The organism is Thermonema rossianum DSM 10300 (assembly GCF_000426825.1).
GTDB lineage: Bacteria > Bacteroidota > Bacteroidia > Cytophagales > Thermonemataceae > Thermonema > Thermonema rossianum.
Genome location: NZ_KE384579.1, coordinates 132,220 through 189,890, shown reverse-complemented (window position 1 = coordinate 189,890; position 57,671 = coordinate 132,220). Strand labels below are relative to the sequence as shown.

The 57,671-nt window shown below is 49.5% G+C and carries 49 protein-coding genes and 1 tRNA gene (2 of these 50 only partly in view); 36 read left to right on the top strand and 14 right to left on the bottom strand.

Translation table 11 applies throughout. The annotated features are described in order from the left end of the window. Together K384_RS12465 and K384_RS12460 are read right to left on the bottom strand one after the other, a co-directional pair. On the bottom strand, positions 1-310 hold the start of the coding sequence (locus K384_RS12465) for a tetratricopeptide repeat protein (RefSeq protein ID WP_038032828.1). 692 nt of this gene lie to the left of the window's left edge; 310 of the gene's 1,002 nt are visible here — the first part of the coding sequence; it begins with the start codon at positions 308-310; its stop codon lies beyond the left edge, outside the window. A gap of 115 nt (positions 311-425) precedes the next feature. Beyond that, positions 426-1,757, bottom strand: a complete 1,332-nt coding sequence (locus K384_RS12460; RefSeq protein WP_038032826.1) for a CHASE2 domain-containing protein — start codon at positions 1,755-1,757, stop codon at positions 426-428. Positions 1,758-1,858: 101 nt separating this feature from the next. On the opposite strand from K384_RS12460, the gene meaB reads away from it, so the two are divergent. The 9 genes from meaB to carB all read left to right on the top strand — a co-directional run bounded on the left by meaB (position 1,859) and on the right by carB (position 11,200). Beyond that, entirely contained in the window at positions 1,859-2,857 is a 999-nt protein-coding gene (gene meaB / locus K384_RS12455; RefSeq protein ID WP_038032824.1) for a methylmalonyl Co-A mutase-associated GTPase MeaB, read from the top strand. A 57-nt stretch (positions 2,858-2,914) separates the two neighbouring features. After that, positions 2,915-4,177: a dihydroorotase gene (locus K384_RS12450; RefSeq protein ID WP_038032823.1), complete on the top strand. Its 1,263-nt coding sequence runs from the start codon at positions 2,915-2,917 to the stop codon at positions 4,175-4,177. Next, the gene (locus K384_RS12445) at positions 4,174-4,686 is read left to right on the top strand and encodes a DUF4199 domain-containing protein (protein WP_038032822.1); all 513 of its coding nucleotides are present in this window, start codon (positions 4,174-4,176) and stop codon (positions 4,684-4,686) included. The genes K384_RS12450 and K384_RS12445 overlap by 4 nt, the downstream gene beginning before the upstream one ends. A 285-nt stretch (positions 4,687-4,971) precedes the next feature. Further along, complete coding sequence (locus tag K384_RS12440; protein WP_169737656.1) at positions 4,972-5,562, top strand: RNA polymerase sigma factor; 591 nt, start codon at positions 4,972-4,974, stop codon at positions 5,560-5,562. Continuing rightward, entirely contained in the window at positions 5,534-5,788 is a 255-nt protein-coding gene (locus tag K384_RS12435; RefSeq protein WP_038032818.1) for a hypothetical protein, read from the top strand. Before K384_RS12440 ends, K384_RS12435 begins: the two co-directional genes overlap by 29 nt. A gap of 60 nt (positions 5,789-5,848) precedes the next feature. Then, on the top strand, positions 5,849-6,697 hold the full coding sequence (locus K384_RS12430; protein WP_051633391.1) for a mechanosensitive ion channel family protein: 849 nt from the start codon (positions 5,849-5,851) through the stop codon (positions 6,695-6,697). 177 nt (positions 6,698-6,874) lie between these two features. Next, positions 6,875-7,738, top strand: coding sequence for a carboxylating nicotinate-nucleotide diphosphorylase (gene nadC / locus K384_RS12425; RefSeq protein ID WP_038032817.1), 864 nt, complete (start codon positions 6,875-6,877; stop codon positions 7,736-7,738). A 9-nt stretch (positions 7,739-7,747) separates the two neighbouring features. Further along, complete coding sequence (locus K384_RS12420) at positions 7,748-8,269, top strand: YcxB family protein (RefSeq protein ID WP_038032815.1); 522 nt, start codon at positions 7,748-7,750, stop codon at positions 8,267-8,269. A gap of 84 nt (positions 8,270-8,353) precedes the next feature. Then, positions 8,354-11,200 carry a carbamoyl-phosphate synthase large subunit gene (carB, locus tag K384_RS12415; protein WP_038032814.1) on the top strand — a complete coding sequence of 949 codons (2,847 nt, stop codon included), beginning with the start codon at positions 8,354-8,356 and terminating at the stop codon, positions 11,198-11,200. 222 nt (positions 11,201-11,422) lie between these two features. Here carB and dnaK read toward each other — a convergent pair whose 3' ends face one another. Next, positions 11,423-13,321, bottom strand: a complete 1,899-nt coding sequence (gene dnaK, locus K384_RS12410) for a molecular chaperone DnaK (protein WP_038033014.1) — start codon at positions 13,319-13,321, stop codon at positions 11,423-11,425. 169 nt (positions 13,322-13,490) lie between these two features. Here dnaK and K384_RS12405 point away from each other — a divergent pair, with 169 nt between their 5' ends. The 3 genes from K384_RS12405 to K384_RS12395 are packed head-to-tail and all read left to right on the top strand — an operon-like array spanning position 13,491 to position 15,600. Continuing rightward, positions 13,491-13,973, top strand: coding sequence for a hypothetical protein (locus K384_RS12405; protein ID WP_038032813.1), 483 nt, complete (start codon positions 13,491-13,493; stop codon positions 13,971-13,973). 31 nt (positions 13,974-14,004) lie between these two features. Continuing rightward, entirely contained in the window at positions 14,005-14,604 is a 600-nt protein-coding gene (locus K384_RS12400; RefSeq protein ID WP_038032812.1) for a DUF6048 family protein, read from the top strand. 57 nt (positions 14,605-14,661) lie between these two features. Next, the gene (locus tag K384_RS12395; RefSeq protein ID WP_038032811.1) at positions 14,662-15,600 is read left to right on the top strand and encodes a hypothetical protein; all 939 of its coding nucleotides are present in this window, start codon (positions 14,662-14,664) and stop codon (positions 15,598-15,600) included. A gap of 79 nt (positions 15,601-15,679) precedes the next feature. On the opposite strand, the gene lysS is transcribed toward K384_RS12395, so the two are convergent. Next, positions 15,680-17,455: a lysine--tRNA ligase gene (gene lysS, locus K384_RS12390; protein WP_051633390.1), complete on the bottom strand. Its 1,776-nt coding sequence runs from the start codon at positions 17,453-17,455 to the stop codon at positions 15,680-15,682. A gap of 121 nt (positions 17,456-17,576) precedes the next feature. On the opposite strand from lysS, the gene K384_RS12385 reads away from it, so the two are divergent. Beyond that, entirely contained in the window at positions 17,577-18,005 is a 429-nt protein-coding gene (locus K384_RS12385) for a hypothetical protein (RefSeq protein WP_038032810.1), read from the top strand. After that, entirely contained in the window at positions 18,002-18,460 is a 459-nt protein-coding gene (locus K384_RS12380) for a DUF2141 domain-containing protein (RefSeq protein WP_051633389.1), read from the top strand. Before K384_RS12385 ends, K384_RS12380 begins: the two co-directional genes overlap by 4 nt. 684 nt (positions 18,461-19,144) lie before the next feature. On the opposite strand, the gene rpsA is transcribed toward K384_RS12380, so the two are convergent. Both rpsA and gldG read right to left on the bottom strand, forming a co-directional pair. After that, the gene (gene rpsA, locus K384_RS12370) at positions 19,145-20,908 is read right to left on the bottom strand and encodes a 30S ribosomal protein S1 (protein ID WP_038032808.1); all 1,764 of its coding nucleotides are present in this window, start codon (positions 20,906-20,908) and stop codon (positions 19,145-19,147) included. A gap of 209 nt (positions 20,909-21,117) precedes the next feature. Then, positions 21,118-22,821 (bottom strand): gliding motility-associated ABC transporter substrate-binding protein GldG, encoded by a 1,704-nt coding sequence (gene gldG, locus K384_RS12365; RefSeq protein WP_071837501.1) that lies wholly within the window; start codon positions 22,819-22,821, stop codon positions 21,118-21,120. Between the two features lie 87 nt (positions 22,822-22,908). Between gldG and mtaB the strand changes: the two genes are divergently transcribed. Then, positions 22,909-24,228, top strand: coding sequence for a tRNA (N(6)-L-threonylcarbamoyladenosine(37)-C(2))-methylthiotransferase MtaB (gene mtaB, locus K384_RS12360; RefSeq protein ID WP_038032806.1), 1,320 nt, complete (start codon positions 22,909-22,911; stop codon positions 24,226-24,228). A gap of 38 nt (positions 24,229-24,266) precedes the next feature. Then, positions 24,267-25,040, top strand: a complete 774-nt coding sequence (locus tag K384_RS12355) for a sulfite exporter TauE/SafE family protein (protein ID WP_051633388.1) — start codon at positions 24,267-24,269, stop codon at positions 25,038-25,040. Here K384_RS12355 and bioA read toward each other — a convergent pair. The 3 genes from bioA to K384_RS12340 are packed head-to-tail and all read right to left on the bottom strand — an operon-like array spanning position 24,982 to position 28,122. Beyond that, positions 24,982-26,349, bottom strand: coding sequence for an adenosylmethionine--8-amino-7-oxononanoate transaminase (bioA, locus tag K384_RS12350; protein ID WP_051633387.1), 1,368 nt, complete (start codon positions 26,347-26,349; stop codon positions 24,982-24,984). The genes K384_RS12355 and bioA overlap by 59 nt on opposite strands. Then, positions 26,327-26,971, bottom strand: coding sequence for a dethiobiotin synthase (bioD, locus tag K384_RS12345; RefSeq protein ID WP_038032805.1), 645 nt, complete (start codon positions 26,969-26,971; stop codon positions 26,327-26,329). The genes bioA and bioD overlap by 23 nt, the downstream gene beginning before the upstream one ends. Then, a complete protein-coding gene (locus K384_RS12340; RefSeq protein WP_051633386.1) occupies positions 26,959-28,122 on the bottom strand; it encodes an aminotransferase class I/II-fold pyridoxal phosphate-dependent enzyme in 1,164 nt (387 codons plus the stop codon). The genes bioD and K384_RS12340 overlap by 13 nt, the downstream gene beginning before the upstream one ends. Positions 28,123-28,226: 104 nt before the next feature. On the opposite strand from K384_RS12340, the gene K384_RS12335 reads away from it, so the two are divergent. Together K384_RS12335 and K384_RS12325 are read left to right on the top strand one after the other, a co-directional pair. Further along, positions 28,227-28,664, top strand: coding sequence for a hypothetical protein (locus K384_RS12335; RefSeq protein ID WP_038032804.1), 438 nt, complete (start codon positions 28,227-28,229; stop codon positions 28,662-28,664). Between the two features lie 436 nt (positions 28,665-29,100). Continuing rightward, a complete protein-coding gene (locus K384_RS12325) occupies positions 29,101-29,589 on the top strand; it encodes a hypothetical protein (RefSeq protein ID WP_157630166.1) in 489 nt (162 codons plus the stop codon). Positions 29,590-29,703: 114 nt separating this feature from the next. Here the strand turns inward: K384_RS12325 and K384_RS12320 are convergent. Next, positions 29,704-29,781, bottom strand: a tRNA-Val gene (locus K384_RS12320). Between the two features lie 188 nt (positions 29,782-29,969). Here K384_RS12320 and K384_RS12315 point away from each other — a divergent pair. After that, positions 29,970-31,139: an MFS transporter gene (locus K384_RS12315; RefSeq protein WP_038032795.1), complete on the top strand. Its 1,170-nt coding sequence runs from the start codon at positions 29,970-29,972 to the stop codon at positions 31,137-31,139. A gap of 57 nt (positions 31,140-31,196) precedes the next feature. Here the strand turns inward: K384_RS12315 and K384_RS12310 are convergent, their stop codons facing one another. Together K384_RS12310 and mltG are read right to left on the bottom strand one after the other, a co-directional pair. Continuing rightward, a complete protein-coding gene (locus K384_RS12310; RefSeq protein WP_051633385.1) occupies positions 31,197-32,999 on the bottom strand; it encodes an OstA-like protein in 1,803 nt (600 codons plus the stop codon). Next, positions 32,992-34,053 (bottom strand): endolytic transglycosylase MltG, encoded by a 1,062-nt coding sequence (mltG, locus tag K384_RS12305; RefSeq protein WP_084147231.1) that lies wholly within the window; start codon positions 34,051-34,053, stop codon positions 32,992-32,994. Before mltG ends, K384_RS12310 begins: the two co-directional genes overlap by 8 nt. Before the next feature lie 146 nt (positions 34,054-34,199). On the opposite strand from mltG, the gene gldA reads away from it, so the two are divergent. Genes gldA through K384_RS12290 form a run of 3 tightly spaced genes read left to right on the top strand, consistent with a single transcriptional unit; the run spans position 34,200 to position 36,630 of the window. Beyond that, a complete protein-coding gene (gene gldA / locus K384_RS12300; RefSeq protein ID WP_038032790.1) occupies positions 34,200-35,126 on the top strand; it encodes a gliding motility-associated ABC transporter ATP-binding subunit GldA in 927 nt (308 codons plus the stop codon). Positions 35,127-35,140: 14 nt separating this feature from the next. Next, positions 35,141-35,902 carry a gliding motility-associated ABC transporter permease subunit GldF gene (gene gldF, locus K384_RS12295; RefSeq protein ID WP_038032789.1) on the top strand — a complete coding sequence of 254 codons (762 nt, stop codon included), beginning with the start codon at positions 35,141-35,143 and terminating at the stop codon, positions 35,900-35,902. Then, on the top strand, positions 35,896-36,630 hold the full coding sequence (locus tag K384_RS12290) for a VIT1/CCC1 transporter family protein (protein ID WP_038032788.1): 735 nt from the start codon (positions 35,896-35,898) through the stop codon (positions 36,628-36,630). The genes gldF and K384_RS12290 overlap by 7 nt, the downstream gene beginning before the upstream one ends. Positions 36,631-36,908: 278 nt before the next feature. Here K384_RS12290 and K384_RS12285 read toward each other — a convergent pair whose 3' ends face one another. After that, the gene (locus tag K384_RS12285) at positions 36,909-39,032 is read right to left on the bottom strand and encodes a peptidylprolyl isomerase (RefSeq protein ID WP_038033005.1); all 2,124 of its coding nucleotides are present in this window, start codon (positions 39,030-39,032) and stop codon (positions 36,909-36,911) included. A gap of 144 nt (positions 39,033-39,176) precedes the next feature. On the opposite strand from K384_RS12285, the gene K384_RS13875 reads away from it, so the two are divergent. The 12 genes from K384_RS13875 to K384_RS12220 all read left to right on the top strand — a co-directional run bounded on the left by K384_RS13875 (position 39,177) and on the right by K384_RS12220 (position 54,748). Beyond that, a complete protein-coding gene (locus tag K384_RS13875; RefSeq protein ID WP_038032787.1) occupies positions 39,177-39,713 on the top strand; it encodes a hypothetical protein in 537 nt (178 codons plus the stop codon). Then, positions 39,713-40,528 carry an NAD(P)-binding domain-containing protein gene (locus K384_RS12275; protein WP_038032786.1) on the top strand — a complete coding sequence of 272 codons (816 nt, stop codon included), beginning with the start codon at positions 39,713-39,715 and terminating at the stop codon, positions 40,526-40,528. Before K384_RS13875 ends, K384_RS12275 begins: the two co-directional genes overlap by 1 nt. 602 nt (positions 40,529-41,130) lie before the next feature. After that, complete coding sequence (locus K384_RS13790) at positions 41,131-41,322, top strand: hypothetical protein (RefSeq protein ID WP_157630164.1); 192 nt, start codon at positions 41,131-41,133, stop codon at positions 41,320-41,322. A gap of 95 nt (positions 41,323-41,417) precedes the next feature. Next, complete coding sequence (locus tag K384_RS12270; RefSeq protein ID WP_157630163.1) at positions 41,418-42,551, top strand: NHL repeat-containing protein; 1,134 nt, start codon at positions 41,418-41,420, stop codon at positions 42,549-42,551. A 748-nt stretch (positions 42,552-43,299) separates the two neighbouring features. Further along, the gene (locus K384_RS12255) at positions 43,300-44,418 is read left to right on the top strand and encodes a hypothetical protein (protein ID WP_038032782.1); all 1,119 of its coding nucleotides are present in this window, start codon (positions 43,300-43,302) and stop codon (positions 44,416-44,418) included. Between the two features lie 24 nt (positions 44,419-44,442). Then, positions 44,443-44,979 (top strand): hypothetical protein, encoded by a 537-nt coding sequence (locus tag K384_RS12250; RefSeq protein WP_157630162.1) that lies wholly within the window; start codon positions 44,443-44,445, stop codon positions 44,977-44,979. Between the two features lie 38 nt (positions 44,980-45,017). After that, complete coding sequence (locus tag K384_RS12245) at positions 45,018-46,118, top strand: efflux RND transporter periplasmic adaptor subunit (protein ID WP_038032780.1); 1,101 nt, start codon at positions 45,018-45,020, stop codon at positions 46,116-46,118. Between the two features lie 21 nt (positions 46,119-46,139). Further along, positions 46,140-49,205 carry an efflux RND transporter permease subunit gene (locus K384_RS12240; RefSeq protein ID WP_038032779.1) on the top strand — a complete coding sequence of 1,022 codons (3,066 nt, stop codon included), beginning with the start codon at positions 46,140-46,142 and terminating at the stop codon, positions 49,203-49,205. Next, the gene (locus K384_RS12235; RefSeq protein WP_038032778.1) at positions 49,202-52,312 is read left to right on the top strand and encodes an efflux RND transporter permease subunit; all 3,111 of its coding nucleotides are present in this window, start codon (positions 49,202-49,204) and stop codon (positions 52,310-52,312) included. The genes K384_RS12240 and K384_RS12235 overlap by 4 nt, the downstream gene beginning before the upstream one ends. Positions 52,313-52,857: 545 nt before the next feature. Further along, on the top strand, positions 52,858-53,199 hold the full coding sequence (locus K384_RS12230; RefSeq protein ID WP_071837504.1) for a rhodanese-like domain-containing protein: 342 nt from the start codon (positions 52,858-52,860) through the stop codon (positions 53,197-53,199). After that, positions 53,196-53,849, top strand: coding sequence for a ribosome biogenesis GTP-binding protein YihA/YsxC (gene yihA, locus K384_RS12225; protein WP_051633383.1), 654 nt, complete (start codon positions 53,196-53,198; stop codon positions 53,847-53,849). The genes K384_RS12230 and yihA overlap by 4 nt, the downstream gene beginning before the upstream one ends. Positions 53,850-53,851: 2 nt before the next feature. Next, positions 53,852-54,748 (top strand): glycosyltransferase family 2 protein, encoded by an 897-nt coding sequence (locus tag K384_RS12220; RefSeq protein ID WP_051633382.1) that lies wholly within the window; start codon positions 53,852-53,854, stop codon positions 54,746-54,748. Positions 54,749-54,837: 89 nt separating this feature from the next. Here K384_RS12220 and lepA read toward each other — a convergent pair whose 3' ends face one another. Then, entirely contained in the window at positions 54,838-56,628 is a 1,791-nt protein-coding gene (gene lepA, locus K384_RS12215) for a translation elongation factor 4 (protein WP_038032777.1), read from the bottom strand. Between the two features lie 297 nt (positions 56,629-56,925). Between lepA and K384_RS12210 the strand changes: the two genes are divergently transcribed. Both K384_RS12210 and rimM read left to right on the top strand, forming a co-directional pair. Further along, positions 56,926-57,459 (top strand): 30S ribosomal protein S16, encoded by a 534-nt coding sequence (locus tag K384_RS12210; protein WP_038032774.1) that lies wholly within the window; start codon positions 56,926-56,928, stop codon positions 57,457-57,459. Between the two features lie 105 nt (positions 57,460-57,564). Further along, positions 57,565-57,671, top strand: partial view of a ribosome maturation factor RimM gene (gene rimM, locus K384_RS12205; RefSeq protein WP_038032771.1) — the 5' end (the start) only. It continues 481 nt past the right edge of the window; 107 of the gene's 588 nt are visible here — the first part of the coding sequence; it begins with the start codon at positions 57,565-57,567; its stop codon lies beyond the right edge, outside the window.

Below are 57,671 nucleotides of genomic sequence, written 5' to 3'. Positions count from 1 at the left end.
CATATTTGCTGGTGATACTGCTCCTGCCACGGCTCACCTTAGCGCTAAGCTCGGCAATAGAGTAAGTGCCGGGCGACTTGATTTCAATGGTTTTACCGGATTTATGCACCAAGCCCAAATAGCTGGCACTCCCTACTACCACCTTGTCTCTGCTTGACAGCTGCGAGCCTGCCCACAGGCGGCTGTTCGAATTTTCCTTGTGCACTTGCCCGTGTGATGCTACTACTTTAAACTCATAACCTTGGGCTTGCACCACACACACCCCCAAAAAGAAGAGGACACTTGCAATAAGATACTTGATTGGTTTCATGGCTTTTTAATTTTTACACACTGATTTTCAATAATTTATACTATTAAACATGGAAAAGTTAGCATTTTCCGTATTTAACTTATCTTTCAAAATTCGTGCCTAAAATAGGCTAAGCTCAATCACTGCCGGAAGAATCAACATCCACGACCTGCCCCTTCATCTGTTTGCGCTTATTGAAGCGCTCTGCTACTTTCGCCACAACCCCATAATATATTTCTACCAGGTTTGCCGATAAAATCACGCCCAAGAAAGCCAAGCCCCAATCTACCTTCATCGAAAACTTATCGAATACGATAATGATCATATACAAAAGAAAAAGCACCAAAATAGCTTGTATAAGCAAGCTCAATCCGTCATACCAGAAGTCAGCTTTATGGTAGAGCACTGAAAACACCATAATAGAAAACAGCAGCACCAAGCTGCCGATTGTCAGGTTCAGCCATGTGGGCATTTCATCTACATATTCTTCGTGCAGAATCATGGAAAGTATGTTGGCATGCACCACCACACCGTACATATCCCGCTCTGCCCGGCCTACATAATTGGGATTCATAGGCGTATAAAACTTATCCAAGGGCGACACTTCATTTAAGGTATTGCCCATAAAGCCCAGCAGTACTGCCTTGTTGCGGAAAATGTTTTGTAATGCGGTTTGCGCGCCCTCATCGCCCTGCATGGCGGCATCGTACATTTCGAAGAGTTGGGGCCAATCTACTACCGTGAATTTTTGAAAGTTGCCCCTGAAATGAATGTATTCTACTTCTTTGTTTCTTTCAAGGAAGCGTTTGGCTTTTTCGGGCGCCAAGATTTCAGCCATCTTCACGGCAAAGGCAATATGTTTTTTTCCGTCTTTGGTAATCTCTTGCGGTGCGAAAGAACGGCAGGTTTCCAAGCCGCCGGCCAGGTCCGATATCAACGCATTTTCACGCGTAGCAGGCGTAATCAAATTGGCAAAGCCACCCAAGGCATGCTGTGCAAAAAACGGATGAGAAGTAATCAAAGTATCGAAGGGCACGAGCTCGCCGGGCTTCCATTCTTTTAGCATGGTTTCGGACGTGTAATCTACTTTGGTTACCAATACCGCATGGGGCGTTTGTGCCAATGCTTCGGCAAGCAGTGTGTCACCGGGTTCGCCCCTCAGATGCGAGAAGAAAGCATCGATGCCCACTACGGCCGGCGAAAATTGCCGTATGATATGCAGCTGCTCGGCAATGCCTTCTCTTGGTAAGTTACCAATATTGACCAATACAATGTTGGTGTCTGCTTCAATATCAACGCCCCGGATGCGGGAGTAGTAAATATCGGTAATATCGAAGTCGTTGAGTGTTTGCTCAATAGGGTTAAAAGCATCGAAATCAAAGGGGATATGCATGATGCCAATAATCACCAAAACGGTAAAAATAGCTATCAAGAAGGTATCTCGCAGCAAAAATTTGAATTTACGCATGGCTCTGTTAAGTTTATGGCTACATCTGGGAAAGATATTAAATTTAGCAGAATCTTTCGGAAAAAGCGGATTGGGTATTGTAGTTTAAGCCTATAAATTTCATGAAACGCAGACTAAGCATAGAAGAATATACCGAAGGCGTTCTTAGCGGCAACCGCATCATACTCAGCAAAGCCATTACTTTGGTAGAAAGCCGGCGCCCGGCAGATCGTCTGTTGGCCATGCAGTTACTGGAACGCCTGCTGCCTCACACGGGCAAGAGTTACCGCATCGGCATCACGGGCGTGCCCGGTGTGGGCAAAAGCACTTTTATAGAAGCCTTCGGACTTTACTTGATTGAGCAAGGGCATCGCCCCGCCGTATTGGCCATAGACCCCAGCAGCCCGAAAACCAAAGGCAGCATACTGGGCGACAAAACCCGTATGGAACGGCTTTCCATGCAAGCAGAAGCCTTTATACGCCCTTCGGCATCGGGGCGCTCGCTGGGCGGCGTGGCACATGCCACGCGCGAAGCCATGTTGTTGTGCGAAGCGGCAGGCTTCGATGTGGTTATCATAGAAACGGTGGGCGTGGGGCAGTCCGAAGTGTTGGTCAAAAGCATGGTCGATTTCTTTTTGCTACTCATGCTTGCCGGTGCCGGCGATGAGCTGCAAGGCATCAAAAAGGGCATTATGGAAATGGCCGACGCCCTGGTGATTAACAAAGCCGATGGCGACAACCAAAGAGCTGCCGAACAAGCCAAGCGTGCATATGAGAATGCCTTGCACCTGTTTCGCGCGCCTGAAAACGGATGGTTTCCGCCAGTACTCACCTGCTCGGCACTCTACAACCAAGGCATGGCAGAGATTTGGCACACACTGCTGCGCTTTCGTGAGCAAACCCGGCAAAATGGTTACTGGGAAAAGAACCGTCAAAACCAACGCCTTGAGTGGCTCCGTTTTGCCTTACAAGAGCACCTGCTGGAGGCTTTCTACCGGCACGAAGCCGTAAAAAACAAGTTGCCCGCACTCGAAGAAGCCGTCCTGCATAACCGGCTCTTGCCGCAGCATGCAGCCCACATGTTGGTAGATCTGTTTCTAAAACAACAAACCGAAGCGTAAAGACGGTTTTAGGATGCTGCATTTAATCATTAGATTTGCAGCCAAACGAAACAACCCATGGAAGACGTCATATTAGTCAATGCGCAGCTTTTGCTGCCGGGCCACCCTCTGCATCTGCAAAAAAAGCACCTGCATTTGCGTTCCGGCATACTGGTCAATATTTCAGATACGCCCTTGCAAGTATCCGGCGCCCTGTATGTTGAATCGCCGGCGCTCAAAGTGTCATGGGGATGGTTCGATTTGCGCGCCTGCTTTCCTGACCCCGGCTTTGAACAAAAAGAAACGCTGCAAAGCGGGCGGCGTGCGGCGGCAGCAGGTGGCTTTACCGAAGTGGCACTCCTGCCCAATACGCAGCCTGTTGTGGACGACAAAGACACCTTGCGTTATCTGCAAAGCGACAATGCCCGCGAATTGGTACAGCTACACCCCATTGCCGCCGTCACCAAGAAAGCAGAAGGCAAAGAGTTCAGCGAGATGATAGACCTCCACCGGCATGGTGCTCTTGCCTTTTCCGACGGCTTGCATCCCATACAAGACAGCGACCTGGTGCTCAAGACACTTCTTTATTTGCAACCTTTCAACGGGCTACTCATACAACGCCCCGAAGACACCCATATTACGCGCTTCGGCGTCATGAACGAAGGCGTTACGGCCGTTCAATTGGGCTTAAAAGGGATGCCTGCACTGGCAGAACACCTGATGATTCAGCGCGATTTGGCATTGCTCGAATACGCCGGCGGACGCATCCATTTCTCCTGCATTTCCTCTGCCCGCTCGGTAGAGCTGATACGGCAAGCCAAAGCCCGCGGCTTGGCAGTAACCGCCGATGTGGCAGCTCCCTACCTGCTTTTTGATGAAACGGCACTCAAGGGCTTTGATAGTGTTTTCAAGCTGAATCCGCCTTTGCGCACTGCCGAGGACCGTGCCGCCCTGTGGCAAGGGCTTCGCGACGGCACCCTCGATGCCATCGTGTCGGACCACCAACCACATGAAATAGAAGCCAAACAGCTGGAGCTTGACTTGGCTGCTTTTGGCATGAGTAGTATAGAGACCGTCTTTGCCATGAGCACCATGGAAAGCAAGCTACCCACAGAATTGGTTATTGAAAAACTGAGCGTGGCTCCCCGCAAGATAGCAGGTGTGCCTTTGCCGCCTTTTGAGGTGGATCAAGCAGCCAATCTTACTATATTTGACGATAGCATAGAATGGATCTTTGAAAAAAGCCGTTCCCTCTCCCCCGCTCACCCCTTACTGGGTCAGCGCCTGAAAGGCAAAGTACTGGGCGTAGTCAACAACCAAAAAACAGAATGGTTCCTATGAAACATCCTTTCTTCCGGACACTGAAGTACGGCATACTCTTGGGCTGTGGTGTATATACCCTGTTCTGGATTTTACTTGTGCTTGTTTACGACAACCCCATAGACAGCACCCCCAAAGCCATGGATATTCTCTTGTTTATTGGTATCAGTGTCGGCACCACCGTTTATTACAAATTACGGGTTGCCGGTGGGCAGCTGTCTTTCTCAGAAGGTTTGGTAATGCTCACGCTCACCTACTGTAGTCTGGTAATTATGCAAGGGCTCTTGCTATATGTGACGCTGGAGCTTTCACCCGGCTTACTGGATACTGTCAAACAAATGCGGCTGGCAACGCTGGAAGCCGAAAAAGAAGAATGGATCAGCCGCTTGGAAAAGCCAAGCGACTTTGCAAAGCTCAAGAAACAAGTACAGCTGCTGACCACAGGCATTATTTTGTGGCAAGAAACGGGCTTCCGTCTGCTTGTAGGCTTCGTTGTTTCACTGGTAGGGGCTACCGGCTTGCGTTCATAAATGTGCTTCTTGTGCTCAACCGTTTTCTTGGATCCCCCTGTCCAAATGGCAAAGCTTGGGCAGGGGGCTTTTTTGAAATACAAACATAGAAAATAGCACACGCCCGGCGGCATGTTATCTGCTTCCACGCCTCTAAGTTTGCGATAGACAGCTTTGCAGCTTTCCACAAAGCAAGCCCCCCTCGATTCCGTTTCCAAAAACATTTTTGCAATCCCGTTTTTTACTGCTCTTTTGCATTTGCCTTTCATGCAAGTTTATTATCTTTTGCCAACACGTAACTTCTATATGGCAACACCTTTAAACGAACTAAGCGACGAGGCACTGATAGACCGCTTTCGCCGGACCGGTGAGCAACACATTTTGTCAGAGCTGTACCGGCGGCACAGCAAGGCGGTTTACCGTAAGTGCTTGGCTATTATTTGGGATAAAGACGCCGCCCAAGACCTCACCCACGATGCTTTTGTAAAAGCCTTTCTTCACTTAAAAAAACTGCGCGAAAGCAGTCATTTTAAAGCATGGCTTAGCCGCATTGCCTATCATGCTTGCATAGACTACCTCAAGGCACGAAAACGCCTGCAGCTGGAAGAAGACTGGCAAAAGCTGGAGAATCAATTGCCCAATGTCACAGGCATGGAAGAAAGCGAAGAGTATCAAAACACAGAGTTCAATCTGGCTCAAATTGAAGCAGCCTTGCAGCATTTAGGTGACGCCGATCGCCTCATTTTAGTCATGCGTTATTACGAAGGGCTTAGTATCAAAGCCATACAGGAACTGCTGGGGCTAAATGAAAGCGCAGCCAAAATGCGCTTGATGCGTGCACGCAACCGCTTAACAAAAATTATTCAAGATGGACAGGCAAGCAGAAAAAAAACTTAAAGCGCTGTTTCAAAATATCCTTTCCGAAGAGCAGCCACCGGAAAAACTGGAACAAGAAGTGCTCAACACCTACCACCTCATGCTCCTCATGGAAGACATAGGCTCACTATTCACCGAAAAGATGGTAAAAACCCACCTGAGCATACTCACGGAAGACGAAGACTGGATTATGCCCGGTGACTGGTATGACCAAGAGCTGACAGATGATCCGGCGCCGGAAGAGTGACCGGGAAGTATGATGTCTGTCTTTGTATCAATGCATTGATTATTAAAATCCGTCTCAGTCATGAAAGAATATATTATTTCCTGGAATCAAGTCATCATGGAAAGCCTCTCGGGCTTACTCCATCAAATTGCCGCCTCCATTCCTTTTGTCATAGGCGCGCTGCTCACCTTGCTGATTGGCTGGCTGATTGCCAAGCTGCTGGCTTTTGTTACTTATAAGTTTCTGAATGCCGTAAAGTTCGATGCCCTTTTTGCCAAAGATGGTGCACAACGCTTCTTGAAAGCTGCCGGCTGGCAGGGCTCCCCCGCCAAACTCACCTCCCGCATTGTATATTGGATTGTTATCTTGCTGACTGCCATCGCCGCTACCGACATCATAGGGTGGAAGGCCGTCAGTCAAGAGTTGGCGCGCCTCATCGGTTATTTGCCCAAGTTTTTGTCTGCGGTAATCATCTTCATTTTGGGCAGCTACATTATACGTGCAGTCCGTGATTTCCTGCGGGGTACCACTGCCGGCTTGGGTATCGGGGCGGGGCGCTTGGTCAGCGGCTTCGTATATTATTTCCTTTATGCGCTCTTGGTCTTGACCGTACTGCAACAGGCAGGTGTGGACACCCAACTCATCAACACCAATTTGACTTTAATCATTGGTGCCATTTTGCTGGCTTTTACCATCTCCTACGGCTTTGCCTCCCGCGACCTGTTGGCAAACATACTGGCAAGCTTCTATGGGCGCCGTCTTTACAAAGAGGGTGACCACATACGCATTGGCACGCAAGAGGGCGAGATAGAAGAAATTAAAAATGTGGCGGTCGTCATCCGCACACAAGAAGGCAAGCGCATCGTCATCCCTACCCACCGCCTCCTGCAAGAAGAAGTGGAAATATTGCCGTCCGACACCTCCCGTTAATTGCACCTTGTTCCCGCATAGCCGTGCGTGCGGTAGCTGCTTCATCGCTGCCGTTAGACGCACGGCTGTTTATTATATGCCTGCCTTTTGCTGCCTCTTTATAAATGAAAGGGCACGAATATCAAATTCTGTTTGTATATTTGCAGCCAATATCATTTCTGACGATATCAAAAAGCGGTGAACAGACCCGGTTACATCCAAAAAGAAACAATTCTTCGCCTCATAGACCTGGCAATACAGGAAGATATCGGCGAAGGCGACCATTCTACCTTAGCTTCCGTGCCGGCAAATGCCCAAAAGGAAGCTATTTTAGTAATGAAAGCCGACGGTGTCATTGCCGGTGTGGAACTTGCCGGCTGGATTTTTCGCCGTATCGACCCTCAACTGCAAGTGGAAGCCCACGCACAAGACGGCGACCAAGTAAAAAGCGGCGATATAGTCATGAAGGTGAGTGGTGCGGCGCGCTCCATCTTGCAAGCCGAGCGGCTGGTGCTCAACTGCATGCAACGCATGAGCGGCATTGCCACCAAAACCCGCCATCTGGTATCCTTGATAGAAGGCACGAGTGCCCAACTGCTGGACACACGCAAAACAACGCCCAACTTCCGCCTCTTCGAAAAATGGGCAGTGTATATCGGCGGCGGGCAAAACCACCGCATGGGGCTTTACGACATGATGATGCTCAAAGACAATCATATCGACTATGCCGGGGGCATACGGCAGGCTCTTCTTGCCGCCGATGCTTACCGCCAACAGCTGGGCAAGCCCATTCAAATAGAAATAGAGACCCGCAACCTCGAAGAAGTGAAAGAGGTACTGGCGACCGGCATTGCCGACATCATCATGCTCGACAACATGACCCCGGCAGACATGCGTGAAGCAGTCAAGCTTATCAACGGGCGCATGAAAGTAGAAGCATCCGGCAATATCAATGAACAGACCATCCGCAGCGTTGCCGAATGTGGTGTGGACTACATATCGGTGGGCGCCCTCACGCACTCTTATCAAAGTTTAGACATCAGTTTAAAAGCAGTAAAGTAATAGCGCTTTATGATAGTAAAAACGAAGAAATACCAATTAGACCCCAAAGAATTCCGGCGCCTGGGCATGCGGCGCATCATCCGCAGCCAATGGTGGCTACCGGCAAGCATCTTTGCAGGCATCATCGTGCTGAATCTGCTGCTCAACCTGATTTATCCCAACGTGTGGATCTATTTCTTGGCACCCTTGGGCGTTTTGTTGTGGTGGCTGTTCTGGTATGCGCAGTTCACAGGCATTCCCTATATGGAACAAAACAAGCCTATGTTTGAGCGCCTGAGCTATGAAATAACCCCCCAACATATTCTTATCAAGAAGAACCAAAAAGAAGGCATGATGCTGAAATGGGACATGATAAAAGGCGCAGAGAAGCTCAAAGACGGCTATCTGCTGCTGATGGGCAAAGTGCAATTCCTGTGGTTCCCTTTTTCAGTGTTTCAGTCAGAAAAAGACATCAAGTTCATGGAAGTGCTGCTGAAGCGCAAAGGGCTGTTGCAGGAAAAAGGGCATCCGGAAGCTGTCAGTGCAAAATAATTTATTCCTTTCCTTCGGGAAAGGATTTTTTTTATACATACAACAGAAACAGACTCTCACAAACCCCAAAATAACAACAAAGCAATGCCGAAACGCAACGACATCAAATCCGTCCTCATCATTGGCTCCGGTCCCATTGTCATAGGGCAAGCCTGCGAATTTGACTACTCGGGCTCACAAGCAGCCCGCTCGCTGCGCGAAGAGGGTATCGAGGTGATTCTCATCAACTCCAACCCCGCCACCATCATGACCGACCCCGTGACGGCAGACCATGTGTATCTTCTTCCCCTCGAAAAAGATTCTATCATTCATATACTCGAACGGCATAAGATAGATGCCGTATTGCCCACCATGGGTGGACAAACAGCCCTCAACCTGGCAATGAAGTGCCATAAACTGGGCATCTGGGAAAAGTACGGCGTAGAGATGATAGGGGTAAACACCGACGCCATAGAAACCACCGAAAACCGCGAAGCCTTCCGCCAACGCATGATTGAGTTGGGCGTGCATGTGTGTCAAGGCGAAACAGCCGACTCTTTCCTCAAAGGCAAAGAGATAGCTCAAAAGATAGGCTTTCCTCTGGTAATACGCCCCTCCTACACCTTAGGCGGCAGCGGTGGCGGTTTTGTCAACACCCCCGAAGAATTCAACGAAGCCCTAACCCGCGGCTTGAAAGCTTCGCCCGTACACGAAGTACTCATAGAGCAAAGCATCTTGGGATGGAAAGAGTATGAGTTGGAGTTGCTGCGCGACAACAACGGCAATGTCATCATCATTTGCTCCATCGAGAACTTCGACCCCATGGGCGTGCATACGGGCGACTCCATCACCGTAGCTCCCGCCATGACACTCTCCGATAAGGTGTATCAGGAAATGCGCGACCAAGCCATCAAAGTAATGAATGGCATCGGTCACTTTGCCGGCGGCTGTAACATACAGTTTGCCGTGAACCCTGCCACCGATGAGCTTATATGTATAGAAGTGAACCCGCGTGTGTCGCGCTCTTCGGCACTGGCAAGTAAAGCCACGGGCTATCCCATCGCCAAAATAGCTGCCAAACTTGCCATAGGTTACAACCTGGACGAGCTGAAAAACCAAATCACCAAGACCACTTCGGCATATTTTGAGCCTACCATCGATTATGTGATTGTGAAAATACCCCGCTGGAACTTCGAGAAGTTCCATGGCTCAAAAGACAGCTTGGGCTTGCAGATGAAATCGGTGGGCGAAGCCATGGGCATTGGACGCAACTTTCAGGAAGCCCTGCAAAAAGCCTGTCAATCGCTCGAAATCAAACGCAACGGCTTGGGCGCCGACGGCAAAGAGCTCACCGACCAACAAGCCATCCTCCATAGCCTGGCCAACCCCAACTCCAAACGTCTTTTCCATATCTACGATGCCTTTAAAATGGGCATCCCCTTCAAGACCATACAGAAACTGACCAAAATAGACCCCTGGTTCTTGCATCAGATAGAAGAGCTGGTGCAGCTGGAGAAAGAAATACAAAAATACGATCTGCAAACGCTGCCCCGTGAGCTGCTGCTCGAAGCCAAAAAACGCGGCTACGCCGACCGCCAAATAGCACACCTGCTGCGATGCCTCGAGAGCGAGGTGTATAAACGGCGCAAAGAGTTGGGCATCGAGCGCATATTCAAACTGGTGGACACCTGCGCCGCCGAATTCGAAGCCCAAACCCCCTACTACTACTCTACTTTTGCCACACAGCCCGAAGGCAGCGAAGAGCTGCGCCAAGAGGTGAATGAATCGAAGGTAAGCAATCGAAAGAAGGTGGTCATCTTGGGCTCCGGTCCCAACCGCATTGGTCAAGGCATTGAATTTGACTATTGCTGCGTGCATGGCGTGCTTGCTGCCAAAGAGTGTGGTTACGAAACCATCATGATTAACTGTAACCCCGAAACGGTTTCTACCGACTTCGACGTAGCCGATAAGCTCTACTTTGAACCTGTCTTCTGGGAACACATCTACGACATCATTCAGCACGAAAAGCCGGAAGGCGTCATTGTACAGTTGGGCGGACAGACCGCACTCAAATTAGCCGAAAAGCTCAACCGATACGGCATCCCCATCTTGGGCACCTCTTATGAAGCGCTTGACCTGGCAGAAGACCGTGGCAAATTTTCCGAGCTGCTGCGTTCGCTCAACATACCCTATCCTAAGTTTGGTGTGGTGGAAGATGCCAACCAAGCAAGCGAACTGGCCAAACAGCTGGATTTTCCACTGCTGGTGCGTCCTTCTTATGTGTTGGGCGGGCAAAGCATGAAAATCGTCATCAACGAAGAAGAGCTTGAGCAGCATGTGGTCGATATTCTCAATCAAATCCCCGACAACCGCATCTTGCTCGACCATTTCCTGGAAGGTGCCATCGAAGCCGAAGCCGATGCCATTTGCGACGGTGAAGATGTTTACATTATCGGCATCATGGAACATATAGAACCCGCCGGCATCCACTCGGGCGACTCCAATGCCGTGCTGCCGGCTTTCTCCTTGGGACCACTGGTGATTGAACAAATAGAGCTCTATACCAAAAAGATAGCTTTGGCGCTCAATACCGTGGGACTCATCAACATACAATTTGCCATTAAGGACAACAAAGTGTATGTCATAGAAGCCAACCCACGGGCATCGCGCACGGTGCCTTTCATTTGCAAAGCCTACCAAGAGCCTTATGTAAACTATGCCACAAAAATCATGTTGGGCGTCAATAAGCTCAAAGACTTCACTTTCAACCCCAAACGCAAGGGCTACGCCATTAAAATGCCGGTGTTCTCATTCGATAAGTTCCCCAATGTAAACAAAGAGCTGGGACCGGAAATGAAATCGACCGGTGAAGCCATCTACTTCATCGAAAACCTGCAAGATGAAGTGTTTCAGCGCCTTTATGAAGAGCGTAATCTGTACTTGAGCCGGTAAAGCATTTCGCTCTTTGCAAGCCCGCCTCTCCGCAGGAAGCGGGCTTTTTTTATTGAGTAAGTGTCCTTGCAATATTTTCTACCCAAGCGAAACGGCTATGGGAAGTCTGGTTGTGGCCGATAGAAAGGCGAATAAAAAAGTATACAAACAAACCCACAAAAACAAAAAAAGAGGCTGCCTTTCGGTCAGCCTCTTTAGAGTAAGCTACTCTCTCTTTTCGCCTTATTTTACTTCTTCGAAATCCACATCGGTTACGTCGTCAGCACCGCTTTGTTGATTGCCTTGTTGGCTACCGGCGCCGTCTTGGGCTTGTTGCTGTCCACCTTGATACATCTCGGTAGAAGCAGCCTGCCATGCTTGGTTCAGTTTAGCCAAAGCAGCATCGATAGCAGCCACGTCTTTTTGTTCATAAGCCGTGCGCAGCTCTTGCAGCGCTGCATTGATATTGTTTTTGTTTGCTTCCGACAGTTTGTCACCAAACTCTTTCAACTGCTTTTCGGTTTGGTAAATCATGGCGTCGGCAGCATTCAGCTTCTCGATACGCTCTTTTTCGCGACGGTCGGCTTCGGCATTCATTTCGGCTTCGCGCTTCATACGTTCGATTTCTTCCTGTGTCAAACCACTCGAAGCCTCGATGCGTATTTTTTGCTCTTTGCCGGTGGCTTTGTCTTTTGCCGACACGTGCAAGATGCCGTCAGCGTCCACGTCGAAGGTAACTTCAATTTGAGGCACGCCACGCGGTGCCGGCGGGATGCCGTCCAAGTGGAAGCGACCGATGGTCTTGTTGTCTTTTGCCAATGGGCGTTCCCCTTGCAACACGTGGATTTCCACGGAAGTCTGGTTGTCGGAAGCCGTAGAGAACACCTCCGTTTTCTTGGTAGGAATGGTAGTACCGGCTTCAATCAGCTTGGTGAACACGCCCCCTACGGTTTCTATACCCAATGACAAGGGGATTACGTCCAGCAGCAGCACGTCTTTCACCTCACCGGTGAGCACACCACCTTGAATGGCTGCCCCTACGGCTACCACTTCGTCGGGGTTCACGCCCTTGCTGGGCTTCTTACCAAAGAACTTCTCTACTGCCTCTTGGATTTTGGGGATACGGGTAGAACCACCTACCAAGATTACCTCATCGATGTCGGAAGGCTTCAAGCCGGCTTGTTGCAATGCCAAGCGGCAAGGCTCCATAGTTTTTTCGACGAGGTCGTCAATCAGCTGTTCAAACTTGGCACGGGTAAGCGTGCGAATCAGGTTTTGCGGCTGATTGTCGATGATGGTAATATAAGGCAGGTTGATTTCTGCCTGAGTAGAAGACGAAAGTTCAATTTTTGCGTTTTCGGCAGCTTCTTTCAGGCGCTGCAAAGCCATGGCGTCTTTACGCAGGTCCACACCCGGATGCTCTTTCATGAACTCTTCTGCCAACCAGTCAATAATGCGTTGGTCGAAGTCTTCACCACCCAGGTGGGTATCGCCATGTGTTGCTTTTACCTCAAATACGCCGTCGCCCATTTCCAGGATGGAAATATCGAAAGTACCGCCACCCAGGTCATATACGGCCACGGTCATATCTTTGCCTTTCTTGTCGAGACCGTAGGCCAGCGCAGCGGCAGTAGGTTCGTTGATAATACGGCGCACCTTCAAACCGGCAATTTCACCGGCTTCTTTGGTAGCTTGACGCTCGGCGTCGTTGAAGTAAGCAGGCACTGTAATTACGGCTTCGGTTACTTCTTGCCCCAAGTAGTCTTCAGCAATTTGCTTCATTTTTTGCAGAATCATAGCCGATATTTCTTGGGGCGTATAGGTGCGGTCATCTATTTTCACGCGGGGAGTATCGTTCGGCCCCTGCACTACTTCATAAGGCACACGCTTCACTTCGTCCAACACTTCCGAATAGCGCTTACCCATGAAACGCTTGATACCGGTAATGGTGCGTTTCGGGTTGGTAATTGCCTGACGCTTGGCAGGTGCCCCTACTTTACGTTCGCCATTGTCAAGAAAAGCTACTACCGAAGGGGTAGTACGTTTTCCTTCGTCATTTATAATTACCACGGGCTCGTTGCCCTCCATTACGGCTACGCAAGAGTTGGTAGTACCTAAGTCAATGCCAATAATTTTTCCCATAGTTGTTTCCTCCTTTTTGTGTGTTTTTATTGTTTTGTCTATGCATGAAGCAATGAATATGCCAAGGAAAAAAAGCTGCCAAATTGACACACAACCTTCCATATATGACAGAAGGAGGTTTGAGTTTATGCCAAAAAATAACGTATCTTTGAGCACAGAATGACAGCCTATGCCGTTTCGTTATTATCTATACACCTTCGGACTGCTGCTACTAAGCGCCTGCGTCGAACTGCCGGTGGTATGCAGTGGTGCCATCGAACAAAATGTGCAGCTAAAGTTTCAGCGGCTGCTTGTACTGCAAGACCTTCAAGGGCGTGATTCATTGGTTACTCAAGACACCGCCCTCATCGTGCGCCAAATAGCTATTGAGCAAAGCGATAGTTTGTTTTACGTACAAGATACCACAAGCACTGCCACCCTTCCTTTACACCCTCAGCGCGACACGCTGCTTTATAGCATAGACATAGAAGGCATGGGGCTGCGCAGGCTGCAAGTACACTATCGCCGCAGCGCCGAATTGGTATCGCCCGAGTGTGGGGTAAAGATGAATTACCGTGAGTTGTCTATCCTTCAAACCGATTTTGACTCTGCCTATGTCAGCCAAGATGCCAACAAAAACTTCGTTATCCGCCTTTTTATTCCGGCAAACTAAATATGCTTTTGTCTTTTTGCTGCTTGGCTTTATGATGCAGTCCGGCAGCAGCCACGCCCAAAGTCAGGGTGTTTCGGTGGGGGTCGATCTCTTCGGCATCCTCCGCGGGCAGCTGCCCGGCAGCCAAGTGCAACGTTACGAGGGGGTAGCGGAGTACCACCGTCAGGCGTGGGTGGTATATGCCGAGGGGGGCGTGGAACAGTTTCGTTCCAAAAAAGACGAGCAGTCCATTGGACAGTACCAAGCCCAAGGAAGTTACGGCAGGCTGGGAGTGGCCTACAATCTATTGGAAGGCACGCTTTCTTCAGGCGAAATGCTCCGTTTGGGGATAGGCTATGCACGCGCCACCACGGAAGAGCAGTTGCAAAGCACGCTGAATAACTCTGTGTTTGGCAATGCTCCACTCGACTTGACACAACAAAGCGTTGCCCGGTGGTGGGAATTGTCCATGGCATTGCGCGTGCGCGCCTGGCGTTTTCTGATGCTGGGCTTTACGGCACGCTACCAAATGGCACTCAAAGTGTCCGGTGCCGACAGCTTTTCGAACTATTATGTAGCAGGTTACGGACGCGGCGACAAAAACCGCTTCGGCTTCGCCTATCAGCTGCTATTTCACCTCCCCTTCAAGTAAATAGGGTTTGGTATTATTTTGGTACATACTTTAAAACAGAGCAAATACATCAAAGCTATGAAAAAGCAGATACTATTTTTATTGTGCCTGTTCAGTGCCTTTGTGGCAAGTGCCCAAAGCAATTACGAATTTAAAGTCATTGCTTCTTATGGCAACAACCAAAAAGAGCCTACAGGCGAGCGGCTTTGGGCCGGCACCGAATTGCGCCCCCAAGACCGTTTTGTGGTGGCAGTAGGTGGCTATGTAGGCCTGATGCATAAAAACGGTCATACCCTCGAAATCAAAAAGCCGGGCACTTACCAAGTAGCAGAGTTGCGCAAACAGATACCCGGCAGTAGCCAAGGAACCACTAAAAAATACTTCGGGCAGGTAGTATCGGAAGTAAAGAAAGTAGAACAAGAAGACCTGCACGCCACGCATAGGAAATATATGGCCATTACAGGGTCGGTACAACGTCGTGGGGCGGCTGTCAAACTCAAGGTGCTGGTTCCCAACGCCCCCCTGAGTGTAGTAGAAGCCAACGAAGTGCTGCTTGCCTGGATGCGCCCCGATAAGGTGGTGCGCTATACTTACCAAATCACGGTGCGCAACATGAACCCCGAACAAGAGCAGATAGTAGGCACCTACAGCACCCAAGACACTACCTTTGTGTTGGACCTTAGCAAGCTCGAACCCTACAAAGACGAGCAGGGCTTTATAGTGAAGATAAGCACCAAAGAAAATCCACAAATCGTGGCAGACGAGTTTTATGTAGGCGTTGAAGAAAATACTGAGCGTTTAAAAGAAGTGCAAAACGATCTTGCCGGGCTAAATGATGACGGTAGTGCCCTGAGTGCCTTCATTCGAGCCAACATTTACAAAAATCATGGTTTTGTAGCCGACGCTATTAAGTATTACATGAAAGCTATTGAGCGGGCACCGGAAGTAGAACTGTTCCGTTTGGCGCTCATAGACTACCTGGCAGAAAACAAAATAGTTTTCCGCAAAGTGGAATAAGAAATACTTGCCTTTTACACAAAAACTAAACGGTGGCTTTTAAAAGCCACCGTTTTTTTATTCTCCCTTTCGTATTCGCTTATGAAGCAGCCTCTTCTTTCGAGCCCGCTACTTTTTCCTTTGCCTGCCGGATCCAAGCTTCTACTTCTTCCTTCGATGGGTTGGCGGCCTCTATTTTCATTTTCTTGCGCAACCCACACACATCGTTGTGTAGTTTGTTTACCGAAGCTTCGGCCAGCTGTTCCAAAGTCATGATGCCGGCTTTCTGCAAAACGGGAATCAAGGCTTCGGGCACCCCTACCGACAAATAATCCTCTTTGGTAGCATACTGTATGCGCTTTTCGGGGCGCATATGCGGGAAGAGAATCACTTCTTGTATAGAGTGCGAGTTGGTCATAATCATGGTGAGACGGTCAATGCCGATACCTAAGCCGGCAGTGGGCGGCATACCAAACTCCAAGGCGCGCAAGAAGTCCTCATCCAAAACCATGGCTTCATCGTCGCCGCGTTTGCCCAACTCCAGCTGTTCTTCAAAGCGCTTGCGTTGGTCGATGGGGTCATTCAATTCGGTAAATGAGTTGCAGACTTCTTTGCCGTTGCAAATCAGCTCGAAGCGTTCTACCAAGCCGGGCTTGCTGCGGTGCTTCTTTGCCAAAGGCGACATCTCGATGGGGTAGTCCATGATAAAGGTGGGCTGAATCAAGAAAGGCTCGCACTTCTCACCGAATATTTCATCAATGATTTTGCCTTTGCCCATGGTGTCGTCCACTTCCACGCCCAGCTTTTCTGCGGTTTGACGCAGCTGCTGCTCGTCCATCTCCGAAATATCGATACCGGTAAAGTGCTCTATGGCTTCGTACATGGTGAAGCGCTTCCAAGGACGGGCAAAATCGATGATGTGCTCCCCTACCTGCACCTTGGTGTCGCCGTGCAGCTCAATAGCTATTTTTTCGATGAGCTCTTCCACCAAGTCCATCATCCAGTAGTAGTCTTTGTAGGCTACGTACAACTCCACTTGGGTGAATTCCGGGTTGTGGAAGCGGCTCATCCCTTCATTGCGGAAGTCTTTTGAGAACTCATACACACCGTCGAAGCCCCCCACTATCAAGCGTTTCAGATAAAGTTCGTTGGCAATGCGCAAGTAGAGAGTCATATCCAGCGCATTGTGATGCGTTTTGAAGGGGCGCGCACTGGCTCCGCCATAAATAGGTTGCAAGATGGGGGTTTCTACTTCAAGGTAGCCCTTGCTGTTGAAATATTCCCGCATGACGTTCACCAGTTTGGTGCGCTTGCGGAAGATGTCGCGCACATGCGGGTTTACAATCAAATCTACATAACGCATGCGGTAGCGCTGCTCGGGGTCTGTAAAGGCATCATAAGTCTTAATATTGCCTTGTTCATCGCGCACCTCCTTCACCACAGGCAAGGGACGCAACGACTTTGCCAATAGCTTAAAGCTTTTGACATGAATCGATATTTCACCGGTCTGTGTTGTAAACACATAGCCTTGCACCCCGATGATGTCACCAATATCAAGCAGTTTTTTAAAAACGGTATTGTACAATGTCTTGTCTTCGCCCGGACATATTTCGTCCCGGTTCACATATAGCTGAATACGCCCGGTCGAGTCCTGTAATTCGGCAAACGAAGCTTTTCCCATAATGCGGAAGCTCATGATACGCCCCGCTATGCTTACGTTCTTATAGTCTGTCTTTCGCTTCTCGTAGTTTTTCTTTATATCTTCTGCCGTTACATTCACCGGGAAGGGTTCTGCGGGGTACGGGTCAATCCCCAGCTTCTTGAGCTCTTCAAGTTTTTGACGGCGTAAAATTTCCTGTTCGCTTAGTACTTGCATATCATCGAAAAGTTTATGATTTCAAAGGGTTACAAAGATACAAATTAAGTGTATTCAGTGCCATCAGGTATTTCTTTTATACCTTTGTATTGTGCAATTTCGTCTCATAAAACAGATGCTTATGAAAAAACATTTACTCTTTGTAGTGTCTTTTCTTTTGGCTTGTATAAGCTGCGAACAAGCCGCCCCCCCCAATAAGATATTCATTACGGGCGATTACAGTGGTTCATTGGATTACTTATGGAAGGAAGAGAGCAGCGCCAATAACTTGCAGATACGGGCAGCCTCCTATCCCGACTCAAGCAGCATTAGCTATCCGGCCTTTTATTTTATCATCAGCCCTGATCGTGCCATCCTGTATGTGCGCACCGACGAAAACAGCGCCTTGGATTATTATTATGCCATTCGTCCGGTGTTTCAATATTCCGGACAAGAACTGCAGCTCAAGGAGTTGAAAATGATTTTTGGCACGGGGCTTGTCAATGATACAATACAGAACCCCGATGACACGCGTAGCGTGTTGCTCGATGGCAAACTAAAACGCCCATGAACCGTTATATCCTAAGCAAGCTTGCATTTTTATTTTTTCTGATGATGGGAAACGTACAAGAAAGCCCGGCCCAAAACCGCGGCAACCTGCATATAGAAATCACCAATCTGCGCAACCACCGGGGGCATGTGTTGGTGAGTCTTTTTGCCGAAGAAGGTAAAAAAGGATTTCCCGACGAGCCGGCACAAGCCTATCGCAAAGCCAAAGTACCCATAGAGAACTTAAAGGCGGTGGTGCATTTTGAAAACTTGCCTCATGGAGCCTATGCCGTTGCGGTCTTGCATGATGAAAACGACAACGGCAAGATGGATAAAAACTTTTTGGGAATTCCCACCGAAGGCTTTGCTTTTTCGAACAATGTGCGCCCGGTGTTTGGTCCTCCTTCTTTTCACAAAGCTGCCTTTGAGCTCAACCGCCGCAGCAAAACCCTCTTGATTAAGATGCTTTATTTTTAGAACACAAGCATAAGCAGGCTCTTTCCACGAAGCAAGCTTGTCATTTCGAACCAAACGCAAACTGTCATTTCGAACGGCGCGTTAGCACAGTGAGAAATCTCATGCACATTGAAACAAGTAACAAGACGCAAAAAAGAGATTTCTCGCTTGCGCTCGAAATGACAAAGGGGGATTCGGAATGCTAAACAGGGAGAACCGAAAGAAAAAAAGAAGGCGGAAAAACAAGAAACAAAACGACAAAACAGCCATCCGGAAGCAGCCACCTTTACATATAGAAAAGCATAGCTTGTCATTTCGAACGGAGCGTTAGCGAAGTGAGAAATCTCATCGAGCTAAGTGCGTTTGTATTGTCATGTCGAGCGGAACGAAGTGTAGCGAGACCTCCCGGCAAGCCAAGCCTTTACCTCCCCAAAAGAGATTTCTCGCTTGCGCTCGAAGTGACAAGAGGGAAGCTCGAAAGGGCAAGATGGAAACTTAAAATGGCAAAGGGAAAATACTCAAAAAGAATAATGCAGCTAAAAAAGCAAAAACAGGCTTACAGAGTCGATTCATTTCAAACAGCAAAACAAATAAACACGCCCCCAAGCAAGCCGCACTATAAAAAAGTAAAGGAGGCACAATAAGTGCCCCCTCTACCAACAAACATTAGCCATGAACTTTATACCAAGTTCGTATTTGAAAAGATTACTCTTTTCCTTCTTCTTTGTCTTTCTCCATTTGCTCCTTCAGGTTAGAGAGCTCTTCCAGGTCACCCAAGGTCACCTTGCTGTCTTCTTTCTTGTTGAGCTTCTCTTCCACTACCTTGTCATCCGGAGCATAGGTTTTTACATGGGAAAGAATGATGCGACGCTCGCCTTTCGAGAACTCGATAACTACGAAGTTGAGTTTATCACCTTCTTTGGGCAATGAGCCGTCTTCTTTGGTCATTTCGCGTTTCGGGCAGAAGCCTTCCACGTTTTCTTCGAGCTCTACTACGGCGCCTTTTTCATTTACGCTCAGCACTTTGCCTTCATGGGTAGTGCCCACGGCATAACGCTCTTCGATGGCATCCCAAGGATCGGGCTGCAGCTGCTTATGCCCCAAAGCAATACGACGGTTCTCGAGGTCAAATTCCAGCACTTTCACTTCGAGCTCTTCACCTACTTGAATGAACTCGGAAGGATGCTTGATTTTTTGAGTCCAAGAGAGGTCTGATACGTGCACCAAACCGTCGATGCCCTCTTCCAATTCCAAGAAGAGACCGTAGTTGGTCATGTTGCGCACAATACCTTTGTGCACGGTGCCTACGGCATATTTGGTGGCGATGTCGGGGCGAGTCCAAGGATCTTCGGTCAATTGCTTGATGCCCAAAGACATTTTGCGCTCCTCGCGGTCGAGCGTAAGCACAACGGCTTCCACTTCGTCGCCTACTTTCAGGAAGTCTTGAGGATTGCGCAGGTGCTGCGACCACGACATTTCCGATACGTGAATCAAGCCTTCCACACCCGGCATGATTTCAAGGAAAGCGCCGTAGTCTGCTACGTTTACGATTTTACCTTTTACGCGCGAACCTACTTGAATATCTTCAGGCAGCGAATCCCACGGATGCGGGGTCAGCTGCTTCATACCCAAAGAGATACGCTTTTTCTCTTCGTCGAAGTCCAAAACAACGACTTTGACTTTTTGGTCGAGTTCGAGCAGCTCCGACGGATGGCTGATGCGTCCCCAAGAGATGTCGGTGATGTGCAACAAGCCATCTACACCGCCCAAGTCGATAAACACCCCGAAGTTGGTCATGTTCTTGATAACGCCTTCGAGTACCTGACCACGCTCCAGGTTGTTGAGGATTTGCTGGCGCTGCTCCTCGAGGTCTTTTTCAATCAGTACTTTATGCGATACTACTACGTTGTCGTTCGAGTAGTTTACTTTTACTACTTTCAATTCCATTTTCTTGCCCACAAAGGCGTCGAAGTCGCGAATAGGCTTCACGTCGATTTGCGAACCGGGCAAGAAACACTCAATGCCGTAGAGGTCAACCACCAAACCACCTTTGGTACGGCGCTTCACAACACCCTCTACTACCAGGTCATTCTCGTAAGCCTCGGAGATTTTCTCCCAAGCGCGTACCAGTTTGGCTTTTTTGCGCGACAATTGCACTTGCCCGTTGGCGTCTTCTACTTTCTCCACATATACTTCCACTTGGTCGCCGGGCTTCAGGTCGGGCATGTCGCGGAATTCGGTCAAAGGCACCAAGCCGTCAGACTTGAAACCTACGTTGATAACCACATCACGGTCGGTAATGCTTACCACCGTACCGGTTACCACTTCTCTTTCGTTGATTTCGCCGAGCGACTGCTCGTAAAGCTTTGCCAACTCCTCATCTTTGGCACCTGAGAAGGTAGCGTCGGCGAATTTTTTTTCGTTTTCGAGTTCTTCCCAGTTAAAATTTTCGATTGGTTGGTTACTCATACAGGTTCTTTTTGCCTCCTTTCTTTAAGTTTTTGAAGAAAAGGGTTTTAAAGGTGAAACATAAATTTGGAACGCAAAGATAAACTTCTCATTTTAAATAAACAAACAAACAAGCGTATAAATTAGTTGTCTGTAAACCAAACCAATAGCAGCGGGCAGCCAAGAGCGGCCTCTGTCTCCAAACAGCTCTTTTACCGGGCACGGCTTGGCTACTTCGTGAGTCTTCCAAAGCGCCAATAACGCACCAAATGATAAACGCCCCCCAGCATCAGGGTAATGAGCAGGGGCATGTAAAGGTTGAAAGCTTGCCAAAAGGTGCGCTCTTGCTGCACGCGGTCTTTGTCTAAGTAACGCAACCTTACTTCCTTGTTACGTGCCAGTATCAATTGGTTGTCATCGAGCATATAGTGCAGCAGGTTCACCACAAAGCGTTTATTGTCGAAGGTAATGCCCGTATTGCGGTCATAGCCCAAGGGCAACACTTGTTTTTTCTGCCAGTTCACCTCATTGCGTATAAAGTCACCGTCGGCACATATGAAAATGCGCGTGGGCTTCACGCTTTCGGCAAGGAAGGTTTTGGCACGGGGGTCTGAAGGCAAAATCCGGTTTTGATACAAGGAACGGAAGCGGCCTTCCAAAAGATAAGCCACGGTGCGCGCGCCATCATTAAACAGCTCCGGGTCGGGGTCTAAGCGTGCCTCGTTGTAATGAATCACGAAGGGGATGTCAAGCACTTTTGTTTTGGGCGAGCTGGCAATCAAAGGGATTTTCTTTACGCCGTCGGCTTTCACCGTGTCGAGCGTACACACATACCGCCCGATGACTGCATTCAAGTTTTTGGTGACCGGATGCGGAAAGAAGTTATAGAATATCGGATAGTACCGCCAAGGCAAAAACTCCATTTGCGGTTTGCCTGCCATCTCGCCTATGATAAGCCCCAACACACCACAATTCAGGTCTTCAATCAGTTCATAATTGTAACGGATACCATAGCGAAAGAGCAGGTCAATCAAACGGTGGTCATAGCCTATGGAAACGGCGCCCTCGGGGGTGTTGATGCTGTCTTCGCGCACTTCTACCGCATCTAAAAAGAAGAGCACGTTGCCCCCCTTCATGACGTACTGGTCTATTTTATATTTTTCTTCTTCGGAAAAAGCGGTCTGCGGCTTGGCGATTATCAGGGCGTCGAGTGTATCCAGCGACACTTCCGAAAGACGAATGCCATAGATTTGAAAGAAACGCGACAGGCTTTGATTCAAGTCGTCAACCTCCGGGGGTGTCAGCTCTTTATGACCATACACATAGGCTATTTTTTTCTTCTTCTTGAGTGTAAGCTGGTAGATGGCCGACGCCAGTTCATACTCCATGTTTTCTATAGAGTGGTTGATAATTTCTTGTGGGTTGGCCAATGCTGCCCGCTGGTCACCTTGAAGCAAAGAAATGGAAGTGTACTTGTTGCCGTAAGAGAGAATGGCACCGGGAAACAAAAGCTTTTCCACCCGCTTGCCTTCTTCTTTCACAAACACATTGGTGGGGCTCACGCCGTGCATAGCCAAGTATTGAATAAGCGAGTCACGTGCTTCGGCCGGTTCTATACTTTGCGGGTCGATAAAACGGTATTGAATATTGCTGCCGCCATATACGCGAAACTCTTCGAGCAGCTCTTCCATGGAGCGCCGTAAACGGCGGAAGTCTGCCGGCAGGTCGTCGCCGTGCAAATACACTTGAATAAAAACGGGACCTTCCAAGCCACGCAACAGCGCTTGCGTTTGGGGGGCTATCGAGTAACGTTTGTCTTCGGTGAGGTCAATGCGTATTACAAAATATTGCGCCAACAGGTTAAGGACAATGATTGCCGCCACGCCTATCAAAAATCCGCGCAAGGCATGCATGCGCTTTTGAGACCTCTTCATAAACGTTTTTGAGTTTTTGTGGGTTATACACAAAGTAAAACAGAAATTCGTAATTTTGCACAATCTTTACCTTGACCGCCGGGAAATATGAAAAGAGTGGCTCTTTACACGCTGGGTTGTAAGTTGAATTTTTCAGAGAGTTCGACCATTGCAAGGCAATTTGAGCAGAAAGGTTACCGGGTAGTGCCTTTTACCGAACAGCCCGATATTTTTATTATCAATACTTGCTCGGTGACCGACCATGCCGACCGCAAATGCCGCAAGGTGGTCAAGCAGGCATTAAAGATATCGCCTCATGCATTCATTGCCATCATTGGGTGCTATGCGCAACTCAAACCACAAGAAATTGCCGAAATCGAAGGGGTGGATGTGGTGCTGGGTGCCGCAGAAAAGTTCCGCCTGCTGGAGCTGATAGACACTTTCGAAAAAAAGCCACAAGCCGAAGTGTATGCTTCGCCCATAGAAGAGGTAAAAACTGTTTTTGAGCACGCCTATTCCTACGGCGACCGCACACGCACCTTTTTGAAAGTGCAAGATGGTTGCAATTACAATTGCAGCTTTTGCACCATACCTATGGCACGTGGCAAGAGCCGCAGCCCCCGCATTGCCGATATTGTAGAAGAAGCACGCCGCATTGCAGCCACCGATGTGCGCGAAGTGGTGCTGACGGGTGTAAATATTGGCGACTTTGGCATTATAGACGGGCGCCGCCAAGAGCATTTCATCGACCTTATCAAAGCATTGGACGAAGTGGACGGCATTGGGCGTTACCGCATTTCTTCGATAGAGCCCAACTTGCTTACCGAAGAAATCATTGCCTTTGTTGCCGGGTCGAAGCGCTTCGCCCCTCACTTTCATATTCCCCTGCAATCGGGCAGTAATAAGATATTGAAGCAGATGTACCGGCGGTATCAGCGCGAACTTTACGCCGACAGGGTGGCCACCATCCGCCGTTACATGCCTCATGCCTGCATCGGTGTGGATGTGATTGTAGGCTTCCCGGGCGAAACCGAAGAGGATTTTTTAGAGACCTACCAGTTCCTGAATGAGCTGGAGGTAAGTTATTTGCACGTATTCCCCTATTCGGAACGCGCCAACACACCGGCCGCTTCCATGCCCGGACGCCTGCCCGAGCGTGAACGCAAGCGCCGTGCCGACATGCTGCGTATCTTATCGGAGAAAAAACGCCGCTATTTTTACGAACAACAATTGGGCAAGCAGGCTACCGTGCTTTTTGAAGAGGAGGTAAAAGCCGGAAAGATGTTCGGTTTCACGGAGCAATACGTGCGCGTAGAGGCAGACTATGATCCGCTCTTGGTGAACGAGTTTGTGCCCGTGGTGCTTGACCGCATCAATGCGCAAGGGCACGTAGAAGTGGAAATGCCCGTGCATGCGCTTTCTCACTAAAAGCTTTTTTGTTTTGAAAAACATACGCCTTCTTCACAATGATTGACGAGTTGATTTTGTTTTCTGCCTCGCTTATAGTGGGTGTAATCAACACTTTGGCAGGCAGCGGCAGCCTCATTATGTTGCCCCTGTTGATTTGGATAGGACTGCCTGCCCCCATCGCCAATGGCACCAACCGTGTGGCTGTGGCTCTGCAGTCACTGGTGGGCTTGTGGCAATATGGCAAGAATTACGATATAAATTACCGGGAGGCGGTATGGGTGCTGACACCTGTACTTATGGGGTCACTGAGCGGGGCATATATAGCCACGCAGGTGTCGGCAAAAGTTATAGAGGGGGCTATAGGTGTTTTAATTGTGGTCATGCTGGGCATGACCTTACTAAATCCCAAGCGCTGGCTGCGCGAAAGTGAGGAATATGAGCAGCGCTATAAGTCACCGCTGTGGCAAGTGGTGCTGTTTGCCATAGGGGTTTATGCCGGTTTTATACAAGCCGGTTCGGGCATTTTCCTCATCATCGTCATGGTCATGGGGCTCAAGTTCAATCTGAAACGTGCCAATGCCTACAAGCTGGTGAGCATGGCGGCTTTCGGCTTACCGGTTCTATTCATTTTCGCTTCACAAGGGCAGGTCAATTGGCACTATGGCAGCATCAGCGCTGCCGGACAGATGATAGGCGCCGTGGCCGGCGCCCGTTTTGCCACCCGCTACCCCAAAGCCAACCAATGGATTTACGGCTTGGTAGTGGTGATGCTTATTGCTGTCCTGGTGCGTTATTATGAGTTGTATCGCTGGTTTTTGCCGGCTCATTAAGCATTTCTTCTATTACAGCGTATGCCATTTGCAGCTCTTCACCGGTAATCACATAAGGCGGCAGTACATACACCACATTGCCCAAAGGGCGTAGAAGCACCCCCTTGTCCAAAAAATAATTGTAGAGATGGTGGCGCGCTTCATTGAAATAGTGCGTCTGCTGTTCAGTCTCTATCTCTAAGGCGAAGATGGTGCCCATACAGCGCACATCACGCACCCGCCGGTGGTCCCGTATGCGCGCTTCAAAATCGAGGTGTGCCTGGGCAATGGCTGAAATCCGGCTCATGCATTCCGGACGTAAAAGCAAATCCAAACTGGCATTGGCAGCAGCACAAGCCAAAGGATTGGCAGTGAAAGAGTGTCCATGGAAGAAGGTTTTCATGATGTCCTCCTGCCGGAAAGGTTCTATGATGCGTTCGGTGCAGGCAGTTACGCCCAATGCCATGGTGCCGCCGGTCAAACCCTTCGACAAGCAAATAATATCCGGCTTATGCAGGCAGTACTCCGAAGCAAACAGGCGCCCCGTGCGTCCAAAGCCGGTCATCACTTCATCGGCAATGCAAATGATGTCGTGCTTTTGTGCAATATGAAGCAGCTGGTCTAATATTTCCGGGCTGTACATACGCATGCCCGATGCCCCCTGCACCAAAGGTTCATAAATGAAAGCGGCTACTTCGCCGGTTTGTGCCAGCGCTTCGAAACGCTGCAGTGTGGCTGCCACTTGCCCGCAGCGCTGCGGCTTGTCTTTTTTTCCGCCACAACAAAAAGGTTGATAGCAAGCCGGAAAATCCAGAAATTCCACGTCAAACAGATAGTCGTCGAAGGGAGCATTGAAAGGGCTGCGCTCGCCCACCGACATGGCACCGAAGGTATCACCGTGGTAGGCGCCGTCCAATGCTACAATTTTTTTCTTATGCTTAAGTCCCAAATTATACCAATACTGCATGGCCATTTTCAGGGCAACCTCGACGGCAGTAGAACCGTTGTCAGAGTAAAACACCTTACTGAACCCGTTGGGCAGTATTTGCAGCAAGCGCTCAGCCAGACGCACCGCCGGCTCATGGGTGAAACCGGCAAAAATCACATGCTCGAGCGTACGTGCCTGCTTGGCAACAGCCTCAGCAATATAGGGATGGCTGTGCCCATGCAAATTTACCCACCAAGAAGCGATGGCATCCAGTATCCGGCGCCCGTCTTCGGTGTAAAGCCACACTCCTTCTGCCCGCACCAACGGCAAGGGCTCGGGGCTTCCTTTCAAAGGGGTAAACGGATGCCAGATACTCTTTTTATCTCTCTCCAGTAAGCTCATAAATGTTTTTTCTAAATTCTTCGGCATAGCGTTCAATGGTGGCAGTGTCTATTTTTTGCTCCGGCAATATATGAAGCAACTTCTTATAACCGGTATGGTGCAAAATAATGTCTTCACTTTGCGGGTTGGGTTCACCATTAAATACAATACCCAAGACCGGCACCCGGCGTGCTTTCAGCGCCTCATAAGTAAGCAGGGTATGGTTGATATTGCCCAAATACAGATTGGATACCAACACCACCGGTACTTGCAGCTTCAGGGCTATGTCTATCACAAAATGCCGGCGGTTAAGAGGCACCAGCACCCCTCCCGCTCCTTCAATCACCAAGGGTTTGTTGGTTTGAGGGCGCACTATGTTTTCCAAGCGGATTTCTACTCCTTCGGCAGCAGCCGAAGCATGTGGCGATGCCGGCATTTGCAGTTCATAGGCCGAGGGAAACACCTCAAAAGCAGGATGTGAAACCCAGGCGGCCACTGTGTCGGCATCGCGTGGCAAGCCCGACTGCACGGGCTTCCAGTAGGCAGCCCCCAAAGCTTGAGCCACAATAGCACTTACCACTGTTTTGCCACTGTCTGTTCCTATGGCAGTTACAAAAACATCTTGTTTTTTCAGAAATTCCATGAGCGAAAAGATTCAAATAGTTTATCCACTTCGTCAAAAGTGTTGAAGGCATGCAAACAAATGCGCAAACGCTCTTTGCCCTCAGGCACGGTGGGCGCCAACACTGCCCGCACATCCAGCCCCTGTTGCTGTAAATAGGCGGCCAGCGCACGGGTACGTTCGTTTCCGCCCACTTCTACCACCTGTATGGGGCTTTGTGTCTCCCAAAAATGCAAGCCGGCCGCAGCCTGCACTTGTTTTTGTTTTTGCTTGTAATAATGCACTATTTGCCACAAACGTTGTTGCAAGGCAAGTGTTGTGGCAATCTTGTCAAAAGCGGCCTCTATGTAGGCGAAGCTGTGCAGTGGCAAAGCGGTCGTATAAATAAAAGCCCGCGCAAAGTTTAGCAGGTAGTCAATAAGCAGGCGGCTGCCTGCCACACAAGCGCCATGCCCCCCTATTGCCTTGCCGAAAGTATAGACGCGTGCAAGCAAAGCCGGGTGACGGTGCAAGCCTTCCACGCACAGCAGCCCTTCGCCGCGCGCGCCCCACAGGCCGGTACTGTGCGCTTCATCTACCACCACATGGGCACCATACTGTCCACATAAATCAAGTATTTCTTTCAAAGGTGCCCGGTCGCCATCCATGGAATACACACTTTCGACTACTACGAAGCAGTGCCCTTTTGCTTTCTGCAGACGCTGCTCCAAGTCGTTCAGGTCGTTATGCCGGAAATAATGACGGCCGGCAAAGCTGAGCCGGGCGCCCTCCCGCAAACTGGCATGAATCAACTCATCACACAGGATGGTATCGCCCCTTTGGGGTATGGTAGCCAGAAGAGCCGTATTTGCCTGGTATCCCGAATTGAATACCAAGCAGGCTTCGGCATCGAAAACAGATGCCAATTTGTCTTCTACTTCACACATGTAAGCATGGGTGCCACTAAGCAAGCGCGAGCCGGTAGCCCCTCCCCGCAAAGGGCGCAACTGCATCACCTTGGCATGGGCTTGCTCCAAGAGATGGGCATCCCGCGCCAAGCCCAAATAGTCATTAGAAGAGAAATCGACCATTCCTTCTGCCAAAGGCGCCATAGTGCGCAGACTGTGCGCTTGACGCCGCCGCTCCAGAGCGGCTCGCAAGGCGGCTTGCAAATTGTCTTTTCTGAGCATCATATGTGCAAATATATAGAGAAAAATACGCTTCGAAAGGAATGAAAAAATAGGATTATCACAAGAAAAGAAATAACTTTACAGCTATAAACAAAGTGTAACAAGTTATGAATGACCAACTAAGCATCATCAGCAGCGAGGTTATGGAAATGTTTTACGAGCCGGATAAATCCTTGCTCGTTCAACGCTGGAAGGGCGGCGGACTGGACGAAGAAAAGTTCAAGCAAACCATCCAACAGATAAATAAACAGGGTGAGCGCATAGCAACGATGGGTATGAAGGTAGTTTATGAAATCATTGTACCGCAGTTCAGTTTTATGATTCCCCCCGATTTGCAAGAGTGGGCAGCAGAACAAAGTAAAGAGGTCATCAAAAAAGTGGGGCTTCAAAAAATAGCAGTTGTCATTCCCACGGCTATTCAGGAACAACTGAACATCGAAGCTTTGTCTGTGGAACAAACGGTGGAAGAGATGGCAAAAATAGGTGTGGCCTATCGCATTGTAGGAAGCGAGGCAGAAGCTCGAGAGTGGTTTTGGGAAACGTAGGCGTTTATGCGCGGGTGCCCCGTGCCTTTCAGGTGCTTGGGCAGCCCGGCTTCTTTGCTTTGTTGTCCCGGGTTCGTTCTTTTGCTTTTCCTTTTGTCCCTTCAAGCGTCCCTCCTTCTCATTTCGAGCATAAGCGGGAAATCTCTTTGGGGGATAAAGGCTTGGCTTGCCGGGCAGTCTCGCTTCATTACATTTCGCTCGACATGACAAAACCAATACACTTGGCTCAATGAGATTTCTCACTGCGCTGCGCTCCGTTCGAAATGACAAAAGATAAGCTTGACTTGAAGAAATGTCTCACCCCACTTCGTTCCGCCCGGCATGACAAGGCGCAAAGAGCCGTTTTTTTTTGAAAAAAGTTGTAATTTCATAAAAACTGCCAAACCGTTTCCACAAAAGATAACGCCTTACTGCATGCGATATACCCCCCAACGCAATGGACAGAAACAAGTTGTTGGAATTTCCCGGTTACGATGCCTCAAAGTATGACGAAGTGGACAGGCTTATTTCCATCACTGAAAACAAGTTGGACGATGGCGAAGATGCAAGAGATGAGATTGCTCAAATTCATGCATTGGTCGGGAAAGTAAACGAGTTCACCGAATATACTTTCCGGAACTACTGGCGTTCAATAAGCAAGGAAGAGCTGATTGAAAGGATTTTAACGCCCCATCCGCCGGAAATAGACAAACTGAGCCGTGATGAAATACTGCTCGTCTTAAAAAAGATGACAGAGACGGAGATCGAGCATAGCTCATATTATTTGGAGCTGCTCAGCAAAAACACACCCTATGCGTACAGCCTGTCCGACTTGGTCTATTGGCCTCACCGCTTGGGATACCCGCCGGATTTGTCTTTGGAAGAGATGGCAGGCATCATATTTCGTAATGAGCCGCCTCCGGTCCTCCGAGACCGGCAAGCGTGAAGGTATCCTGTATGCTTCGGTAAGCTCCTTTAGCGATTCATACAAGCCGCCGCTCACGTGACAAAAGCTTAGACATAAAAAAACCGGCTTCTTTCCAAGCCGGGACATTTGATTTGGTGGAACGTACCGGATTCGAACCGGTGACCTCCGCCCTGTCAAGACGGCGCTCTAAACCAACTGAGCTAACGTTCCTTATATGTCGATGGCAAATATATAAAAAGTGCCATAAACAGGCAACGGGATGCTCTTGCTTTTTAAGGAGCAGGTCGAGTCCAAAAAAAGTGGATAAACACTTGTTTGCAAAAACATTTTTTTTTATGTTATTACACACATTAAATAATCATCCTCATTTATTTACTGTAAATTAAAGCTTTATTCTTATGGAAGAGACAAAGTTTGCCAAGCAAGAAACTTCTACCGAAGTTATTGAAAAAAGTCAAAGGTCCATGCGGTCGGAGATAAGCAAAGCCCTGCTGCTCATTGCTTTGTTCGAAGCCATCATTACAGTAGGATGGCTGGCATATGAAGAATACCAACCGGTCATTCTGCAGAAGTATGGCTTTGCGACGCTTGCCTCGGTGCTTATTATTGCTCAAGGGGTGCTGGGTGCTCTATTGCATCCCATATCGGGGACTATAGCCGACCGGCTCATGCGTAAGAACGCCTCTAAGTTCGGAATCATCCTTGCCGGTGGCACCTTTGCGGCGCTGGTGTTTCTTACCGTCGCTATTATCCTGCTCAATCAACCGGGCACAGGCATTACCAAGGCATTGCCTTTCATGGTGATTTTATGGCTTGCTGCCATGAGTTTGTTTCATAGCCCGGCTGTTTCCCTGATTGACCACTTTGTGCCGGCCGAGCGCTTCCCGCAAGCCGCCGCCAAGCTGACCATTGCTTTCGGTTTGATTTATGCCTTGGAACCGTTGGTAGTTCCTATTTTAGACGCCATTGGACTGACGGCTACTTTTGTCTTGGGCGGTGTGCTGGTCATGGTGGGGGTATTGGCTATTCGAAGCATTGCTTCTTTTCCGCTGAAAACCAAAAGCGAACAGGAAAGTGCGGTGGTATCTTCCGGCACGCTGTTTTATCTTTTTGCTGTGGGTGTGCTGGTGGGCACCGGGCAGGCATTGCTGTTCTACTATGTGCCCAATAAAGTAGATATTGCCGCTATCCAAGCTGCCATTCCTTTCATCAACAGCGGTGAGGTCTATCTGTCCTTGCTTTTGTTGTTTGCAGCACTGGCCTCTTTGCCCATAGCCCAAGTGGTAAAACGCTATGGCGAGCAAAAGACTTATATAGTGGCCTTCCTGCTGTCGATACTGTGGGCATTAGTGGCCGGCAATCCGCTGCCTGTGTGGATGTATATGCTGTTGGCAATCGCAGGCGGGGCGACTTATGCAGCCCTGCATATTGCCTTGCTTACACGCGCCCTGCATAAGGCGCCCGGGGGCAATAGCGGGCGCGGTATCGGCTTTGCCTTCGGCGGGGTGGCTTTGGCATCGGCAGCCATTCTGCTGGTGGCTTATCTGAATGGTTTGTATTGGAACTAAACATATATCAAAGCGCATCGTACGATGCGCTTTGATGGTTTACTTGTAAAATCAACTTTATGGCTTTCCTTGCCCTTTTGAGGGAGGGGCATTTAACTGCTCGCGCAAACGTTGCTTTTTGCTTCTCTTTGGTGCATCATCTTCGTCCGGTGCGGGTTGTTGCCCCGGCAAAGTGGCGTCTTCGTCGGGCGTAGCCGAGCGATTGGGTTCCCGGCTCAATACATTTTCGCGGGTCGGGCGCAGGTGTTCGAGCCAACGGAAACCGGGCAGGCGTTTGTCGGGCTCTTGTAAGAGCTGCGGGGGAATCATCTTGCCGTTGATGTCGCCTTCCAAGCGGATACGTTTGAGCTTTCCTTCTTCAAAAAAAGCCTTCAGAGAAGCGGCTTCGGCATAGTACATCCCGACGAGGCTTGTGTCGCCCTCAAGTTGGAAAAAGATAATTTCGGTGTTTCCATCAACTTCTACCCTTTCTATGCTGCCATCTTTAAAGTAAGCATCCATGCGCCGCCCCTTCACTTGGTTGAAATTGCCGAGGCTGTCGCGCGAAGCGGAAAAACAATTGTCGCGCAGCTCCATCTTGTAGGGTTTGTTGTTTTTCAAGTATAAACGCATGGAATCGGCCAGCACCTGATTGCCTTCATTCCACAAGACGGGGTGGCGGTAAAAGTAAATAGCCGAATCGCTGAAATGATACACCAAAGAATCACAAACTGCCTGAATGTCGCTGCGATAGATTTTAATATTGTGAAATGCCAAAATCTTATGATGGCGGCTGCTGTCTGTTTTTCCGGCTTCTTTTACACCTATTTTGCGGTTGTAGGAAATGAGCGTATCGGCACTGATGAAAAGGGTGTCGCCCGATGATATGTTGCGGATATAGGCATTCTGGTAGATGTGGGTCAGCCCTTTTTTGCCCCAAAAGAAACCGATGTCGCCATTTACAAAGGTGCTGTCTTTCTTGGTATATACTTCGGCATTGCCCTTGGCAAAACCTTCTTTCTTCACATCATCGAAATAAAGGCTGTCGCCTTTGAGTATGTACTCTTTGTTTTCGGCACGCGCCCTGCCCGAAAAACGCGATATTTTGGTTTGGGTCTCATACACGCCCTTTTCGGCATACAACGAGCCGTCGCTTGAATACACGTAGGTAGGACCAAAGAAGTAAGCCACCTTGGATACGGTATTGTACTGCAAGGTGTCGGACTCGATGCGGTAGGTGTCGCCTTCGCGATAACTAAGCACCCGCACAGAGTCCTTGAAGAAGAAAAAGCGGGCGTTGGCATCATAAGAACCCGAACGGCTGTAGAGGCGGTTTTGGGCGTCGCGGATTTGTCCGCCGTTGTAGTAATAGCCTATTTTTGAGTTGAGGTTGTAGTCCAAGAAATCGGTGTTGAGGGTCATTTGCGGGTCGCGCAGCACCACTTCTTGACGTGCCTGCAACAGGCGGCTGTTGCCGTCGTAAATCAAATGGCGGCAAGTGAGCGTGATGGTATCGTTTTGCACCACGCGCACATTGCCGAAGGCTTCCACTATGTTCTTTTCTTCGAACTTATAGGCAGAATCGCACCACAGCAGCACTTCGTCTTGGCGGAAACGGATGCCACGCCCAATAAGCTTAATGAGCTGGGTGCTGTCGGTGCGCAGCGCCACCAGCTTGTCGGCACCGCCCAAAAGCTCTACTTTCCCCCCTTTTTCATAGGTGACGGTGTCATAAGGCAGCTTTTGATAGCGCAGCGTGTCATTTTCAATGACCTGCAGCTTGCGGGCTTTGGGCTTTGGGCGCTTGTCTTTCTGTGCCGTAGCAGCCGGCGTGCCCAAGAAAAGAAAAGCAAACAATAAAAACAGGATGTGTCTATTCATTCTTTTTTCTTAGTAATTGGCTCACAGCTCTTTGATAGCGTCGAGCATTGCGCAGATGCTCGTTGTAATTCTTGGCAAAAAGATGATAGCCGGAAAAGTCATCTTTGGCGCAAAAATACAAATAGTCGTGAAGCTCGTAATTCAAAACGGCATCGATGGCCTGCGGCGTGGGTATGCCGATAGGTCCGGGGGGCAAGCCCTTGTATTTATAGGTATTGTAGGGCGAATCTACTGTTAGGTGCTCTTTCAACACACGGCGTATGGAATAGTCTCCAACGGCATGCACCACCGTCGGGTCGGCTTGTAAAAACATGTTTTGACGCAGGCGGTTAATATACACGCCGGCGATGCGGGGCATTTCGTCGGCTTTGTTGGTTTCTGCCTGCACTATCGACGCCAAGGTCATCACTTCGTGCGGGGTCATGCCTATGGCTTTTGCTTTTTGGCGGCGTTCTTCATTCCAAAAACGACGATACTCGCGCAGCATGCGTTCTATCAGGCGGGGGGCGGGTACGTCCCAATAGACTTCATAGGTGTTGGGCAAAAAGATGCACCAGTAAGAGGTGGAATCCAAGCCTTCGCGCCGCAGAGTATCTTGCCACTGCTGCATGGCCTGCTCTATTTCTTCAGCACTTATCATCAATTGTTTGTCGAGCCATCGCAATATGTTGTCAATCTTTCGCAGGGGAGGAACGACCAGCTGTATGGGCTCTTGCCGTCCGGCGCGCAGCATATACAGCAGTTCTTTGTTGCTCATGTCGGGATGCAGCTTGTAACGCCCCGTTTTCACGTTTTCCTGATAGCCCATCAATTTTGCCAAAAAAGCAAATGACAGTTTGTCTTCGAGCGCATCGTGACGCTCGAGCGAGTCGAGCACCGTTTTGAAAGTAGCCCCTTTGGGTATGTAAAGGTAAACAATGGAACGACTGATTTTGCCGTTGTGCGTGCTCAATATGTTGGGCGCATTCAACATTTGATAACCGTAAAAAGAAAAGGTAGAAAGAAAAATCATCGCGGTTACAAACACTACCACTTTGGTGCGCGTCATTCTCATAGTTTTCGCTTTAAAAAGAGCTTTATATCTTTCCGGTTTGCAATTTACGTTAAAATATAGGATTTCAATGTTTGCCGGCAGTGCCCCTGCAAGCTTTCATATCATTTATTTGTGTTATTTTCGCTTGAAAACAAGAGCATACGCTTATGTCAGTAGTGGTAGAGCATTTAAGTAAGCTATACGGCTCGCAACGCGCCGTAGATGATATTTCTTTTGAAGCACAAGCCGGGCAAATCGTAGGTTTTTTGGGTCCGAACGGTGCCGGCAAATCCACAACCATGAAAATGATTTGCGGTTATTTGACACCCAATGCCGGCCATGTGCGTGTGTGTGGCTATGAAGTAGGCACACAAAGCATGGAAGTGCGCCGGCGTATCGGCTACCTGCCCGAGCACAATCCGCTCTACACCGACATGTATGTGCGCGAGTTCTTACGTTTCATAGGGCATATACACGGCATCAGGGGCCAGCGCTTGAGCCGGCGTGTCGAAGAGATGGTGGCGCTTTGTGGTCTGGAACGAGAACAGCACAAAAAGATAGGGGCACTTTCGAAAGGGTACCGCCAAAGGGTGGGGTTGGCACAGGCACTCATTCACGACCCACCGGTACTTATCTTAGACGAGCCCACTTCGGGGCTGGATCCCAATCAGATAGCGGAAATAAGGCAGGTGATTAAAGAAGCTGCTGCCAATAAAACCATTATTTTTTCCACGCATATTTTACAAGAAGTAGAAATGCTTTGCGACCGCGTCATTATCATTAACCGTGGGCGGCTGGTCGCTGATGCTTCCATGACCGAACTGCGCCGCATGATGCAACACCGGGTGGTGTGTGTAGAGTTTGGGCACGCTGTTGAAAGCACGCTGCTGGAAGCCCTGCCCGGGGTGCACCAGGTGCAGCAAAGCGCCGGTTTTGCCTACCGAATCAGCTGTGAAGACAGCGACAAGCTGCGGCCGGCTCTGCTTGCGCTCATTCAACAAAACGGCTGGAACATGCTCAGCTTGCAAAACGAAAGCAACCGCCTGGAAGATATTTTTCGCCAACTCACTCAAAACACAAACGAAGCGATTTAAAAAAACTCGATGCCATGTTCACTATCTTTTTGCGTGAAGTAACTGCTTTTCTCAACAGCCTGATTGCCTATATCGTCATGGCTGCTTTTCTTACAGCCATGGGCTTGTTGCTGTGGGTTTTTCCTGATACCAATGTGTTGGATTACGGCTTTGCCGACATGAGCACTTTCTTTTACTTTGCGCCCTATGTGTTTATGTTTTTGATTCCGGCCATCACGATGCGTTCCTTTGCCGAAGAAAAAAAGAACGGCACACTGGAGTTGTTGCTTACCAAGCCATTGCGCGAGTGGGAAATCATTTTGGGCAAGTTCTTTGCTGCCTGGGCTCTGGTGTTGCTTACACTGCTGCCTACCTTGGTGTATTATTACAGCCTGGACGTGCTGGGGACCGTCCCCATTCGTTCGCCACAGGGGGAAGTGTTGTTGTCGAAAAATATAGATGCAGCGGGCATCTTTGCTTCCTATATAGGATTGTTGTTGCTGGGTGGTGTATTTTGTGCCATCGGTTTGTTGAGCTCTTCGCTGAGCCGTGACCAAATCACCGCCTTCGTTATTGGGGTGTTTCTCTGCTTTGCCCTTTTTATCGGCTTCTCTTCCATCGCCAAAATACGCGAAACCGCCGACTGGGCATTCTATGTCATGCAGATGGGCATCGATTATCATTACTACGGCATGAGCAAAGGACTCATAGACCTGCGCAGTGCTACCTACCTCTTGTCGGTGGCTGCGCTCATGCTTTTCTTTACAAAACTCATTATCAACAGCAGAAAATGGTAGATAAAAAAACACAGCACATAGAGCGCCGGCTGCATCAAAACGATGGCAAGTGGCGTGACTATATTGCCGAGTTTGTGTATGGGGGCATCGATGGCAGCATTACTACCTTTGCTGTGGTAGCCGGCGCCGCCGGGGCACACCTCGACAGCTCCGTGGTCATTATCTTGGGCTTGGCCAACCTCATCGCCGATGGTTTTTCCATGTCTGTAGGCGCTTATTTGTCTGCCAAAACCGAAAAGGAAGAGTATAAAAAGCACGAACGCATAGAATATTGGGAAGTGGAACATATGCCCGAGCGGGAAAAAGAAGAAGTGCGCGAAATATACCGGCAAAAGGGGTTTGAAGAGCCACTGTTGAGCCAAGTGGTAGAAGTCATCACGGCAGATAAAAAACGCTGGGTCGATGTGATGATGAAAGAAGAGCTGGGCATGATAAAAGACGAACGCTCGCCCTTTGCTTTGGGGCTTTCTACCTTTATTGCCTTCTTGCTGGTGGGGGCTATTCCGCTGCTGGTGTATGTATGGGATTGGCTTGTGGGCACAAGGCTTCCGCTCTTCCCTGTGTCATGCATAGCCACGGGCATCGCTTTCGTGGTGGTGGGTTATCTCAAAGCCCATGTCAACCGCAGCTCCAAGTTGAAGGGCATTGCCGAAACCTTGCTCTTGGGCACCTCGGCGGCTGTGTTGTCCTACATGGTGGGGTATTATCTGGAAAAGTGGTTGGCATAAACACTCCCACCGGGTTTTCCTGCCGCTTGCTTCTTGACACTTTGCCATTTCAAGCATCCACTTGCCATTTCGAGCGTAAGCGAGCAATCTATTCTGCTTCTTGCGGGTTGCTTTGCTTGAGATTTTCCACCTCACTGCCTTCGGTTCGAAATGACAAGTTGCACTACGCTTCGTTTGCAAGGGCAGGCTGTAGCGGCATTGCTCCTCCGGAGCATCTCTTTATACATAAAAAAGGCGGGTAAATACCCGCCTTTTATTGTTTGATGGTGTTGTATCTGTTAGAAAAACTTGCCACGATAATCTTTCACCTCGTATATCTTACGCAAGGCCTGATCCATGAAGAATGGCGTAGAGCCTTTCTGACGGTCAACCAACTGCTTTTTATATTGCGAATAGTCGGCAATTTCGGCAGCCGGCTGTGTACTTACCAGTTGCATGACAAACACACCTGACTCTGCGGCAAAAGGCGGGGTACGGTCACCGACATTTTTCAAACCAAACGCACGCCCCACTGCGGTAGGATTGAAGCCGGTCACGCCAATAGCCGTGGCATTCAAAGGCACGGTAGCCGTGTTTACGGTCACATTGCCGTAGGCAGTGGCTATCTCATCCAACGATTTGGATGCTGCTTTGATTTCCTTCATTTTGTTGATGATGTACTCCCCTTTCTTTTCTTTGGTTACCTCGGCAGTCAATATGTCGCGGTAGTAGTTAATGTCCACCTTGTCTTGGCTGTAACGCTCGGTTACGATGGCTACTACCACTTTGTTTTCCTCGGGTATTTCAAAAAGAGAAGGCGACTTACCTACGGGCGTTTCCTCCTTGAATGCCCAGCGAATCACCTCGCGGGCGTTGTTCAGGCCGGCAATGGCACGGGATGCAGGCTTCACGCGGTCGGCACGTTGCAACACCAAAGCCGGGTTTTCTTCTACTTTCTTGCGGAAGTCTTGTACGTTGGTTACTTCGGACAGGAAGATTTGCGCTTTTTCGTATGCTTCGTTGTAAGCCTCCTGGCCGGGTGCCAGCACACGGTCAATGGTGGCTATTTTGTACTTCTTATTGGTTTTGGGGTGAATGATTTTTACGATGTGATAGCCAAATTCCGTTTCAACCAGATATGGCAGCAAGCCCGGTTTATCGGCAGAGAAGACCGCTTTTTCAAAAGGCTCTACCATCACATTGCGCCCGAACCATCCTAAGTCGCCTCCTTTGGCAGCGGTACCGTCGGTACCATAGATACGCGCCATTTTAGCGAAGTCTTCACCTGCTTTCAGCTTTTCCAACACCTCCTGGGCACGGCGCTTGGCATCGGCTTTGTCTTCGGCTTTATCGCCGGCCGGGCGGAAAAGGATATGGGCGGCACGCACATACTCCACGCTGTCTTCTTTTACGTCTATCACCTTCACGAGCATATAACGGTTATCTTGCAGGAAAGGTCCGTAAATACCGCCCTTGATGAGCGGGCGCTCTTCCGAGAATACGCCATCGGGGATTTGATTGGGTGCATACCATCCATATTGGGCTTGGGTGTCGCTTTCGCGCATCACCAGCAGCGAGTCGTCTTTGGCTACGGCCAATGCTTTTGCCAGGTCGCGCAGCTCCTGCTGCAGAGCCAAAGAGTCTTCGCGAGAAGGCTTCACTTCAAAGACCACGTACTCAAGCGAAACGGCATCCTCGGCAGGGAAGCGCTCGCGGTACTGGTTCAGATAGCGCTCAAGGTCAGCATCGGTTACTTTCACCACCGAATCGGGCAAAGAAGCGTAAGGCACAAATACATACTTGATTTCTACACGGCTGTTTTGGGCTTCATATTCGCGCTTGCCTTCCCAAGAGGTAGCATACACAGAGTGTTGCATCATGTTGCGGTATTTGGTTTGCAAGCGGTCTTGCTTGAGCCCTTCTTCGAAATTGCGCCATTGGGCAGCCATCTGCGGGTTTTGCTTTACAAACTGCAGGTATTGCTCTACCAACTGGCGGCTGAATTTTCCGGTGCTGTCGCGGAAAGCGGCCAGCACTTGGGGATGCACAAAGAGCGAGTCGCCCATCAACATGGCGCGCAGCTCTTCTTTGCCTACGCCCAAGCCCAACTTTTCGATTTCGGGCAGATACACTTTTTCAAAAACAATCATTTGCCATGCTTGCTCACGCAACATCTGCATGGTCTGTTCGTCGGGCTGGCGCCCTGCCTGCATGGCAAAGTTGGCTTTCAGCGGTTCCAAATAGTTGTTAAACTCGGTGTAGGTGATTTCCTCACCGTCTATTTCACCTACCACGGGGTCGTTACCCCCTCGCAAACCTCCGGTCTGCAGAATATCACTACCTACCAAAAACAACGCAAGCCCTAAGGCTATGAAAATAATGGCGATGCCGGCACGTTGTCTAATCTTACTAATTATAGCCATACGTTTTTTGTTTATACCAAAATGAGATTGCAAAAAAAATACATTCGCTAAGAAAAACAAAATTTCGATTGGTTTTCTTAAAAAGCCCACAAAGGAATTGTAAGGCTTTTTTTCTTTTGCTAATTTAGAAAAAAATCACACGCCATGGATATCCGTTTTTATTGGGAACAATACAACAGCAACCGCCCCCATGAAGTAGATGAAGCCACCTTTCGAAGTTTGTGTTTGCTTTATCCGGTGGTGTATGTGCTCACCGCCGACGGCAAGCTGGACCTTGTAGAGCGTCATTTTTTGAAACAACTGGAAAAGCAAAGCGGCAAGGCCGACGATTTGCTGCATCTGGAAGTGCTTCATATCGCACAGGAACGCGACACCTACCGCCCCCTGTTCACCGGTGCTTTGCGCCAACTGATAGCGCAAGGTGAAGTGAGTGCCGACACGCTGTTTCATTCTATGCTTTTGGCTGCCCGCTGCAGCTACAACGATTGGAAAAACAATGCCATCTATGCGCAATATCCGGCATGGGCAGAAATACCGGTCAAACTGCTGGCTGCTTTTCTGCAAGCTTCCGAAGAAAAGAGCAGCCTCTCCGATGCAGAAAAAAAGGCAATTATAGAATTCATGGAAGCTCTTACCGGCGACGCAAGCGCTTATGTCCAACAACTGGAAGCTGCCGGGTGATGAATAAAGTCAAAAGCATTGCCATCGTCGGCTGCGGTTGGCTGGGCGAAGCCTTGGCACTCCATTGTATGAAGCAGGGAATCGCCGAAGTAAGAGGCAGCAGCCGCCAAAGCGAACGGGCTGCCCGGCTGCGCCACCAAGGGATAGACGGCCGGGTGCTGGAGTTGCCTGTTGCCGATAGTCACGCCCTGCAATCTTTTTTAAGTGCCGACATATGTGTTTTCAGCCTGTCGCCCCGCACACCCCATTACCTCGAAGCACTCCGGCAGGTGTGTGCTCATCTGCCCGGGGGAACGCGACTCCTGCTGCTCAGTGCTACCTCCGTGTATCCCGACAGTGGCGAAGAGGTGGATGAGGACACGCCCCTCGACGACCGGCACACAGGGAACCCGGTCCAATGGCAAGCCGAAGCGCTGGTGCAGGCACAAACAAACACCGGTTTGATTGTGCGCCTGGGGGGACTTATGGGCTACGACCGCTTTTTGCTGAAGTATTTCATGAATAAAGAGGGTATTGCAGGTGCCGATACCCCCGTAAACCATATCCACCGGGACGACGCAGTCAATATTCTTTTCCGGCTTATGGAAAGCGATATAGAAAGCGGCATTTTCAATGCGGTGGCGCCTCTGCATCCCACCAAGCGGGAAATACTGGAAGTGCAAGCGCGCCGCACGGGCATCACATTGCCCCCTTGGGTGAAACCCTACCGGCAACCACACAAAAAAGTAGTACCTAAGCACCTCTTGCAAGCCTTTGATTATCAATTTATATACCCCGACCCGGCAGATTTCCCGTTTGCCTTTCCCCAAAAATAGCCTGTGCTTCTTTTGCAGAAAATATATTTTTTCCTACCTTTGCATCGCTACGCAGTCAGCTCCTGCCGAATCCCCCAGGGTTGGAATATACAGCAAGGGTAAGGTGGTTGAGCGGCTGGCGTAGCTTTTTTATTTCCCCTCCGTGAAATACACCATTCACCTCTCTTATCAGCACTCCCACGGCTTGGCGCAACCGGCGGCGACGCTTGTCATTTTTAAAAGAAACGCATCGAAACCTGTCATCTCGAACTCGCGAAGTGTGAGAGAGATATCAGCCAAACCAAGCCGCAAGAATCCAAAGAGATTTCTCGCTACGCTCGAAATGACAAAAGGGAGGAGGGTTGAAATGACAAAGGAAAGAAAAGCCCAAGCGACAACTGGTAAATACTTTTGTTAAAATACAAACAAAAATCAATGTATCAACACTAAAAATATTTTTACCTGCTAACAAAAAAATCACACAAAACACTTGACTCGTATTTTTTTTTTTTACACTTGCAGTGTTCAATGCATGTGGCGCCTACACTGTACAGACATGCAGCGAACAAACCCCACGCCGGCAAGGGGATTTTATCTATGTTCCACTTAAAATCTTAAAAGTCATGAAGAAAGTAAAAATATTACTGGCACTGTTTGCTTTAACTGGAGCTATTTTATTTAGCTCAGAAACAAAATCACAGGGACGCTATGAGTCAGTTCATGGAACAATTCATATAGAAAATGACGTAACTATAGTTGATTGTACAGAACCGGGCAGCGTACTGTGTATCGTTAAAAAATGTGAAATAATATAGTCTAACGAAGACAATCCCCCGTAAGCAGGGGATTGTCTTCTTTTTTACATTTGCATTTTTACCATATCTATAACACCTCCGAAAATCGCAAAATCATGAAGCTACTTCATGCATCACTTAGTCTTTGTACCCTCATACTATTGTTTGCTTGCGGCAGCGAGTCCGAACAAGCCGGGCACCCTATCGCAGAAGTGGAATTTCAAAAGCAAGATGGCTTTAATGTTTCTCCCATTATAGGCAGCTTTGCAGACTTCTTGGGTAAAAAGTTGTTATTTGGCAATACACGCACCGGTGATATCGTTGTTTATGACTTAGCCAAGCGCCAGCAATATCATTTCAACCGTAAGGGGGATGGTCCAGAAGAATACTCTTGGGTACTAAATCAGATTGGCTTTTTTGATGATACCACCATTGCAGTGGGAGACCATCGTGGTATAAAACTATACAAGCTCAATGGTCAATATGTCCGGACAATCAAAGTAAATCGTGACTCACCTTATCCTGTGAAATTACCCAAAACTGCATATCCCTACATCATTTGCTACAACCCAAGCGCCCCGGCAGCAATATGGCAAAAAGAGTATTACCAAAGTCCGCGCCCTTATTTGTTGCGTATCAACAGCCAAGACAGCACCGACAGGCTGCCTATGGGCTCTTTCCCCGAGCCGGAGAGCCTCTTTGCCTCAGGTAAATACTGGGGAAAGTCGTATCCTATTTTCACCACAGCCCCACAAACGCAAGAATTATATGTGGTCTTTTCGAATGAGCCAATCGTTTATGTATTCGATATCAAAAAAGGCAAAAAACTGGGAAGTATAAAACTGAAGCTTGCCGATTTCAATCCTTTACTATATCCTATCGAAAGCAAAGAACCGCACATAGGATTGTACGAGGACTTGTTGCTGGAAAGCAATATAAAAACAATACAATTCCTTGATAAAGATACATTCTACATCATCTATGCTCGTGGAATGAATATAGAAGAAGCCAAAGAGTTCCTTAAGGAACACCCTGAATATCCCAACACTCATATAAGATTCGATCACCATGTAGTACTGTGTACACGCCAAGGAGAGATTATAAGCGAGTTCGTCGTGCCTAAGAAAATGGGCGCTCCCGTCATGATGCTCGATAAGCAAACTATCATCATAAAAGCTCACCTAAGCGAAGAGGATGAAATAGCCAACAAAAGCAGATTTGAGATATACAAAATCAATGTCAAATCGTAAGGCGAAGACTTAAACGGAATGCAAACAAAAACTGCCATCTCTCACAAGCGCAACGTAGCTTGTCATTTCGAACCGAGCGCAGCGAGGTGAGAAATCTCATCGAACCAAGCCACAAGCAGGCAAATAGATTTCTCGCTACGCTCGAAATGACAAAAGGGGATGCTCGAAATGACAAGGGAATAAAAACCCAAGCGGCAATCGAAAGGTATTTTCTTAAAAAGCAAACAAAAATCAATGTACCAACACTAAAAATATTTTCACCCGTTAACAAAAAAATTACACAAGACACTTGACTCGTATTTTTTTTTTACACTTGCAATGTTCAATGCATGTGGCGCCTGCACTGTACAGACATGCAGCGAACAAACCCCACGCCGGCAAGGGGATTTTATCTATGTTCCACTTAAAATCTTAAAAGCCATGAAAAAGGTCATCTTTGCTTTTGCAACCCTGCTTGCTTCCGCTGTATTGTTTTCGGAGAAAGGAGAAAGGAGAAGCATGCGCAGTATCTGCCTCCTGTGGCAGTGAAACCATCTCTTGTAGCGGTAATAAATCGTGCTCTGCTGTAAGTGACGATAATAGTATCACTGTGACTTGTATAAACCATGATGGTACAGGGTCAGTAGCCCAATGTCAAAAAACCCGAAGTATGGCTTAATGAATGCACAAGCTAAGAGAGGAGGCCTCCTCTCTTAGCTTGGTATAAATACCCAAAGGCATGTGCAGATATAAATAAAAAGATAAAAATATGAAACCACTCAAAACATTTCTATTTTCACTTGCAAGCTTACTGCTGCTCACACAATGCCAAACAGAAGAGCAACCCCAAGAGCAGATCTCTTTTGAAAACATGCCCACTTTTACCCTGCAAGCCACCCGCCACGTGGATGCTTTTGACGACACACTCTTCTGGAAATACGACGTTGAGCTCTGCCAGTACAAAAATCACTACATCATTACTTCCAAACAGAATCATTTCCTTGTAGTTACGGATACCAACTTTCATATAGTGGGCTATCACGGAAAATATGGGAAAGGTCCGGGCGAATTTGGCTATCCGGGAAAAATTTTCACCATACAAGACACCATCTATGTGGAGGATGGATTAAACGGTGAATTTGACATGTTTCGTTTTCCCGAAGCAACCTATATTGGGAGTGTGAAAGAGAAGTCAAATCATGAACTCATTATTACCTCAATAAGTTCGATAAGTTTAGATCCGGTTCAAAAGCGACTATATGCCTCGGCTCATAACACAATACAAAACCGCTATGAAGTCGTAGTTACCGGTTTATTTGACCATACACAAGTGTATTCACAAATCCCGTATAGTTTTCCCTATTACAAAGAACGCCTCAATTGGCACCAAGCCCATGTAACTTCTTTCTATGGCGGCAAGTATGTATGCGCCGTGGGATTCACTCAACCCTTTGTCATTGCCTTCGATACTGGAAAGCGTGATACCCTTTGGCAGCTGGACCTCACCCAAGCTCCGCCCATGAAAAGAGCCTTTGACAGCCTGCAAGTGGATATCAAAGAAAGAAAAAGGGAAGAATACAGTAAACCTTATATGATACCTATGTTTGTTACTCAAGCCTTTGCCCATGACCGTTTTTTGTTTGTTTGCTTCAATGAGCGGCTGGGCGTGGGAAAACCGCGTGCGAAGAGCGTGCAAGCCATCATTGTCGAGATTCTGCCCGATGGCTTCTACCGCCCCAAAGGCTATCTCAAACTGCGCACGGGTAATATAGAAGATGACTATTTCAGCTTCAAAATTTTACATATAGACAGAGAAAGCAAACAACTCATTGCCCAGGGCAGTACGGGTACCATCTACGTATTTCCCTTGCCCGGGGAGCTGCTGTAATTAAGATTTAAGCAAAAAAGACACATGAAAAGATATATATTTCTGCTATGCGCTCTTTTGATAGGAAATATGGCATGTGATACGTCAGATTCGCCTCAAACACAAATAACCGATACACTGACCACTGCATTTCAGCTAAAAGAGCGGCACAGGCATATGCAGGATTTATTCTTCAACAGAGCACAAAATCATGAAGCGATAGACTCAATAAGCCGGCAATATACTTATACCGGCATTTACAAAGCAGGCGATTGCCCTGACTGTGTAGAGATACTTTTACGGGTTTTATGCGATAGCACAATCAACCGGCAAGCAGCCGTCTTTACTTTCGAAGATCCTGTGTGGCAACAACAACAAAGTTATTACGAGCAACTCACTCCCTGCACTATCCACATTCTGCCACGCAGCCATCCGCTCTACGATATGCTGCATTCAATAGATACCCCTCTTATACTACAAAGCCGTAGCGGGAAACTTTCGCGCATTATTTTCATTCAAAAAGACTACCCCTTGAAGGAAGAGCACTGGATTGAAATATTACAAAATCCCAAAATTCCTTAAATTTGCATAAAACCAATGCATCATTACATTTAAAACTAATGAAAGGAAAAATACTCCATTTGCTTATTTTGGGGGTGTTGGTGCAGGCAAGCGGCGGCTGCAACCAAAGCAAGAGCGAGCCCGGCGAAAGTGAAGCCGGCTTCACGGCAGAGGTACAGCTTCCCGAAAGTACGCCGGTAAGTATTGCGCCTGTCGAAGAAAAGACCTTCGTTTACCGTATTCGCCTGCAAGGCAGCATCAAAGCCGCCGAGATGGCCGAACTGCGCTTTAAAAACAGCGGCTACCTGGATAAAATATGGGTGCACAACGGCCGGCAGGTAAGCCGGGGTGCCCTGCTGGCGCAACTCGCCGACGACGAATGGCAGCTGGCAGTAAGCAGTGCCGAAGCCCGGCGTGCCAAAGCCTATGAAGATTACATCAAAGAGCTGGTCGATTACGGGGGCGACCCGCGTGCCCCACATGGCGGCATCGATTCCACCCTTCACGAACGCATACGCACACGCACCGGCCTGCGGGCTGCCGAGATAGAAGTAGCGCAAGCACGCCTCACCCTGCGCAACGCGCGTCTGTATGCCCCTTTCGCGGGTGTGGTGGCCGACTTGAAGCGGAGCCCGGGCAACTACATCACCGCCAATGAAGTATTCTGCCGGCTGTACAACCCACAGACCCTCTACCTCGAAGCCGAAGTGCCCGAAAGCGAAGCCCCCTATCTGCGCCCGGGGCTGCCTGCCCGCCTCACGCCCTTGTCCATGCCGGGGCACAGCTATCAAGCCCGGCTGCATGAAGTGAACCCGGTGGTCAACGAGCGGGGCATGCTGCAGTTGCGGCTGCGCATATCCTCGCCGGCGGGGCTGATGCCCGGCATGCATGCCGAAGGCATAATGAAAGTGCCATCGCACCGCGCCCTCTGCGTGCCCAAAGAAGCCGTGGTAGTCCGCAGCGGCAAAAAAGTAGTGTTTGCCGTAACAGAAGACGGCATTGCCAAATGGCACTACGTGCAAACGGGTGCCGAAAACGACCGTGAAATAGAAATCACCGAAGGTTTGCACGCCGGACAATGGGTGATTGTGTCCAACAACCTGCAGCTGGCACACGACTCGCCCGTAGAAGTACAAGACACACTGCGTACGGCGCCTTAAAAGAGAAAAATAAAACTTGGCATGTTCAGCTACCTTTTCCAACGCCCCATTGCGGTACTCATGGTCAGTACCGTGGTGGTTATTTTTAGCATAGTAGCCTTCTTGCAGCTGCCGGTATCGCTGCTGCCCGACATAGATGTGCCCCAAATGGTGGTGAAGGTCCGTTATCCCGGCGCTTCGCCCCGGGAAGTAGAACAACAGGTGCTGCGGCTGCTGCGCGAAAACATGCTCACGCTGCAACACCTGCGCGAAATAGAGAGCCAAGCCGAAGAAGAAAGCGGGCGCCTGCTGCTCTTCTTCGACTATGGCACCAATATGGACCTCGCCTTCATTGAAGCCAATGAAGTCATTGACCACCTTGGCAGCCACCTGCCCCGTCACTTGGAACGCCCACAGGTGGTGCGCCTCAACACGACCGACGTGCCCATTGCCCGCCTGCAGGTTACCTACCGGCACACACAAACAGGCGGTTCGGCAGCGCAGCTGTCCGACATGGCAGAAAAGGTATTGAAGAAGCGCATCGAAGCGCTGCCCGGCGTGGCAATGGTTGACCTCAACGGTTTGTATCGTCGCAGCCTGTGGGTGTTTCCACAAAGAGAAAAACTCATGGCGCACCGCATCGACGAGCAGCAGCTCATACAAACCATCAAACAAAACAACAGCGAATTGACCTCTATTTCCATACGTGACGGCAATTACCGCTATTATCTGCGTATTGGTGCCCCCTTGCAAGACGTTGAAAGCCTCCGCCGGTTGCCCATACAAACTGCCGGGCAGCAAGTACTGCAGCTGGGCGAGCTGGCGCATATTGTCGATTCGGTAGAAACGCCCAAAGGCTTTCATCTTTTCAATTTAAAAGAAGGCGTCGTCATCAATATACACAAGCAGAGCAGTGCCCGCATGCCGGAAGTCATGCAAACACTCGACACCTTGCTCGTAGAGCTGCGCCACGACTACCCCAACCTTGATTTTACCCTCACGCAGTCGCAATACGAAGTGCTGGACATGAGCATTTCCAACCTGAAGAACGACCTGCTCTTCGGGGGCATTGGCGCCTTTCTGGTGCTGCTGCTCTTTATCGGCAACTACCGGGTGCCTTTTCTCATAGGCGTGGTGCTGCCTACCTCTCTCATCATGAGCTTTTCGGTTTTTTACCTGTTCGATGTGTCTTTGAATGTGATTTCGCTGGCAGGGCTCACGCTCGGCCTGGGCATGACCATCGACAACGCCATCATCATCTTCGACCACATAGGCAAGATGCGCAAGGCAGGCATGCCGCTGCTCGAAAGCTGTGTGAAGGGCACTTCCGAAATGGTAGCCCCCTTGGTGAGCTCGGCGCTTACGACACAAGCCGTTTTCATTCCCTTGGTGTTTCTGGATGGGCTGAGCGGTGCCCTCAGCTACGACCAAGCGGTGGCAGTGGGGGCTATCCTGTTTACTTCCTTGCTGGTGTCTTTTTTCCTGCTTCCTTTGCTGTATCTTTTGCTTTTCCGCAACAGCAACCAATTGCCGCGCGAAGACAACCGGCTTTATCTTTGGGCACTCAGAGGCTATAAAAAACTTTACCATTGGTGTCTTGCCCGGCGGCGGCTGGTATTCCCCACCCTGCTGGTGGCAGGTGTGGCAGGCTTGGGCATTGCTTTCCTGCTGCCCATAGAAGGCATGCCCACACTCAAACGCAAAGACATGAGCGTGCATATAGAATGGAACGAACCGCTCTCGGCCAATGAAAACCGGCGCCGGGTGGAAGCACTGCTGCGGCAGTTCTCGAAACACTACCACCTGAGCGAAAGCGATATAGGGCAAATGCAATATTTGATGCAAACAGCCAACGCCACTGCCCAGCAGGCAACCATTTACTTTCTGTTTAACACCTACCAAGAGCGCAAACAGTTTGAACAACTGCTAAGCCAATATTTCAGCCGCTATTATCCCGGCGCATCGGTGCATCTTGGCGAAGCCCCCAACATCTTCGACATGCTCTTCCGGTCAGATAAGCCCTACTGGAGTGCCCGCTTTCGTTCGCTGCGTGGCAGCGAGCCTGTGCCCATAGGACAACTGCAGCGCATTGCCGACAGCTTGCGCGCACAGCTTCCACAAGGCGGCTGGCAAGCAGATGCCGGCATGGAAGCGCATACGCTCGTTTCTGTGGAAGTGCGCCAACAAGCACTGCAACGCTATGGCGTGCATTACCAACAGTTGCTGCAAACGCTCAAAGCCACTTTCGCAGAAAATACCGCAGACTATTTGCACGACTTCAACGAAGCGGTGCCCATTGTGGTAGCCTATCGTGGCAACGACTTCCACGAAAAGTTACATAAAAGCTATGTGGTCGTCGATAGCCTGCGCCGCTATCCCCTGTCTTTATTCGTGGATATACACACCGGGCAAACGCACCGCAGCCTTACCGCTGACCGTGCCGGCATTTACCACGCTTTGCATGCTACCAATGCCGCCTTGCCCATAGACGCTGCCGAAGCCCTCAGCAGCCGCCTGGCACAAGCCTATCGCCTGCGTGTCGATTTCAGCGGGCAACACTACGACAACCGGCAAAATATCGGGCGCATGCTGTTTATTCTTGCGCTTTCGGTTTTGTTGCTTTATTTCATCCTGAGCATAGAGTTTGAGTCGTTGCGGCAGCCGCTCATCGTGATTTTCACTTTGCCGCTTGGCTTCACGGGCAGCTTCTTGCTCTTATGGCTGGCAGGCGAAAGCCTCAATATCATGGCTGCCATTGGCCTGGTGGTGATGCTGGGTATCATAGACAACGAATCCATCTTGAAAATAGACGCCATCAACCGCCTGCGCCAAAGCATGCCCTTGGACGAAGCCATTGCCAAAGCCGGTGAAATTACCTTCAAGCCCATTTTCATGACTTCGCTCACCAACATTTTGGCGCTGACGCCTTTCCTTTTTGACAGCAGCATGGCAGGCGACCTGCAGCGTCCTTTTGTGTTGGCCATCATCGGGGGCTTAAGCATCGGAAGCTTTATCTCCCTTTTCTTCGTGCCGCTGATGTACCGGGCACTAACCGCCCGCAAGTCAAAAGCCGCCTCATTTCCCGGAACAAAAAAACATGGACAATGAGCCCGTTTCGCCTCGTATTTGTGTTTGTTGTGCTGGCGCTGTTGTCTTTGCTGAGTCTGCCCTACATAAGCGTAAAGTACGCCCCCTCGCTGCGTAAGCCTACGCTCTACATCAGCTATGGCTTGCCGCAGGCACCGCCCGAAGTGGTAGAGCAAAAAATTACCGCCCCGCTTGAAAACATGCTTTCCAATATCAGCGAAGTGGAAAAGATGGAGTCGGTGTCGCGTTACAATGGTGGCAGCATCACGCTTTATTTCAATGAAAAAACAGATTTGGACTTCAAACGCTTCGAAGTAAGCAACCTTATCCGGCAGCTTTATCCACAATTGCCGCCCAATGCAAGTTATCCGCAGGTTTATCCCTCGGCAAGTGAAGAAGATGAAAAACGCAGCCCCCTGCTGGTCTATTCTGTTTATGCACCTCTTGCACCGGCTTTCATTCAAAAAACCATCGAAGAGCAAATCAAGCGGCCGCTTTCGTCTGTCCGCGAAATCGAACGCATGGATATTTACGGGGCACGCCCCCTGCAGCTGACCGTGGAATATGACGCCCAACGGCTGCTTGCCTACGGGCTGAAGGTAAGCGACCTGCAACAGCATCTGCAGCGTTTCTTTGAACGGCAGTTCGTGGGCATCTACGAAAGTCCTCAACAGCAGCGTTTCTATATGGAAGTGCTCATGCTGCCGCAGTCGCTTCACGACATCGAACAAAGCGAGCTGCGCCCGGGCATGCGCTTCGGTTTTTTTGCAAAGCTCTATAGGGAAGAAGAAGAAGCACGCCGCTATTTCCGCATCAACGGAAAGAATGCGGTGCGTTTGCTTGTGTATGCCCGCCCGGATGTAAACACTTTGGTGCTTGCCGAACAGGTGCACAATCGTATCGAGCGGCTGGCAAGACGCCTGCCCGAAGGCTTTCGCGTAGTGCTCGAAGATGACCGTACCGAAAAGATGCGCGAGGAGCTGCAAAAAATTCAATACCGCACCGGTTTGTCTGTGGCTATCTTGCTGTTGATTATCCTGCTTATTTACCGCGACTGGCGCTATCTGCTGGTATTGCTGGGTGGTGTTTTCATCAACCTGTCATTGACTTTCGCCCTCATTTACCTGTTGGGCATTGAAGTGCACATTTACTCACTGGCAGGCCTCACACTCTCGTTCGGCATGTTGCTCGACAACGCCGTGGTGATGCTCGACCACCTGAAAAAGAAAGGCAATACACGTGCTTTTCTGGGACTGCTGGGGGCTACAAGCACCACCATGGCAGCTCTGGGGCTGGTGTGGCTGCTGCCCGAAGAGCAGCGACTTTCGCTTATCGATTTTGCATGGGTGATTATCCTTAGTTTGGGGCTCTCACTCGTGGTCGCTTTGTTTTTTACGCCGGCGGCTTACCGTCTTTTTTTACAAAAAGAAAGTGTTGCCACAAAAAAGAAGATGCCTTTCGGCAGACAACGGCGGCGCTATAAGCGCTATCTATACTATGAACGCCTGATTGCGTGGCTGGCCGCGCATAAGAAATCGTTCACCTTGGCGGTACTGCTGATGTTTGGCACACCGGTATTTATGCTGCCCTCCGAAGTGAAAGGCTGGGAGTGGTACAACCAATCGCTTGGCAGTGAATATTACTTGGAAAACATACGTCCCTATGTGGATAAGGTGCTGGGCGGCGCCTTGCGCCTGTTTATGCAAGAGGTTTATGAGAAAGCACGCTTCCGCACACTGGAGCGCACTCAACTGACGGTATATGCCCGCATGCCTTTCGGCACCACGCCGCAGCAGATGAATGCGGTCATAGAGAAAGTGGAACAGTACCTTTCGGGTATTCAAGGTATCGATAAATTTGTCACCAACATTTATTCGGGGCAAAGCGCTACCATTGTCATTTATTTCAAACCGGAATATGAACAAACCGGCTTGCCTTATATGCTCAAATCCATGCTTATCAAGCAATCGCTCGACTGGGCAGGGGTAGGCTGGTCGGTATATGGCGTAGGGGAAGGATTTAGCAACATCACCGGCGAACAGATGCGCCAAATGCGGGTGCGCATGACCGGATATCATTACGACAAACTTTATGAGCAAGCCCAAAGGTTTGCGACTCTTTTGCAGAGACACCCCCGTGTGAAAGACCTCAACCTGAACGAGCGCCTGAGCTATGGTGACAGAAACACCGAGGCTTTCCGTATGCACCTGAACACTACCCTGCTGGCACAAGCCGGCTTGTCGAACCGGGCATTGCTTCAGGGCATTGAGCTCTACAGCCTTGCCCCCTATGCGCAGTCTTATGTGTCGTATGAGAACGAGTACGTGCCGGTCTTTTTTCGCGAAGAGGGAGCCAAGCGTTTTTCCACTTACGAGTTGAAAAAACAAAACCTGCTGCTGAACCGGCAGAAGAGTGTACGCCCGGAGCTTTTCTCCCGCCTGCAATTCGAAAAATTGAACGATGCCATTTACAAAGAAAACCGGCAATACATCCGCATCATCGGCTTTGAATACTATGGCTCCTATAACTTCGGCGAGCGCTATCTGCAGCGTTGCATAAAACAATACCGCAAGGTGCTGCCGCCCGGCTTTACTATCGACAAAGACGACTTTACCTTCTACTTCTTCGATATGCAAAAAAACAAACGTTCTTATACCATCCTGCTGTTGTTGCTGGGCGTGGTCTATATGATTTGCGCCATATTGTTCGAAAACCTCCTCAAGCCTTTTTATATCATCATCACGGTGCCGCTTTCGTTTATCGGTTTGTTTCTCATCTTTGCATGGGGCGATTTCTCTTTCGACCAAGGAGGATATGCCGCTTTTGTGCTGTTGGGCGGCTTGGTGGTGAATGCTGCCATCTTCATACTGAACGAATACAATCAAACGCGCAACAGCGACAGGCGCCTGCGTCGTATCTGCCGCGCCGTATGGTACAAGTCAGTCCCTATCTTGATAACCACCTTTTCCACGGTCATGGGGCTGGTGCCTTTCCTGAGCGAAGGCGACCAAGAGATTTTCTGGTTTTCGCTGGCAATTGGTTCCATCGGGGGGCTTTTGTTTTCGCTCTTTGGTGTTTTCGTTGCCCTGCCTGTCTGGATGTCGCCTTCCGGTAGCAAGCATGCTTAGCTTGCTTTGGCAAGCCTTTTCTTTGGTTTTTGTCTTTTGGGGTGCTCCCTTGTCATTTCGAGCGCAAGCGAGAAATCTCTGTTGCGTTTTGTGGCTTGCTTTGATGAGATTTCTCACCTCGCTACGCTCGGTTCGAAATGACAAGCTGCGCTTAGGTTCCACACAGAACAGCAAGCTTCAGTTGTGGGGCAACTTTTTTTCTCCGCTCTCTTCTTCATCCTTTCGAATCCCCTTCTCTGTCCCTCCGCCCCTTTGGTCATTTCGACCCCCCTTTTGTCATTTCGAGCGTAGCGAGAAATCTATTTGCCTGCTGCTTGGTTCGACGAGATTTCTCACTCGCTGCGCTCGTTCGAAATGACAAGCTGCGATTCACTCGTTCGAAATGACAATGTACGCTTACGCTCGTGAGAGATGACAGGCTGCTTGAGGTGAGAGATGACAGGCTATAAAAAAGCAAGTTGCACGAAGAGGGTTCCTCTATTGCAGCGGCTTGTTATGAAAAGCCGCAAATTCATATCTTTGCAGCAAGCTACAAAAACCTGCTTATGGACACCCAATTGCCCTGTATAGAAGTAGAGGAGTTTTGTCGACGCCGGCAAGCACACAAGCTCCCCCCCGTTTTGGATGTGCGCGAACAGTGGGAATATGAAGAGTACCACCTGCCCGAAGCCAAGCATATACCCTTGCCCGAGCTGCTCTTCCGCCTGGATGAGATAGACGCATGGCGCGACAAAGAAATCATCGTTCATTGCCGCTCGGGCATGCGTGGTTATCAGGCACAAAAGCTGTTGCTTCAATGTGGCTTTCAGAAAGTGCTGAATCTGCGAGGGGGCATCGAGGCGTTTATAGATTATATCACATCGCAAAAAGACGAAGAAGCACGATGAAAGCAAATTTTGTAAAGAGCAGTAAAAAAGTGGAAGACTGCCCGTTTCCCGATAAGCCCGAATATGCCTTCATCGGACGCTCCAATGTGGGCAAGTCATCGCTTATCAATATGCTGGTGCAGCGTAAGAATCTGGCAGCCACTTCGGCACAACCCGGTAAAACAAGGCTTATCAATCACTTTCTGATAGACGAGCGTTGGTATCTTGCCGACCTGCCCGGCTATGGTTATGCCAAGGTAAGCAAGCAAGAGCGTGCCGCCTGGCAAAAGATGATTAACGATTATCTCACCCGGCGCCCCAACCTCATGTGCACTTTTGTGCTTATGGACTTGCGCCTGGAACCTCAAGCCATCGACATGGAGATGGTCGCGCGCCTGGGCAGTGCCGGCTTGCCGTTGGCTTTTGTTTTCACCAAAGCCGATAAGCTGTCGCGCAACCAACAGCAGGCCAACCTGGCACGCTACCGCCGCACCCTCTTGCAGATGTGGGAAGAGCTGCCGCCCTGCTTCATCACTTCGGCAACCGAGGGCACCGGCAGAGAAGACATCCTTCAATTTATTGAAGAGGTCAATCAAAGTTTTGTCTTTGAGCCCAATGAGTTCAAACGCATAGCCAAAGGCGAGGCGTCCGCACACGACGAAGAAGAGTAGGCATGCTTTTTTCCGTAATCATACCCACTTACAACAGGGCATCTTTTATTGCCCGCACGCTTGACAGTGTGTTGGCGCAAGACTTTCACGACTTTGAAGTGATTGTGGTCGATGACGGCAGCACCGACCACACCCGCGAGGTGGTGGCGCCGTATGTACAGCGCGACCAACGGGTGCGCTATTTTTACAAAGAAAACGGGGAACGCGCTGCCGCCCGTAATTTCGGTGTACGACAGGCACAGGGCAGTTATGTCACTTTTCTGGACTCCGACGACCTGTATTACCCTCATTGTCTGTCTGCCGCCCATGCTTTTCTGCAACGGCATCAAAACTGCGCCTGGTTTGCCTTAGCCTATGAAATCAGGGACGAAAACGGGCGCCTGCTAAGCTCACAAGCCAAACGCAAGGGCAATCTCGCAGAGCAGCTGTTTGCCGGCAACCTGCTTAGCTGCATCGCTGTCTTTGTGCGTCGCGACATCGCCCTGCTTCACCCCTTTCAAGAAGACCGCACCCTTGCCGGCAGCGAAGACTGGGAGCTATGGCTGCGTTTGGCAGCGCGCTACCCCTTGCCCTATGCCAATGAGGTGGTGGCTTGCATGATACAACACGATGCCCGCAGTGTCATGGAGGTAAATGCGGCACGCCTGGAAGCACGTTTGCAAGCCTGCATCCGCTACGTGGAAGCCGACGAAGCCGTGCGCGCGTTGCCTGCCTCTTACCTGCGGCGTTTCCGCACACATGCTTATGCTTATCTGGCGCTTCATCTGGCAATGGGCAAGCACCCTGCAAAAGCGTTTCGCTATTACCTCAAAGCCTTGCGTATTTCGCCGCTTTTTTTCTTTCATAAAAAGAGTGCTGTCATCCTGCGCGAGCTGGTCAAGGGCATACTGCGCCGGTAGCCAAAGGGCGTTTTTAGCACGACGAAGCACAAGCAAAAAAGGCAGCACACAAACAGTGTACTGCCCGCCATTCCATATGCAAGTTTTTTTTACTGGTCAAGTTTCAATACCGCCATGAAGGCTTCTTGTGGCACCTCTACCTTGCCTATCTGGCGCATGCGTTTCTTTCCTTTCTTTTGCTTTTCGAGCAGCTTGCGCTTACGGGTGATGTCACCACCGTAACATTTTGCCAATACGTTTTTGCGCAGCGCCTTCACCGTTTCGCGCGCAATGACCTTGGTTCCTATGGCTGCCTGAATGGCAATTTCGAACTGCTGGCGCGGCAACAGCTCTTTCAGCTTTTCACACAGGCGCTTGCCCCAATCATAGGCTTTGTCGCGGTGCACAATGGCAGAAAGCGCATCTACACGCTCCCCGTTGAGCAAAATATCGAGCTTGACCAGCTTCGATTCGCGATAGCCCAAAAACTCATAATCCAAAGAAGCATAGCCGCGCGAGATGGTTTTGAGTTTATCGAAGAAATCGAATATGATTTCTGCCAAAGGCATTTCAAACACGAGCTCCACGCGGTCGGTAGTCAAGTAGTTTTGTTGTTTTAGCACCCCACGGCGTTCCAAGCACAATGTCATGATGTTGCCCACAAACTCCGCCTTTGTAATGATTTGCACTTTCACAAAAGGCTCTTCGATGTGGTCGAGCATTGCAGGGTCGGGCATTTCCGAGGGGGCACTCACCTCTATCATCTTGCCGCCGGTAGTATAGGCATGATACTTCACCGAAGGCACGGTGGTAATGACCGTCATATCGAACTCGCGCTCGAGGCGCTCCTGCACTATCTCCATGTGCAGCATGCCCAAGAAGCCACAGCGAAAACCAAAACCGAGCGCGGCAGAGGTTTCGGGCTCCCACACCAAAGCAGCATCGTTGAGCTGCAATTTCTCCATGGCTTCGCGCAGGTCTTCAAATTCGCTGTTCTCTACCGGATAAATACCGGCAAAGACCATGGGCTTCACCTCCTTAAACCCTTTGATAGGTGCATCGCACGGTTTGCTTACGGTAGTGATGGTGTCGCCCACTTTCACTTCTTTTGCCTGTTTGATGCCCGATACCAAATAACCTACGTCTCCGGTGTCGATATAGTCACGTGGTTCTTTATCCAAACGCAAGATACCTACTTCTTCCACCTCATATTCGCGCCCCGTTGCCCAAAACTTCACTTTGTCGCCTTTGCGTATGCGTCCGTTATATACGCGGAAGATAACCTCCACCCCGCGGTAAGGGTTGAAGACAGAGTCGAAAATAAGCGCTTGCAAGGGGGCATTGGGGTCGCCCTCGGGTGCGGGGATACGCTCCACGACGGCTTGCAGTATTTCTTCTATGCCAATGCCCTCTTTGGCAGAAGCAAGAATAATATCTTCGCGTTTGCAGCCGATGAGGTCTATGATTTCATCGCCTACCACTTCGGGATTGGCTGCCGGCAGGTCTATCTTGTTAATGACCGGAATAATCTCCAGGTCGTGTTCTATGGCTAAATACAGGTTGGAAATGGTTTGCGCTTCAATGCCTTGGGCTGCATCTACCACCAACAGGGCACCCTCACAGGCAGCAATAGAGCGCGATACCTCATAGGAAAAGTCCACGTGCCCGGGGGTATCAATCAAGTTCAGGATGTAAGTCTCGCCCTTGTAGTTGTATTTCATCTGAATGGCGTGGCTCTTGATGGTAATGCCCCGCTCCCGCTCCAAGTCCATGCTGTCGAGTACCTGCGCCTGCATCTTGCGTTGGTCCACGGTTTGGGTGTATTCCAACAGGCGGTCGGCAAGGGTACTCTTGCCGTGGTCGATGTGGGCTATGATACAAAAGTTACGGATATTCTTCATACTGCTTCAACCGGAAATAATGGGTTTCTCTTCGTTGTATTGAATAGGCAAAGTTAATGAATATTTGGCAGTTTTGAATAGCCTTGCTTGTCTTTTTCATGAAAATACACCGCCGGCTTGGGCAAGCGAAGCGCAAAACAAAAAGCTGAGCGACAAAGTACTCCACCAGAGACAGGCAGCAGAAATAAAGCGCACAAAGTCAGGGCTTTTTTGTATAAATCAAGCCGGTGTGCTATCTTTGTGCCTTCGAAAACCGATAGACGGGTTCTATCAAAGGTTGAACTAAAACAAAAAACAATGGCAGTACGTATCCGTTTGGCGCGTCGTGGACGCAAGAAAAAACCGATGTACGACGTAGTCGTAGCTGATTCTCGAGCACCGCGTGACGGTAAATTCATCGAGAAAGTGGGGCGTTACAACCCCTTGACCGACCCTGCAACCATCGTATTGGATGACGAGCGCATCCTTGACTGGCTGCTGAAAGGGGCACAACCTACCGAGACTGTGCGCCGCATGTTGAAATACCGCGGTATTTTGCTGCGCAAGCATCTGGAGGTAGGTGTGCGCAAAGGCGCCATCACGCGTGAGGAAGCAGACAAGCGTTACCAAGAGTGGTTGCAAGCCAAAGAAGCTAAAATCGAAGGCAAAAAAGCCCGCTTGGCTCAGCAAAAAGAAGCCGCCAAGAAGGCTCAGCTTGAAGCAGAAGCTAAAATCAAAGAAGAACGCGCCAAGGCTATCGAAGCCAAGCGCAAAGCTGCTGAAGAAGCCGCTGCTCCTGCCGAAGAAGAGAATGCAGCTTCTGAAGAGAACAACGAAAACAACGCAGAATAAGACTTTCACTTGTTCTACGCTTGAAACCATTTTACGCAGAAGGCGGTTTGCTATTTCAGTAAGCCGCTTTCTCCTTTTTTGAAAAACTCAAAAAAACAAAGAAGCATGACTATTGATGATTGCTTTGTGTTGGGCTACCTGACCAAAGCGCATGGCTTGGCAGGTGAACTGCAAGCCCTCTTCGATGTTGATGACTTGAGCCAATACGAAAA

Bases quoted from the DNA above. Each gene is read 5' to 3' on its own strand.
- bioA (WP_051633387.1), bottom strand. From the start codon at position 26,349: ATGAGCTTACTGGAGAGAGATAAAAAGAGTATCTGGCATCCGTTTACC.
- K384_RS12395 (WP_038032811.1), top strand. From the start codon at position 14,662: ATGAAAAAGCAGATACTATTTTTATTGTGCCTGTTCAGTGCCTTTGTG.
- gldF (WP_038032789.1), top strand. From the start codon at position 35,141: ATGTTCACTATCTTTTTGCGTGAAGTAACTGCTTTTCTCAACAGCCTG.
- K384_RS12380 (WP_051633389.1), top strand. From the start codon at position 18,002: ATGAACCGTTATATCCTAAGCAAGCTTGCATTTTTATTTTTTCTGATG.
- meaB (WP_038032824.1), top strand. From the start codon at position 1,859: ATGAAACGCAGACTAAGCATAGAAGAATATACCGAAGGCGTTCTTAGC.
- K384_RS12340 (WP_051633386.1), bottom strand. From the start codon at position 28,122: ATGATGCTCAGAAAAGACAATTTGCAAGCCGCCTTGCGAGCCGCTCTG.
- K384_RS12240 (WP_038032779.1), top strand. From the start codon at position 46,140: ATGTTCAGCTACCTTTTCCAACGCCCCATTGCGGTACTCATGGTCAGT.
- K384_RS12460 (WP_038032826.1), bottom strand. From the start codon at position 1,757: ATGCGTAAATTCAAATTTTTGCTGCGAGATACCTTCTTGATAGCTATT.
- K384_RS12230 (WP_071837504.1), top strand. From the start codon at position 52,858: ATGGACACCCAATTGCCCTGTATAGAAGTAGAGGAGTTTTGTCGACGC.
- K384_RS12285 (WP_038033005.1), bottom strand. From the start codon at position 39,032: ATGGCTATAATTAGTAAGATTAGACAACGTGCCGGCATCGCCATTATT.
- K384_RS12440 (WP_169737656.1), top strand. From the start codon at position 4,972: ATGGCAACACCTTTAAACGAACTAAGCGACGAGGCACTGATAGACCGC.
- yihA (WP_051633383.1), top strand. From the start codon at position 53,196: ATGAAAGCAAATTTTGTAAAGAGCAGTAAAAAAGTGGAAGACTGCCCG.
- K384_RS12355 (WP_051633388.1), top strand. From the start codon at position 24,267: ATGATTGACGAGTTGATTTTGTTTTCTGCCTCGCTTATAGTGGGTGTA.
- K384_RS12325 (WP_157630166.1), top strand. From the start codon at position 29,101: ATGGACAGAAACAAGTTGTTGGAATTTCCCGGTTACGATGCCTCAAAG.
- K384_RS12385 (WP_038032810.1), top strand. From the start codon at position 17,577: ATGAAAAAACATTTACTCTTTGTAGTGTCTTTTCTTTTGGCTTGTATA.
- K384_RS12250 (WP_157630162.1), top strand. From the start codon at position 44,443: ATGAAAAGATATATATTTCTGCTATGCGCTCTTTTGATAGGAAATATG.
- K384_RS12270 (WP_157630163.1), top strand. From the start codon at position 41,418: ATGAAGCTACTTCATGCATCACTTAGTCTTTGTACCCTCATACTATTG.
- K384_RS13790 (WP_157630164.1), top strand. From the start codon at position 41,131: ATGAAGAAAGTAAAAATATTACTGGCACTGTTTGCTTTAACTGGAGCT.
- lysS (WP_051633390.1), bottom strand. From the start codon at position 17,455: ATGCAAGTACTAAGCGAACAGGAAATTTTACGCCGTCAAAAACTTGAA.
- mltG (WP_084147231.1), bottom strand. From the start codon at position 34,053: ATGAGAATGACGCGCACCAAAGTGGTAGTGTTTGTAACCGCGATGATT.
- K384_RS12315 (WP_038032795.1), top strand. From the start codon at position 29,970: ATGGAAGAGACAAAGTTTGCCAAGCAAGAAACTTCTACCGAAGTTATT.
- K384_RS12245 (WP_038032780.1), top strand. From the start codon at position 45,018: ATGAAAGGAAAAATACTCCATTTGCTTATTTTGGGGGTGTTGGTGCAG.
- K384_RS12275 (WP_038032786.1), top strand. From the start codon at position 39,713: ATGAATAAAGTCAAAAGCATTGCCATCGTCGGCTGCGGTTGGCTGGGC.
- K384_RS13875 (WP_038032787.1), top strand. From the start codon at position 39,177: ATGGATATCCGTTTTTATTGGGAACAATACAACAGCAACCGCCCCCAT.
- K384_RS12435 (WP_038032818.1), top strand. From the start codon at position 5,534: ATGGACAGGCAAGCAGAAAAAAAACTTAAAGCGCTGTTTCAAAATATC.
- K384_RS12235 (WP_038032778.1), top strand. From the start codon at position 49,202: ATGAGCCCGTTTCGCCTCGTATTTGTGTTTGTTGTGCTGGCGCTGTTG.
- dnaK (WP_038033014.1), bottom strand. From the start codon at position 13,321: ATGGGAAAAATTATTGGCATTGACTTAGGTACTACCAACTCTTGCGTA.
- K384_RS12405 (WP_038032813.1), top strand. From the start codon at position 13,491: ATGCCGTTTCGTTATTATCTATACACCTTCGGACTGCTGCTACTAAGC.
- K384_RS12290 (WP_038032788.1), top strand. From the start codon at position 35,896: ATGGTAGATAAAAAAACACAGCACATAGAGCGCCGGCTGCATCAAAAC.
- rpsA (WP_038032808.1), bottom strand. From the start codon at position 20,908: ATGAGTAACCAACCAATCGAAAATTTTAACTGGGAAGAACTCGAAAAC.
- lepA (WP_038032777.1), bottom strand. From the start codon at position 56,628: ATGAAGAATATCCGTAACTTTTGTATCATAGCCCACATCGACCACGGC.
- K384_RS12445 (WP_038032822.1), top strand. From the start codon at position 4,174: ATGAAACATCCTTTCTTCCGGACACTGAAGTACGGCATACTCTTGGGC.
- K384_RS12210 (WP_038032774.1), top strand. From the start codon at position 56,926: ATGGCAGTACGTATCCGTTTGGCGCGTCGTGGACGCAAGAAAAAACCG.
- K384_RS12450 (WP_038032823.1), top strand. From the start codon at position 2,915: ATGGAAGACGTCATATTAGTCAATGCGCAGCTTTTGCTGCCGGGCCAC.
- gldA (WP_038032790.1), top strand. From the start codon at position 34,200: ATGTCAGTAGTGGTAGAGCATTTAAGTAAGCTATACGGCTCGCAACGC.
- gldG (WP_071837501.1), bottom strand. From the start codon at position 22,821: ATGAAGAGGTCTCAAAAGCGCATGCATGCCTTGCGCGGATTTTTGATA.
- K384_RS12400 (WP_038032812.1), top strand. From the start codon at position 14,005: ATGATGCAGTCCGGCAGCAGCCACGCCCAAAGTCAGGGTGTTTCGGTG.
- carB (WP_038032814.1), top strand. From the start codon at position 8,354: ATGCCGAAACGCAACGACATCAAATCCGTCCTCATCATTGGCTCCGGT.
- K384_RS12335 (WP_038032804.1), top strand. From the start codon at position 28,227: ATGAATGACCAACTAAGCATCATCAGCAGCGAGGTTATGGAAATGTTT.
- bioD (WP_038032805.1), bottom strand. From the start codon at position 26,971: ATGGAATTTCTGAAAAAACAAGATGTTTTTGTAACTGCCATAGGAACA.
- K384_RS12430 (WP_051633391.1), top strand. From the start codon at position 5,849: ATGAAAGAATATATTATTTCCTGGAATCAAGTCATCATGGAAAGCCTC.
- K384_RS12220 (WP_051633382.1), top strand. From the start codon at position 53,852: ATGCTTTTTTCCGTAATCATACCCACTTACAACAGGGCATCTTTTATT.
- K384_RS12420 (WP_038032815.1), top strand. From the start codon at position 7,748: ATGATAGTAAAAACGAAGAAATACCAATTAGACCCCAAAGAATTCCGG.
- K384_RS12310 (WP_051633385.1), bottom strand. From the start codon at position 32,999: ATGAATAGACACATCCTGTTTTTATTGTTTGCTTTTCTTTTCTTGGGC.
- K384_RS12255 (WP_038032782.1), top strand. From the start codon at position 43,300: ATGAAACCACTCAAAACATTTCTATTTTCACTTGCAAGCTTACTGCTG.
- mtaB (WP_038032806.1), top strand. From the start codon at position 22,909: ATGAAAAGAGTGGCTCTTTACACGCTGGGTTGTAAGTTGAATTTTTCA.